The organism is Geomonas sp. (genome assembly GCF_056994735.1).
In genome coordinates this window covers 1-53656 of record NZ_JBXKJL010000107.1, presented here as the reverse complement: position 1 = coordinate 53656, position 53656 = coordinate 1, and the positions used below count along the sequence as shown (strand labels likewise).

General features: G+C 61.6%; 42 protein-coding genes, 1 tRNA gene and 1 other RNA gene. 10 read left to right on the top strand and 34 right to left on the bottom strand.

Features of this window, described 5'->3' with window-relative positions:
• The 3 genes from AC11W3_RS05275 to AC11W3_RS05265 form a co-directional block, all read left to right on the top strand.
• The coding region (locus tag AC11W3_RS05275) for a LexA family protein (RefSeq protein WP_484092598.1) at nt 1-318 on the top strand (318 nt) is incomplete at its 5' end.
• Nucleotides 294-1547, top strand: coding sequence for a DNA polymerase Y family protein (locus AC11W3_RS05270; RefSeq protein ID WP_484092597.1), 1254 nt, complete (start codon nt 294-296; stop codon nt 1545-1547). The genes AC11W3_RS05275 and AC11W3_RS05270, both read left to right, overlap by 25 nt.
• A gap of 591 nt (nt 1548-2138) precedes the next feature.
• Entirely contained in the window at nt 2139-5126 is a 2988-nt protein-coding gene (locus AC11W3_RS05265; protein ID WP_484092596.1) for a DNA polymerase III subunit alpha, read from the top strand.
• Between the two features lie 116 nt (nt 5127-5242).
• On the opposite strand, the gene AC11W3_RS05260 is transcribed toward AC11W3_RS05265, so the two are convergent.
• The 25 genes from AC11W3_RS05260 to AC11W3_RS05140 all read right to left on the bottom strand — a co-directional run bounded on the left by AC11W3_RS05260 (nt 5243) and on the right by AC11W3_RS05140 (nt 33175).
• Nucleotides 5243-6037 carry a tetratricopeptide repeat protein gene (locus AC11W3_RS05260; protein WP_484092595.1) on the bottom strand — a complete coding sequence of 265 codons (795 nt, stop codon included), beginning with the start codon at nt 6035-6037 and terminating at the stop codon, nt 5243-5245.
• Nucleotides 6038-6255: 218 nt separating this feature from the next.
• Nucleotides 6256-8736, bottom strand: coding sequence for a GAF domain-containing hybrid sensor histidine kinase/response regulator (locus AC11W3_RS05255; protein ID WP_484092594.1), 2481 nt, complete (start codon nt 8734-8736; stop codon nt 6256-6258).
• A 428-nt stretch (nt 8737-9164) separates the two neighbouring features.
• Nucleotides 9165-10316, bottom strand: coding sequence for a cell division protein FtsZ (gene ftsZ / locus AC11W3_RS05250; protein ID WP_484092593.1), 1152 nt, complete (start codon nt 10314-10316; stop codon nt 9165-9167).
• Nucleotides 10317-10423: 107 nt separating this feature from the next.
• On the bottom strand, nt 10424-11659 hold the full coding sequence (gene ftsA, locus AC11W3_RS05245) for a cell division protein FtsA (protein WP_484089544.1): 1236 nt from the start codon (nt 11657-11659) through the stop codon (nt 10424-10426).
• Between the two features lie 15 nt (nt 11660-11674).
• The gene (locus AC11W3_RS05240) at nt 11675-12502 is read right to left on the bottom strand and encodes a cell division protein FtsQ/DivIB (RefSeq protein WP_484089543.1); all 828 of its coding nucleotides are present in this window, start codon (nt 12500-12502) and stop codon (nt 11675-11677) included.
• Nucleotides 12503-12650: 148 nt separating this feature from the next.
• Complete coding sequence (locus AC11W3_RS05235) at nt 12651-13568, bottom strand: D-alanine--D-alanine ligase (protein ID WP_484089542.1); 918 nt, start codon at nt 13566-13568, stop codon at nt 12651-12653.
• A gap of 130 nt (nt 13569-13698) precedes the next feature.
• A complete protein-coding gene (murB, locus tag AC11W3_RS05230; protein ID WP_484089541.1) occupies nt 13699-14601 on the bottom strand; it encodes a UDP-N-acetylmuramate dehydrogenase in 903 nt (300 codons plus the stop codon).
• Between the two features lies 1 nt (nt 14602).
• On the bottom strand, nt 14603-15985 hold the full coding sequence (murC, locus tag AC11W3_RS05225; protein ID WP_484089540.1) for a UDP-N-acetylmuramate--L-alanine ligase: 1383 nt from the start codon (nt 15983-15985) through the stop codon (nt 14603-14605).
• Nucleotides 15986-16181: 196 nt separating this feature from the next.
• Complete coding sequence (gene murG / locus AC11W3_RS05220; protein WP_484089539.1) at nt 16182-17267, bottom strand: undecaprenyldiphospho-muramoylpentapeptide beta-N-acetylglucosaminyltransferase; 1086 nt, start codon at nt 17265-17267, stop codon at nt 16182-16184.
• Nucleotides 17264-18331, bottom strand: coding sequence for a putative lipid II flippase FtsW (ftsW, locus tag AC11W3_RS05215; protein WP_484089547.1), 1068 nt, complete (start codon nt 18329-18331; stop codon nt 17264-17266). The genes murG and ftsW overlap by 4 nt, the downstream gene beginning before the upstream one ends.
• A gap of 32 nt (nt 18332-18363) precedes the next feature.
• A complete protein-coding gene (gene murD / locus AC11W3_RS05210; RefSeq protein ID WP_484089538.1) occupies nt 18364-19731 on the bottom strand; it encodes a UDP-N-acetylmuramoyl-L-alanine--D-glutamate ligase in 1368 nt (455 codons plus the stop codon).
• Between the two features lie 191 nt (nt 19732-19922).
• Nucleotides 19923-20999 carry a phospho-N-acetylmuramoyl-pentapeptide-transferase gene (mraY, locus tag AC11W3_RS05205; protein ID WP_484089537.1) on the bottom strand — a complete coding sequence of 359 codons (1077 nt, stop codon included), beginning with the start codon at nt 20997-20999 and terminating at the stop codon, nt 19923-19925.
• On the bottom strand, nt 20999-22402 hold the full coding sequence (locus AC11W3_RS05200; protein WP_484089536.1) for a UDP-N-acetylmuramoyl-tripeptide--D-alanyl-D-alanine ligase: 1404 nt from the start codon (nt 22400-22402) through the stop codon (nt 20999-21001). The genes mraY and AC11W3_RS05200 overlap by 1 nt, the downstream gene beginning before the upstream one ends.
• Nucleotides 22403-22584: 182 nt before the next feature.
• A complete protein-coding gene (locus tag AC11W3_RS05195; RefSeq protein ID WP_484089535.1) occupies nt 22585-24102 on the bottom strand; it encodes a UDP-N-acetylmuramoyl-L-alanyl-D-glutamate--2,6-diaminopimelate ligase in 1518 nt (505 codons plus the stop codon).
• A 16-nt stretch (nt 24103-24118) separates the two neighbouring features.
• A complete protein-coding gene (locus tag AC11W3_RS05190) occupies nt 24119-26089 on the bottom strand; it encodes a penicillin-binding protein (protein WP_484089534.1) in 1971 nt (656 codons plus the stop codon).
• Complete coding sequence (gene ftsL / locus AC11W3_RS05185) at nt 26086-26421, bottom strand: cell division protein FtsL (RefSeq protein WP_484089533.1); 336 nt, start codon at nt 26419-26421, stop codon at nt 26086-26088. Before ftsL ends, AC11W3_RS05190 begins: the two co-directional genes overlap by 4 nt.
• Before the next feature lie 12 nt (nt 26422-26433).
• Nucleotides 26434-27375 (bottom strand): 16S rRNA (cytosine(1402)-N(4))-methyltransferase RsmH, encoded by a 942-nt coding sequence (rsmH, locus tag AC11W3_RS05180; protein ID WP_484089532.1) that lies wholly within the window; start codon nt 27373-27375, stop codon nt 26434-26436.
• Complete coding sequence (gene mraZ / locus AC11W3_RS05175; RefSeq protein WP_484089531.1) at nt 27376-27858, bottom strand: division/cell wall cluster transcriptional repressor MraZ; 483 nt, start codon at nt 27856-27858, stop codon at nt 27376-27378.
• 368 nt (nt 27859-28226) lie between these two features.
• Complete coding sequence (locus tag AC11W3_RS05170; protein ID WP_484089530.1) at nt 28227-28547, bottom strand: hypothetical protein; 321 nt, start codon at nt 28545-28547, stop codon at nt 28227-28229.
• Nucleotides 28548-28582: 35 nt separating this feature from the next.
• On the bottom strand, nt 28583-29086 hold the full coding sequence (locus AC11W3_RS05165) for a hypothetical protein (RefSeq protein ID WP_484089529.1): 504 nt from the start codon (nt 29084-29086) through the stop codon (nt 28583-28585).
• Nucleotides 29087-29343: 257 nt separating this feature from the next.
• Nucleotides 29344-29749: RNase P RNA component class A (rnpB, locus tag AC11W3_RS05160), an RNA gene on the bottom strand.
• Between the two features lie 80 nt (nt 29750-29829).
• On the bottom strand, nt 29830-30546 hold the full coding sequence (locus tag AC11W3_RS05155) for a zinc ribbon domain-containing protein (RefSeq protein WP_484089528.1): 717 nt from the start codon (nt 30544-30546) through the stop codon (nt 29830-29832).
• Nucleotides 30547-30591: 45 nt separating this feature from the next.
• On the bottom strand, nt 30592-31710 hold the full coding sequence (locus AC11W3_RS05150) for a Nif3-like dinuclear metal center hexameric protein (RefSeq protein WP_484089527.1): 1119 nt from the start codon (nt 31708-31710) through the stop codon (nt 30592-30594).
• 121 nt (nt 31711-31831) lie between these two features.
• Nucleotides 31832-31908, bottom strand: a tRNA-Ile gene (locus tag AC11W3_RS05145).
• 136 nt (nt 31909-32044) lie between these two features.
• Nucleotides 32045-33175: a THUMP domain-containing class I SAM-dependent RNA methyltransferase gene (locus AC11W3_RS05140; protein WP_484089526.1), complete on the bottom strand. Its 1131-nt coding sequence runs from the start codon at nt 33173-33175 to the stop codon at nt 32045-32047.
• Nucleotides 33176-33521: 346 nt separating this feature from the next.
• On the opposite strand from AC11W3_RS05140, the gene sucC reads away from it, so the two are divergent.
• Together sucC and sucD are read left to right on the top strand one after the other, a co-directional pair.
• A complete protein-coding gene (gene sucC, locus AC11W3_RS05135; protein WP_484089525.1) occupies nt 33522-34682 on the top strand; it encodes an ADP-forming succinate--CoA ligase subunit beta in 1161 nt (386 codons plus the stop codon).
• Nucleotides 34683-34693: 11 nt separating this feature from the next.
• Nucleotides 34694-35581 carry a succinate--CoA ligase subunit alpha gene (sucD, locus tag AC11W3_RS05130; protein WP_484089524.1) on the top strand — a complete coding sequence of 296 codons (888 nt, stop codon included), beginning with the start codon at nt 34694-34696 and terminating at the stop codon, nt 35579-35581.
• Between the two features lie 114 nt (nt 35582-35695).
• Here the strand turns inward: sucD and AC11W3_RS05125 are convergent, their stop codons facing one another.
• Complete coding sequence (locus AC11W3_RS05125) at nt 35696-36232, bottom strand: DUF4337 domain-containing protein (protein WP_484089523.1); 537 nt, start codon at nt 36230-36232, stop codon at nt 35696-35698.
• 168 nt (nt 36233-36400) lie between these two features.
• Between AC11W3_RS05125 and AC11W3_RS05120 the strand changes: the two genes are divergently transcribed.
• Nucleotides 36401-37723 carry a sensor domain-containing diguanylate cyclase gene (locus tag AC11W3_RS05120; protein WP_484089522.1) on the top strand — a complete coding sequence of 441 codons (1323 nt, stop codon included), beginning with the start codon at nt 36401-36403 and terminating at the stop codon, nt 37721-37723.
• Between the two features lie 110 nt (nt 37724-37833).
• Here AC11W3_RS05120 and AC11W3_RS05115 read toward each other — a convergent pair whose 3' ends face one another.
• From AC11W3_RS05115 to AC11W3_RS05095, 5 genes are all read right to left on the bottom strand, one after another.
• Nucleotides 37834-38601, bottom strand: coding sequence for an outer membrane protein assembly factor BamD (locus AC11W3_RS05115; RefSeq protein WP_484089521.1), 768 nt, complete (start codon nt 38599-38601; stop codon nt 37834-37836).
• A gap of 178 nt (nt 38602-38779) precedes the next feature.
• Complete coding sequence (gene typA, locus AC11W3_RS05110; protein WP_484089520.1) at nt 38780-40585, bottom strand: translational GTPase TypA; 1806 nt, start codon at nt 40583-40585, stop codon at nt 38780-38782.
• Between the two features lie 102 nt (nt 40586-40687).
• Nucleotides 40688-41428, bottom strand: coding sequence for a hypothetical protein (locus AC11W3_RS05105; protein WP_484089519.1), 741 nt, complete (start codon nt 41426-41428; stop codon nt 40688-40690).
• Nucleotides 41429-41465: 37 nt separating this feature from the next.
• Nucleotides 41466-42932: a lytic transglycosylase domain-containing protein gene (locus AC11W3_RS05100; protein ID WP_484089518.1), complete on the bottom strand. Its 1467-nt coding sequence runs from the start codon at nt 42930-42932 to the stop codon at nt 41466-41468.
• 496 nt (nt 42933-43428) lie between these two features.
• The gene (locus tag AC11W3_RS05095; RefSeq protein WP_484089517.1) at nt 43429-44556 is read right to left on the bottom strand and encodes a DUF362 domain-containing protein; all 1128 of its coding nucleotides are present in this window, start codon (nt 44554-44556) and stop codon (nt 43429-43431) included.
• Nucleotides 44557-44810: 254 nt separating this feature from the next.
• Here AC11W3_RS05095 and xerC point away from each other — a divergent pair, with 254 nt between their 5' ends.
• From xerC to AC11W3_RS05075, 4 genes are all read left to right on the top strand, one after another.
• Nucleotides 44811-45713 carry a tyrosine recombinase XerC gene (xerC, locus tag AC11W3_RS05090; RefSeq protein WP_484089516.1) on the top strand — a complete coding sequence of 301 codons (903 nt, stop codon included), beginning with the start codon at nt 44811-44813 and terminating at the stop codon, nt 45711-45713.
• Nucleotides 45714-45733: 20 nt separating this feature from the next.
• Complete coding sequence (locus tag AC11W3_RS05085) at nt 45734-47173, top strand: sensor histidine kinase (RefSeq protein WP_484089515.1); 1440 nt, start codon at nt 45734-45736, stop codon at nt 47171-47173.
• Nucleotides 47170-47820, top strand: coding sequence for a response regulator (locus AC11W3_RS05080; protein ID WP_484092592.1), 651 nt, complete (start codon nt 47170-47172; stop codon nt 47818-47820). Before AC11W3_RS05085 ends, AC11W3_RS05080 begins: the two co-directional genes overlap by 4 nt.
• A gap of 302 nt (nt 47821-48122) precedes the next feature.
• The gene (locus AC11W3_RS05075) at nt 48123-48869 is read left to right on the top strand and encodes a hypothetical protein (RefSeq protein WP_484089513.1); all 747 of its coding nucleotides are present in this window, start codon (nt 48123-48125) and stop codon (nt 48867-48869) included.
• Nucleotides 48870-49011: 142 nt separating this feature from the next.
• On the opposite strand, the gene scpC is transcribed toward AC11W3_RS05075, so the two are convergent.
• The 3 genes from scpC to AC11W3_RS05060 all read right to left on the bottom strand — a co-directional run.
• Nucleotides 49012-50607 (bottom strand): succinyl-CoA:acetate CoA-transferase ScpC, encoded by a 1596-nt coding sequence (scpC, locus tag AC11W3_RS05070; protein ID WP_484092591.1) that lies wholly within the window; start codon nt 50605-50607, stop codon nt 49012-49014.
• Between the two features lie 558 nt (nt 50608-51165).
• Complete coding sequence (locus tag AC11W3_RS05065) at nt 51166-53271, bottom strand: methyl-accepting chemotaxis protein (protein ID WP_484089511.1); 2106 nt, start codon at nt 53269-53271, stop codon at nt 51166-51168.
• Nucleotides 53272-53435: 164 nt separating this feature from the next.
• Nucleotides 53436-53656 (bottom strand): hypothetical protein (locus tag AC11W3_RS05060; RefSeq protein ID WP_484092590.1); only part of this gene is annotated, 221 nt, incomplete at its 5' end.

Below are 53656 nucleotides of genomic sequence, written 5' to 3'. Positions count from 1 at the left end.
TCTTCGATGGCGGGGCCGGGGAACGTGGTCTACGAGGTGCGCGGGGACTCGATGGTGGAGATGGGGATCATGGACGGGGACTTCGTGGCGGTGCATCCTCAGGCGGTCGCGGAGACCGGCCAGACGGTGATCGCGGAGGTCAACGGCTCCATCACTATCAAGAAGTACTTCCGCAAGGGGAAGGTTATCGAGCTGCGGCCGGCCAATGCGGCAATGCAGTCAATCATGGTCACTGAAGACGATGAGTTTCACATCAGGGGAGTCCTTGTCGGCTCCATGAGGTTTTATCGAAAATGGACCGGGAAATCCTCCACATAACGGTCCCCGCTTTCCCCATCGCCCTCGCCCGTGTCGTCCACTCCAATCTGCGTTCCAGACCTGTGGCCGTGGCTCCGCTTAATTCGGAGCGGGCGCTGTTGCAATGCGTCTCGGCGGAGGCGGCTTCGGAAGGGGTCTATGCCGGGACGTCTATCTACCAGGCTCGCAAGTCCTGCCCTTCCCTGATTGTGATCGCTCCGGACCCGCATCTGAGCGCCAAAGGAAGCCACGCGCTCATGGAGCTATCGGCGGAGTTCACACCGATCGTGGAGCCCGGGGCGGGGAGGGTTTTCCTCGATGTCACGGCATCGAGAAGGCTCTTCGGGCCTGCCCGGGACGTTGCCGCCAGGCTCGAAAAGGCAATCGCTTCCAGGCTCAGTCTCGAGGCCATGGCCGGCGCGGGGATCAACAAGCTGGTGTCGCGGGTGGCGGCGGATGTCATGCAGGAGCCTGGTGTCTATGATGTCTTCCACGGCTCGGAGAGGCACTTCCTCGCTCCGTTTCCGGTTTCGGTTCTGCCCGGAGTCGGGGAGGCGCGGCAGACCCTGCTCTTCCGGGACCTGAATCTGCAGCGGGTGGACCAGGTGGCGGCCCTGTCGGTGCCGCAACTGAGGCTGGCGGTGGGGCCGTTCGCGCCGCTGCTGCACGACCGCGCCTGCGGGATCGATCGCTCTCCCGTCCAGCCTCCCCGGCTGACTACGGAAATAGTGGAAGAGGGGTTGCTGGACCAGGAGGAAAATGACGATGCGGTGCTCCTGTCTGAGCTCTTGCGGCTGGTGGAGGGATGCGGAGTGAGGCTTCGCCGGCTGAGGAAAGGGGCGAGGAAGATTTCTCTGTCGGTGATGTATGCCGACGGGGCTACTGAAGAAGGTAAGAAGGTCCTGCCGTCGCCCGTTTCGCTCGATCTACTGCTGCTTCGGGAGGTCGAGGCTCTCTTCTACTCGACGTGTAAAAGGCGGCAACGTGTGCGGGGTCTGCGGCTTACATGCGACCAGGTGGCACCGGATGCGGGGCAACTGGAACTGTTCGCGCCTCCCGAGGCTGCGATAGTCAGCAGCAAGCAGTTGGAACTCCAGGAGACGCTTGATGCTTTGAGGGAGAAGCATGGCCAGAATGTGGTCCGGTGGGGAAAGGGTCTTCCGCCGCGGAAGGAGCGGCTGACACTGAGCGAGGCGCCGGCTAGCTGGGATACGGAACAGAACAGGTACATGACGGCGACTAAGAATTAGAGGCTATCAACAGGGATGGACAGGATTTACAGGATGGAAGCAACGGGTGATAAGCAGAAGCTGAGGTTCGCCATGCTCCTACTATTGAACAAGGACTGAAGACCAGGCAAATCCCCCCTGTCCCCCCTTTGTCAAGGGGGGGAATGATGGGACGGACCGCATCTAAACTTTCAGCTACAGGCAAATCCCCCCTGGCCCCCCTTTGTCAAGGGGGGGACGATGGGACTGGCTGCACCTGGACATTCAGCTACAGGCAAATCCCCCCTGGCCCCCCTTTGTCAAAGGGGGGGACGATTGGACGGGCTGCATCTGGACTTTCAGCTACAGGCAAATCCCCTCTGTCCCCCCTTGTCAAAGGGGGGGACAGAGGGACTGGCTGCATCTAATTTCTGCCACGGCTTTCTGCCTCAGACACCGGCTTTGGTAGCTCAGACACTGATTTGGTAGCTCAGACACTGGTTTGGTAGCTCAGACACCGGCTTAGTAAATCAGCATGGCTTTAGTTTCCGAAGATTTTGCCTTTATCCCTTTCATCCTGTCCATCCCTGTAAAATATGTTTTCGGCTTTTGATCTAAAAGGTTCTCCCATAGATGTTTGTCCATCTTCACGTACATTCAGCGCTGTCGCCGAACTGGGGGATACATTCTCCTGAGACGCTTTGCGCAAGGGCTGTTCAATTCGGCTGCGACACTGTGGCGATTACGGACCGCAACGGCCTTTACGGCGTACCGCGCTTTCTTGATGCGGCACGTGAGGCCGGGATCAATCCGATCATCGGGACGGAGGCTGTTACCGATCGGAACCGGGCGGTGCTCCTGGCCAGGACGGAGGAGGGGTACGGCAACATCTCGCGGCTGCTCTCGGACCTCCACTGCCGGAAAGGTTTCGATCTCATTGAAGCGCTCGCCGAGTTTCGCCATGGTGTGGTGGTCCTCAGCGATGACGCGAAGCTCTTGTCGGCTCTGAAAAGGGATTCGGAGGAGGCTCTTTTCGTGGAGCTTTCACCCGGGCACTCGCTGCACCGGGCGCTCGCCTGTTCGCGCGAACTGCGACTTCCTCCGGTGGCAACGTCGCGCGCCCTGCTCCTGGACAAGAGCGACTTCCACCTCCACCGGGTGCTGCGGGCCATCCACCTGAACACGAAGCTTTCGCGCCTGGCCGCGGAGGATACCGCGTGCGACGCCGACTTCCTCTATCCGCCCGACAGGATCGCTGAGTTCTTCCCCCACTGCCCGGAGGCGCTGGAGAACACGGCGAAGGTGGCCTCCCTTTGCCGCACGGAGTGGGATTTCTCCAGCACCATATTCCCCGCCTTTCGCGATTTCGGAAACGATACCGCCTTCGAGGAGCTGCGGCGGCGCTCGCATGACGGTGCCTTGTGGCGCTATGGCGCGATTAATGAGGCGGTGGAGACGCGCCTCGACAAGGAGCTCTCCATCATCCGTGACAAGGGCTTCTCCCACTACTTCCTCGTGGTGGAGGAAATCTCGCATCAGTCGGAACGCACCTGTGGCAGGGGGAGCGCCGCGGCCTCTCTCGTGGCCTACTGTCTCGGCATCACCCACGTCGATCCCATCAGATACAACCTCTTCTTCGAACGCTTCCTGAACGAAGGGAGGACGGATCCCCCCGACATCGACATGGACTTTCCCTGGGACGAGCGCGACGCCATCCTGGACTTCGCCTTCGCCCGTTACGGGGCCCGACGCGCCGCCATGGTCTCGAACCATGTAGGGTTCAAGGGGCGCTCCGCCCTGCGCGAGGTCGCCAAGGTCTACGGCCTGCCGGACTTCGAGATCAAGGAGATGACCGACCGCATCTCCGGTTTCTGGAAGGCTGAACAGACCGCGGCGGCAATGGCCGGCCATCCTCTTTTCCAGGGGGAGGAGCTCTCACGGGACTGGCAGGAGATCCTCTCGACGGCAAGGCGCCTCAACGGCCAGTTGCGCCATCTCTCCCTGCACTGCGGCGGGCTGGTCATCGTGCCGGACGAGATCCGCAGGTTCGTCCCGGTGGAAATCTCGCGCAAGGGCCTCCCCTTCATCCAGTGGGAGAAGGACCAGACCGAGGACGCGGGTCTGGTCAAGATCGACATCCTCGGCAACCGCTCTCTGGCGGTGGTGCGGGACGCCATGGCGGCGGTGAAGGAGAACTGCGGGGTCGACATAGATTACGCATCCTGGCAGCCGCTCGAAGACGAGAAGACCGGGGAGATGCTCCGGCGGGGACGGACCATTGGCTGCTTCTATCTCGAGTCGCCCTCGGTGCGCCTCCTGCTGCGCAAGATCTGGAGCGACACGGCCCCTCCCGAGACCTTCAACTACGACATCTTCGAGGTGCTGGTGCAGGCCTCCTCCATCATCAGGCCGGCCGCCAACAGCTTCATCCAGGAGTACCTGGCCCGGATGCAGGGAAAGCCGTGGGCTCACCTCCATCCGCTCCTGGAGAGCGTGCTGGACGAGACCTTGGGCATAGCCATCTACCAGGAGCAGATCACCCAGATCGCCATGGAGGTCGCCGGCTTTTCCGCCAGCGACGGAGATCAGCTCCGGAAGGTGATCACCAAAAAGCACCGTGAGAAGCGGGTGGCCGACTTCCGCACCAAGTTCTTCTCGGGCGGGATCGCCAACGGCGTCAGCGAAGAGGTCCTGCAGGCGATCTGGGAGCAGATCCTCTCCTTTTCCGGCTACTCCTTCTGCAAGCCCCACTCGGCCAGCTATGCGCTGTTGAGCGCCAAGGCGGCCTACATGAAGGCCCATCACCCCGCTGAGTTCATGGCGGCGGTGATCTCCAACCAGGGTGGCTACTACTCGGCCTTCGCTTACATATCGGAAAGCCGCCGGCTCGGGCTATCGATACTCCCCCCCGACATCAACGAGAGCGAACACCGCTACACCGGCTGCGGGAACGCTCTCCGCGTGGGGCTGATGCAGATCGACGGGCTGACGGCCGACAGCGTCGACAGGCTCATCAGGGAGCGACGGGAGAGGGGGAGATTCGACTCTTTCCAGAATTTCCTGCGCAGGGTGAACGTCGCGCGCTCGGATGTGGAGCGCCTGATCAAGGGGGGGTGCTTCGACAGTCTGGAGGGTCTCGAGAAGCGCCCGACCCTCCTCTGGGAACTCCTTCATTTCCAGCAGCAATCGTGCGGGCTTCTCTTCGAGCAGAAGACGGTGCTGCCTCAGGCGCCGCCTTACGACGCGAAGACGGTGCTGCGACAGGAGGCCGAAATGCTCGGTTTCCTGGTCTCCCGCCACCCACTCACCCTCTACAAGGCGGAGTGGCTTCGCCACCGGCCGATAAAGGGCTCGGAGCTCAGGAAGTATTCGGGGAAATGGGTGACCATGGTAGGGTGGTGGATCACCACAAAGACCGTCGACGACAAGCACGGCCGCCCCATGGAATTCGTCTCTTTCGAGGATGTCACCGCCATCTTCGACGCCACCTTCTTCCCCGACGTCTACGCCAGGTTCTGCCGGAAGCTGTCGCAGAGACGGCCCTACCTGTTGAAGGGGATCGTGGAAGAGGAGTTCGGGGTGGCGACGCTGAGGGTCAAATGGGTGGGGTTTCTGGATTAAAGGGGGGAGTCGAACAGGTGCGGGCTCAAGGAAAAAAATGGGCGCCCACACGGGGCGCCCGAATCAATCACATAGCAATCACATAGCAATCGCGGCAGGATGCCGCTCCTACGATTTTATGCCCGCCAACCGCGCTCGAGAAGCAGGCGCTGTGCCGGGGCGTACTTCATGGCTGCGGCGGCCTTGATCAGTGCCTCGGCCACGAATTCCGTCTCCGGCTGCGACCCGAGCCGCGCCCCCTGCCAGTACAAAAATGCCGGGTCCTGCTCGGAAGTCGATTCCATGGCCACATCGAGGAAGGCCTCGGCGGTCTCGGGGCAGTGCGGGACACCGCGCCCGGTGGCATAGAGCGACGCCAGCCTGATCTGCGATTTGAAGTGCCCGTGCTCGGCAGCCCTGCGGTACCAGTAGGCGGCCTCGAATCCGTTGTGGTGGTCGGGGTCGCGATCGTAGATGTAGGCAAGATAGTACATCGCCGCAGGGTCGTTCTCGAAGACCACCTGGTAGAGCAGTTCCAGCGCTTTTTCTATGTCCTTCCGGCAGTGCTTCCCGAAGATATGGATTTCAGCAAGGGCGACGGTGCTGGCGGCATGCCCCTCAGCCGAGGCGCTCTCGAGCAGGCTGATGGCATAGTCGGCATCGTAGGTGACGCCGGAGCCTTCCAGATGGAGCAGTGCCAGTTCATGCCGGGCCCGGGCACTCCCACCCTTGGCCGCGGTGGCCAGGAACTTCCCCGCCTTCGACAGATCCCGCACCACGCCTTCGCCCTTCAGGTACATCAGCCCCATGGACTCCGATCTTGCCACCTCTGCCGGTGATACTGCTTCTGAGGGAGAGAGCGTGCTCTTTATCCGGAGCTCACTGGCTCTTTCCCTGAAGTTGATCAATTTCTTCGCTTTGCCCTCTGTCATAGTCATAACCTCATCGATGCTCGACACGGAACCCGGCACTCACAGGTTCTTCGTCGTCGATAGATTACAACTACTGTGCCAGTAGCGGGGACTCTGGCGAAGGCGGGGCAAGCTGATAATTATACTGGCGGAATCGGGAAGAGGGCGGAGGCCGCAGCGCCGTTTCTGCCGACAAAAACAGCGAAAAGGCGGGAGGTTACAAGCGAAAGTACGGTTTCCTAGGCCACCAGCAACTCCCTGACCTTCTTAAGCAGCACCGCCGGCGAAGCCGGTTTGGGGAGGAAGTTTTCCTTGGCGAAGGTCACACCCTTTTTGGCCACATCGTCGGGAGTATAGCCGCTGGTAAAGAGCACTTTCGTCTGCGGTTTGATCCTGGCGATTTCGGAGAAGGCATCCTTGCCGTTCATCTTCGGCATCACCACATCGATGATCAGGAGGTCGACCTCATTGCTGTTCTCCCTGAATTTCTCGACGGCATCCTCTCCATCGACTGCCTCGATGACCCGGTAGCCACTCCGCTTCAAAACCTCGGTGGTCAGCCGCCTCACCTCGAAGGCATCTTCCGCGACCAGGACGGTTTCCGTCCCTTTATGAAAATGATCGACCACCTCATCTTGTGGGGTGCACACCGGGCGCCCTTGCAGCAACGGCAGATACACGCTGAAGGTTGTTCCCTTGCCGGGCGCGCTCTCGGCTTCCAGGTACCCTTCGTGCTGTTGCACTATTCCGTAGACTATGGCCATCCCCAGGCCGGTGCCCTTCCCTACCTCCTTGGTGGTGAAGAAGGGTTCGAAGATGCGAGCCTTGGTCGCCTCATCCATCCCGGTCCCGGTGTCGCTGATGGAGAGGACCGCGTACTGCCCGATCTCGCCATAGCCTCGCTCGGCTACGAAATCGTCCGTCATCTCCATCTGCCTGGTCCGGATGGTCAGGACGCCGGGGCCGCTCATCGCGTCGCGGGCGTTGGTGACCAGGTTCATCAGTATCTGTTCGATCTGACCGGTATCCGCCATGACCTGCAGCCGTTCGCGGCTGAAGGAGATGTGGAGCTCGATCTCCTCCGTGATCAGCCGGCCCAGCAACTTCCTGATGTTTTCCACGATGTCGTTCAGGTCGACCGGCCCGGGGTTGTTAAGCTGCTTGCGGCTGAAGGCGAGGAGCCCCTGGGTCAGGTGGGTCGCCCGGTCGGCGGCGAATTGTACCTGCTCCAGGAATTTCAAGGCCCGGTCGTCCTCTGCCAGGGTCATCTGGGCTAGGTTGGTGAAGCCGATGATCGCGGTGAGGAGGTTGTTGAAGTCGTGTGCTATGCCGCCGGCCAGTTGCCCTACCGCCTCCATCTTCTGCGACTGCCGCAACTGCTCGGCCATGCGCCTTTCCCGGTCGATGTACATGGCGTTGCGGATGCTGATGCCTATCACCGGGGCGATCCCCATCAACAGGCTCATGTCGCTTTGCACCAGCTTCTTCTTCGAATTCACGTTGTCCACCGCCAGGACGCCGAGCGATTCCCCCTCGCAGACGATAGGGCAGCAGATGAAGGATTGAGCCTGCATCTGCTCCGAAAAAAGAACGCTTTTGTGGGAATGCACCTGCGAGACTTCCGCGAAGTCGTTCACCAGGATCGGCCGCTGCTCACGGAAGGAGACAACGAAGACCCCCTTGGAGTCGGGATCGGAAATGTTGAAGGAGGTCTTCTTCAGCAGGGACAACTGTGATTCCGTGTACCCGAAGCCGGTGCGGAACCTGAGAGTCGAATTGTGCTGATCCGCCAGGAGAATCAGGCAGCGGTCGTATCGAAGCCGGTTCTCCACGGCCTTGATGACATTGTCGAGCACGCTGTCGATGTCGCTTTGCGTGCTGATGGCCTGTCCCACCTCGTTGACCATGCGCGCGTTGTTGTAGTTGGTCTCCACCTGGTCAACGAGGTGCTGCGAGGAGTCCCTGGTCCGCACCAGGACCTCGTGCAACTCCCTCTTTTCCAGGCGCTCCGCGATATAGGAGATCACTGCCACGGTGAGGGACAGCAGCAAGGCAACCGGAATCCAGTGGGTCCAGCTGAAAAAAGGGAAGAGCGCCGCCAGCGCCGCCAGGGAGAGGGGAGCCATCTTGTTCCGGAAGCTCTTCAACCGGGCGTAGACGCTCCTTTTCCAGGTGATGATGTAGCGGCAACTGTGGTCGCCCTTGAAAAGGCATTCCGGGTGCTCGACCTGGGGCACGTCGTAGTTGAACAACATCAGGATGGCCTCGAAGAAGCCTATGCGGTTATCGCACTGGAACGGCTTTTCCACGGTCCCTTCATACGGAGTCACCGTTATCTCGACCTTGTTTTCGGCAAGCTGCCTGCTGGTGTATACCGAAGACCTGGTGAACCTCGCGCAGGACTTCCTTATCGTGTGGAAGGCGTTGGCCGGGCCGATCATGCCCAGGATGTATTTCCCTCCGAAGCCGATCGCCTCGGCCGAGGCGGCGTAGCGCCCGGCCTCCCTGGCGATATCGCTCCCCACCGCCTCCGCGACTTTCTCGTGAAAACGATCGACCTGTCTCTGGCTAAACCAGTGCCCCTCGTCGGCGACTTCGTAAGCCTTCATCTCGGCATGGTTCAGCAACTGGTCGATATCAACGTCACGGTACCTCTTCCTGATGAGCCCGAGGAAGCTGTTGATGATCCTGCTGTTATAGAGCTGGGGTTCTACTGGCATTGACTAAAGGCTCCGACCGGTGAAACAGAAGGTGACAGCGCAGGCGATTAACAGAAGCTAATACAGTTGATTCAAAACAGACACTCAGTCTAGCTCTATCGGCAGGTGCCGGCTTTGCTTTAATCATTCCTGAAGTATCAATCGGCCAGCTTCCAAACTGTCATTCCCGAGGCGATTCTGATCGGGAATCCAGCGCCTAAACGACGTGAAATCTGGATCCCCGATAAGGGCATTCGGGGATGACAATCTCATAGCGGAAGATTAGGTTGCAGGTTTTCAGGTGAAGGGTTCTCTCAGGTTTTCTCCGTGTCTCCGTGGCTAATGGTTTTGCTTTATGATTCTTTGCTTTGGGGATAAGGCCGTTGGGACGAAAAAAGGCCCGGCTCCTGTGAAGGGGCCGGGCCTGGTTTTCGGGGGATGATGCGATCCTAGTCGACGGACTTCCGGAGGAAGGTCGGAATATCGTACTGGTCCTCGTCGTCCATGAGGAAGTTGCGCTGCCTCATGTGAGTGTCGCGCTGCTGCTTTTCCCTGATGAAGGTCGGGATCTCGCGATTGACCTCGGCCGGCTTGACCATGGTGGAGACGTTCTTCAGCTCGTGGCGCCCCTTGTCGAGGTCGAAGCGGTCGCCGAAGCCGGTGGCGATGGCGGTGATCTTGATGGTCTCGCCGAGGGTCTCGTCGATCACCAGACCGATGATGATGTTGGCGTCCTCGTGCACCTTCTCGTGGATGATCTTGCTGGCGGCGTCGAACTCGTCCATGGTCATGGCTGCGGAGCCGGAGATGTTGACCAGCACGCCCTTGGCGCCGGAGATGTCGATGTCTTCCAGCAGCGGGCTGGAGATGGCCCGGACGGCCGCGTCGATGGCGCGGTTTTCGCCGGAGCCGAGGCCGATACCCATCATGGCCATGCCGCGCTCGCTCATGATGGCCTTGACGTCGGCGAAGTCGACGTTGATCAGACCGGACTGGGTGATCAGGTCGGAGATCCCCTGAACCGCCTGACGCAGCACGTCGTCGGAAGGCTTGAAGGCGTCCAGGATGGACATGGACTTGCCGGCCAGGCCGAGCAGCCTGTCGTTGGGGATCACGATCAGGGAGTCGACGTGCTTCTTGAGCTCCTTGATCCCATCCTCGCCCTTGGCCAGGCGCTGCCTCCCCTCACGGCTGAAGGGCTTGGTCACCACGCCGACGGTCAGGGCTCCCTGCTCCCTGGCCACCTCGGCGATGATCGGAGCGGCGCCGGTGCCGGTGCCGCCGCCCATGCCGGCGGCGATGAAGATCATGTCGGCGCCCTTGAGCGCCTCGGTCAGCTTGTCCTTGTCCTCGAGGGCGGCCTCGCGGCCGACGTTCGGGTTGGCGCCCGCACCAAGACCCTTGGTGAGCTCGGTCCCGATCTGGATCTTGACCGGAGACTTGGAAATCCTCAGCGCCTGGGCGTCCGTGTTCGCCACGATGAAATCGACCCCGGTGATACCGCTCGTCATCATGGTGTTCACGGCATTACCGCCTGAGCCGCCAACGCCAATAACTTTTATCTTCGCACTCTGGTCGATACTTTCATCGAACTGAAACATGAACCCTCCTTAATCGCGCCCCCCGGCGAAAAGTCAAAAAATTAACCGCCTTTATACTACTTTTCATCCTTCATTGGAAGCTGAAAATGCCGCGAAAAGGCTTTTTTTTAGAAGAACTCTCCGAACCATTCCTTCATCCTTCTGCTCACCCGGCGGAAGACCGTATCGTCGCTCTGCTGGGTCGGAAACTCGTGGATCCCGACGTTCTTGCTGCCGTAGACGACGAGGCCCACCCCCGTTGCGTAGACGGGAGAGTTGACCACGTCGATGAGGCCGCCGATCCGCTGCGGGAGGCCGCGGCGGACGGGGAGGTTGAAGATCTGCTCGGCCAGCTCCGGCATCCCCTCGAGGATGGTGCTCCCGCCGGTGATGACCACGCCCGAGGCGATCATGTCCTCGAGCCCGCTCTTGACGATCTCGCGGTTGACCAGGGTGAAGATCTCCTCCACGCGCGGCTCCAGGATCTCGCAGAGGAGCTGGCGGGAGAGGACCCGGGGTTTTCTGCCGCCGACGCTCGGGACCTCGATGGTCTCGTCCTTGCCGACCATGGAGGAGAGGCAGCAGCCGTACTTCTGCTTGATGCGCTCGGCCTCGGCCATCGGCGTCCTGAGGCCCACGGCGATGTCGTTGGTGAGGTGGTTTCCGCCCAGGGAGAGGACCGAGGTGTGCTTGATGGCGCCGTCCACGAAGATGGCGATGTCGGTGGTGCCGCCGCCGATATCGACCAGGGCCACGCCGAGTTCCTTTTCGTCAGCCGAGAGGACCGCCTCGGAGGAGGAGAGTTGCTCGAGGACGATGTCGGCGACTTCGAGGCCGGCACGGTTGCAGGACTTGACGATGTTCTGGGCGCTCGCCACGGCGCCGGTCACGATGTGGACCTTGGCCTCCAGCCGCACGCCGCTCATCCCCAGCGGTTCGCGGATGCCGTCCTGGTCGTCGATGATGAATTCCTGGGGGAGAATGTGGATCACTTCCCGGTCCATCGGGATGGCGATGGCCTTGGCGGCCTCGATGACCCTTTTCACGTCCTCGGGGGAGACCTCGCGGTTCTTGATGGCGATCACGCCCTGCGAGTTGAAGCCTTTGATGTGCCCGCCGGCGATCCCGGCGTAGACCGATTTGATCTCGCAGCCGGCCATCAGTTCCGCCTCCTCGATGGCCTTCTTGATGGCCGAGACGGTGCTCTCGATGTTGATCACCACCCCTTTCCTCAGGCCCTTCGAAGGACTGGTACCGATACCGACGATATCGAGGCCGTCCTCGGTGAGATTGCCCACGATGGCGCAGATCTTGGTGGTGCCGATATCGAGCCCTACGATCAAATTATCCCTTTTGCCGGACATGCTCCCCCCCTTTGACTACACTTTTTTAACTATGATTTTGTCACCGTAATCCAGATCAATATAATCGAGTGCCTGCATCTGCGGCTTCAGGTCGCCGTAGATGCCGGAAAGACGCGCGAGCTTCTCATTGAACCCGCCGTTGCCGAGTTTCACCGGCACCCCACCGAGCATGGTGAAGAGGGTGAACCCGTACCCCTTGTCGTAGTGAATCTCCGAGACGTCCTCGAGGCTGAAGTTCTTTCCCGCCTTCAGGGTGTCGATCAGAGCCAGCGCGTTCTTGAAGGCGTCGCGGCTCCCGGCCGGATCCTTCACCAGGTCCTCCTCGGTTACCCCCGTGATCATCGGGTAATCGAGCCGGTCACCGTCCACCAGCGACTTGAAGAGCTGTCCCTTGGTGTCGACGTAGTACAGGCACCCTACGTTGACGACCGCCTTGGGAGTGCGTTCGGAAAGAGCGATGGAGAGGGTGTGAGGGAAGTAGCGCCGGACCTGGACCTGTTCGATCCAGGGATTTTTGGAAAGCTGCTCCACTACCCCCTTCAGCTTGAGGCCGAGCATCGAGTCGCCGGGCTTGACGCCGGACATGGCGATGACCTCGCTCCTGGTCAGCTTTTTGAGCGGCGAAACCTCTATCGTCTCCAGGCGCAGCAACGTGGTCCGGGAGACCACCCGGTAGGCCTGCAGACCTCCGGCCCCGACGGCAGCGCAGATGGCAGCGGCAGCGATCCCCCTGGAGCCCCAGGTGAGGATGGGGCGCCAGTTGATCGGCTTGCGCTTTTTGGGCGCCTTCTTCACCCTGTTATGGGCTACCTGGCGCTGTTTTTTTGTATGCAGATCGCGCATCCGGACACCGTTAGAGGTCGATGATCAATTACAAGTCAAACACTGGATAACAGCGGCATGGCCGCGAAAAAACATCAGTCCTGCAGGGAGCTACCAAGACGGCAATTACCTGCTGCACGGAACCGGGAGGGAGGTTCTCCCCCCTTGGTCAGATCTTCAGGCTGGCCGCCAGCAGCACCCGCTCCACCAGTTCGTTGAAGCCTATACCGGCGCCCCCCGCGATTTCGGGGAGCAGGCTCAGGCTGGTCATTCCCGGCAGGGTGTTGACCTCCAGGATATAGGATTCGCCGGCGGAGGTGACCAGGAAGTCGACCCTGCTGTAGCAGTCGCAACCGAGCGCCGCATGCGCCTTCTCCCCGGCCTTCAGCACCTCGGCGTAGATCGCCGACGGAAGCCGCGCCGGGAGGATGTGCTCGGCCATCCCCGCCGTGTACTTGGCCTCGAAATCGTAGAACTCGTTCTTGGGGACGATCTCGATGGCGCCCAGGGCCTTCCCGTCCAGGATCCCGACCTGCACCTCGCGCCCCTCGATGAAGCGCTCCACCAGGATCTCCGCGTCGTACTTGAAGGCTTCGTCGAGGGCCGCGGCCATCTGGGTCTGCTCCTTCACGATGCTTACGCCGACCGAAGAGCCTTCCTGCGAAGGCTTGACCACCACCGGAAGGGGGTGCGCAAGGCTAATGGGTCCACCGCGGCGCAGCACCTGGTAGGGAGCCACCATCAGGCCGGCGGAGGCGAAGACTATCTTGGAGAAAACCTTGTTGATGGCAAGGGCGCTGGCGAGGACGCCGGAGCCGGTATAGGGGATGCCCATCATCTCCAGGAGGCCCTGCACCGATCCGTCTTCGCCGAAGCGACCGTGGAGCGCGATGAAGGCAACCTGCACGCCTTCCGCGGACAGCCTCTGCGCCAGGTCGCGCCCGACATCGATGCCGACCGCGTCGTACCCCTGCGAGGTCAGGGCAGCAAGCACAGCCGCGCCGCTGTTGAGGGAAACCTCCCGCTCCGCGGAAAGCCCGCCCATCAAGACCCCGATCCTCTTCCCCTTCAGCTCCTCAACCGTCATGTCAAAAGTCCTTTCCCGATTTCCCTTGAACTCCCCCTGCCTTGTTAAGGTCCAACCTCCCCCCTTGTCAAAGGGGGGTCGGGGGGGATTTGCCTTTCTCCGCCACCAAAGTAGCCGCCGTCGCCGTTCTTTAGCCTTCCCCGACGATCCTGACTTCCTCCTCCAGTTCCACCCCGGAGGAGGCCTCGACTCTCACCTTGACCAAGGCCGCCAGTGCCAGAAAATCGGTCGCCGTGGCGCCTCCCTTGTTGACCAGGAAGTTGGTGTGCACCTCGGAGACCTGGGCGCCGCCCACGCATACCCCGCGCAGCCCCGCCTCGTCGATCAACTGCCATGCCTGGCGCCCCGGAGGATTCTTGAAGAACGAGCCGGCGCTCGGGAACCCCACCCTCTGCGACTTCCCCCGGGCGGTAAGGTAACCGGCCATCCGGTCCTCGATCAGGCGCCGCTCGGTCGGCTCCATGCGCAACGTCGCCGAGACCACTATTTCCCCCGGCTGCAGTTTGAGGTAGCGGTAGCCGTACTCCAGCTCGCACCCTTTCCGCACCACCAGCTCTCCGTCCCGAAGGGTCGTCAGGGTTTCCACCCGCTGCAAGGTCTCCGATCCGTGGGCCCCGGCGTTCATGGCTACCGCTCCGCCGAAAGTTCCGGGTATGCCGCAGAGGAACTCGACTCCGCCCAGGCAGTTCTCCGCCGCGATCCTGCAGAGCATCGGGTTCAGCACCCCGGCCCCAACCTCGAGCCTCGCCGCCGCTAACGGCTTCAGGCTGTCGAGTCCCCGCAGCGAAATCACGCAACCCCTGATGCCGCCGTCACGGACCAGCAGGTTGTAGCCGCCGCCTACGACCAGGCAGGGGATGCTTCCGACCTTCAGGTTTGCCAGGGCATCCTGCAGGTCGGCAAGGTCGGCGGGCTCGATGAAGAGGTCGGCTGGACCTCCCACCCTGAGCCCGGTATGCTGCGCCATCGGCTCATCCCACTTCACCTGCCCGCGCAGCCCGGCTGCGACCTTCTCCAGGCCCTGGCGCTGCAAGCTACTGATCCCCCGCCGCGGAGAGCCGCTCCAGCATGGTCTCCCCGACCTGCCAGACGTTCCCGGCCCCGAGGGTCAGCAGGATATCGCCCGGCTGCAGCACGTGCTGCAGGTGCTGGCAAAGGTTCTCTCGGTCGGCAATCCAGCTGACCTCCCTGTGGCCGTGCCTGCGGATCCGTCCCGCCAGTGCCTCCGCGGTGACCCCCTCGATCGGCTCCTCGCCGGCCGGGTAGATGTCGGTCAGGATGAGAACGTCCGCGTCGTGGAAGGCTTTGACGAAGTCCTCGAAGAGTTCCTTAGTCCGGGTGTAGCGATGGGGTTGGAAGACCACCACGAGTCTTCTGTCCCATCCAGCCTTGGCCGCGGCCAGGGTGGCCCGTATCTCGGTCGGGTGATGACCGTAGTCGTCGACCACCATGATGCCGTTGGCGCCACCCTTCATCTGGAAGCGGCGCCCCACCCCGCCGAAGCTGGCGAAGCCTTCGCGGATGGTTTCGAACGGGATATCCAGCTCCATGGCCACAGCGACCGCGGCCAGCGCGTTGAGGACGTTGTGGGCGCCGGGCATGGTGAAGGTGATTTCCCCCAGCCGGACCCCCTTATGGTGCGCCACGAAACTTGTGGTGAAGCCGGAGAGCTTGATATCGGTGGCCCGGTAGTCGGCCTGGGCCGAGAGGCCGTAGCTGGTAAAGCGCTTCTTCACCCGCGGCAGGATGTCCGACACGTTGCCGTTGTCCAGGCAGAGAACGGCCAGTCCATAGAAAGGAATCTTGTTGATGAACTCGACGAAGGTGTCCTTGATCTCCTCGATGCCGCTGTAGAAATCGAGGTGGTCAGCGTCGATGTTGGTCACCACCGCGATGGTCGGCGAGAGGAGGAGGAACGAGCCGTCCGACTCGTCCGCCTCGGCCACCAGGAACTGCCCCTGCCCTAGCTTCGCGTTGGTACCCAGAGAGTTGAGCCTGCCGCCGATGACGATGGTCGGGTCGATGCCCCCCTTGGAGAGGAGGGTCGCGACCATCGAAGTCGTGGTGGTCTTACCGTGGGTGCCGGCAACCGCGATGCCGTACTTCATGCGCATCAGCTCGGCCAGCATCTCCGCCCTGGGGATTACCGGGATCAGGTGCTCGTGCGCCTCTATGACCTCGGGGTTGTCTTCATGAACCGCGCTGGAGATGACCACGACGCTGGCATGCTTGACGTTTTCCCTGGCGTGGCCGAAGAAGATCTCCCCGCCGAGGGCCGCCAGCCGCTCCGTGATTTCCGATCCGCGCAGGTCGGAACCCGAAACCTTGTATCCCAGGTTCAGGAGCACCTCGGCGATCCCGCTCATCCCTATGCCGCCGATCCCGACGAAATGTATTTTCTCTATCTTTCCGTACATAAGCTCCCTTCGGCCCTGCAATCTCGCCCCCTTGCGAAGAGGGTTCTCTTTTTTCCCTGTCGAGGAGCCACGTCGTCCTCATCTTCTGCGGGCCCAACGTGGTTCTCTATGTTCCCTGTCGGAGGAGCCCAACGTCCTCATGTCAAAGCACCCTGACGTCCCCCCCTTGTCAAAGGGGGGACAGGGGGGATTTGCCTTAGCTCTTCGTAACCTTCTCCACCATGGCAGCCACAATGGCCTGCGCCGCGTCCAGCTGCGCGAGACTCCTGGCATGCCTCTCGATCTCCTCGATCTTCTCCGGCTCCTCGATCAGCGAAAGGATCTCCGCCGCCAGCCGCTCTCCGGTCAGGTCGTCCTCCGTGATCATCAGGCCGGCCCCCCTGTTCAGGAGCGATTCGGCGTTCTTCCTCTGGTGGTCGTCCGCCGCGTACGGGTAAGGGATGAAGATGCAAGCCTTGCCGCAGGCGGTGATCTCGGCGATGGTGGTGGCACCGGCACGGCAGATGACCAGGTCGGCGGTACCGTAGGCCGCGGACATGTTGTCGATGAAGGGCGTCACCTGCGCCCGGAAACCCCGAGCCTGATACCCCTGCCTTACCTGCTCGACGTCCTTCTCGCCCGTCTGGTGCGTGATGTGTAACCTGTGCTTGACGCTCTCCAGGTGGGGCAGCGCCTCGATCAGCGCGGTGTTGATCCGGTGCGCCCCCGCGCTCCCACCGAAGACCAGCAGGCTGAAGCCGCCACCTGCGCTGGGGGTCCGCTCGTGGAAGCTCCAGAGGATCTCCTTGCGGATCGGGTTGCCGGTCATCAGGGTGATCTTCCTGTTGAAGAACCCCTCCGCTTCCGGCATGGAGATGAAGACTCCGTCCACGATGCGCCCGAGGACCTTGTTGGTGATCCCGGGGACCGCGTTTTGCTCATGAATGAAGCGGGTGATCCCCATCCCGCGCGCAGCCAGCACCAGCGGCGCCGAGGCATAACCGCCGACCCCCAGAACCAGGTCGGGCTTGAACTCTTTCAGGATCTTCCGCGATTGTGAATAGCCGTAAATGAGACGGCCGGCGCTCATCAACTTTCTGGCGGTCCCCATTCCCTTCATGCCGCTGGCCGAAATCGTTGCCAGCTTGTAGCCGAGCTTGGGGAGGAGGCGCGCCTCGATGCCGTTTCTGGTGCCGACGAAAAGGACCTCGTTCTCCGGCGCCCTGGCCAGGAACTCCTCGGCCACCGCAATACCGGGAAAGAGGTGACCACCGGTCCCGCCCCCTGCGATGATCAGCCTCATTGCGCCCCCTTCATCTTGGTCGATACGTTCAAAAGTACTCCAATCGCGCAGAGCGTGATGATGAGGGAGCTGCCGCCATAGCTCAGGAAGGGGAGAGCCAATCCCTTGGTCGGCAGCATGCCGGTGACGACCGCCATGTTGATGAATGCCTCGAGTCCGATCAGGACGGCGATCCCGAAAGCCAGGAAGCGACCGAAGTTGTCCTCGGCGGCGATGGCCACCCGGATGCTCCTCTGCACCAGCAACAGGAACATCGAGGCGATGACCACTACACCGATGAACCCCAATTCCTCGCCGCAGACCGAGAGGATGAAGTCGGTGTGCGCCTCCGGCAGGTAGAAGAGCTTCTGCTTGCCCTCTCCCAGCCCCTGGCCGAAGATGCCGCCTGTGCCAAGGGCCAGCCAGGACTGGATGATCTGGAAGCCGGCGTCGGTCGGGTCCTGCCACGGGTCGAGGAAGGCCGTGATGCGCCTCATGCGGTACGCCTCGGTGAAGACCAGGTAGCAGACACCCGGCAGGGCCACCAGCCCCATCCCCAGGATGTACTGGACCCTGGTCCCGGCGGCGAAGAGCATGACGATGGCGACCGTCCCCATGGTCATGGCGGCTCCCATGTCATGCTGCTTCAGAAGGACCGCGATGAAGACCCCCAGGATCAGCAGGTACGGAAAAAAACCCGCCGCGAACTGCTTGAGTTTCTCCTGCCTCTTGTCCAGCGAGTAGGCCATGTAGATGATCAGCGCAACCTTGGCCAGCTCCGAGGGCTGGAAGTTGAAGCCCGGCAGCCTGATCCAGCGCGACGCCCCCTTGGCGGTCCCGCCGATCCCCGGCACGAAGACCAGCAGCAGGAGGAAGAAGCAGGTGAAGAAGAGGGGGACCGCCACCCTTTTCCAGAGGTGGTAGTCGACCTGCATGGCCACGGCCATGCAGGTGAAACCGACCAGCGCGTAGAGGGACTGCCTTTTCAGAAAGTAGAACCCGTCATGGAACTTCTTGGCCGCCATGACTGAAGAGGCGGAGTAGACCATGACGACGCCGAAGCAGGTGAGGATCACCGCCATCATTAAGACGATGATGTCGAACCCTTCGACACGCTTCACGCCCCCTCCTTGGGTGCCAGTGACCTGACCGCGGCCTTGAAACGCTCCGCCCGCTCCGCATAATCCTTGAACATGTCAAAGCTCGAGCAGGCGGGGGAGAAGAGCACCACCCCACCCGGCTCGGTCAGCCGATGGGCCAGCGCCACCGCTTCCTCGAGGGTCTCGGTCTCGTGAGTGTCGGTGAGGGATCCCAGGGCCTCCTTCATCCGGGCCTTGGCTTCTCCGATCAGAACCAGGTGGCTGACCCTGTCCGACACCAGCTGCGCCAGGGGCTCGTACGAGCCACCCTTGTCCTTCCCTCCGGCGATCAACGTGATGCCGGAGTCGAAGCTTTCCAGCGACTTGACCACACTCCCCACGTTGGTGCCCTTGCTGTCCTCGTACCAGGCGACGCCGCCGATCTCGGCCACGAACTCCATGCGGTGCGGCAGGCCTTTGAAGGCCTTGACCGCGGCATAGGCGCAGTCGCCGTCGCAGCGCATCAGCAGGGTTGCGGCCAGGCTGGCCATGATGTTGTCGAGGTTGTGCACCCCCTTGAGGAGGAAACCCTCGGTCCCGAAGGAGAGCACCTTGCCGTTGTGGGAGAAGGTGATGAATCCGTCACGGCAGCTGATGCCCTCTTCCAGCTCGCGCAGGCGGCTCATCGGGAAGACCTTGGCCTTGATCTTCTCCTTTTCGGCGCAGGCTGCGACCAGCGGGTCGTCTATGTTGAGGACTGCGTAGTCGTCGGCGGTCTGGTTCTCGAAGATGCGCAGCTTGGCGTCGATGTACTCCTGGAAGCTGTGGTAGCGGTCGAGGTGGTCCTCGGTCAGGTTAAGGAGCACCGCCACGTGCGGCCGGAAGCTTTCCACCCCTTCGAGCTGGAAGGAGGAGAGCTCGACCACCACCCGGTCGACCTCCTCGCCGCTGATGGCCAGCTCGATCAGGGGGTTGCCGATGTTGCCGCCGACGAAGGTGTTGTACCCGCAGGCGCCGAAGATCTCGCCGGTCAGGGTGGTAGTGGTGGTCTTGCCGTTGGTGCCGGTGATGGCGACCATGGGGGCCTTGATGAACCAGGAGGCAAGCTCGACCTCGCTCACCACGCGCCGCTTCTGCGAGCGGGCCATTTCCAGCGGCTTGATGTCCATGGGGACGCCGGGGCTCACCACGATCAGGTCCGCCATCAGGAAGGAGAAGGGGACGTGACGCCCGAGTTCGAAATCGATCTCCAGGTCGGAGAGCTCTGCCAGGGTATCGGCCAGGGCCTCCTCATCGCGCATGTCGGTGACGGTGACCTGGGCGCCGGCGTTGACCAGGAAGCGTGCCACGGCGACCCCGGTGCGGGCCAGACCTACCACCAATATTTTCTTACCTGCTAATTCCATTGTTACCTTTCCTGATTCCGATTCCCTTTCGCGTCCTCCCCCTCCAGCGGGGAGGGTGGAGTGCGAAGGAGAGGGGGCTGTATCCAACTCAGGCAGTCTGGGTTGAAAAAAACGGCACCCATACTACCTGAAAAAAAACCTGCCCGGGGTGAGAAATCGCTAAGAGTGCGAACTTTTTTCCGTCTTCCCCGTCAGCGCATCTTCAGCGTGGAGATGGCCACCAGCGCCAGGATGATGGTGATGATCCAGAACCTGACGATGATCTTCGGCTCCGCCACGCCCTTCAGCTCGAAGTGGTGATGGATCGGCGCCATCCTGAAAATCCGCTTGCCGCGATACTTGTAGGAGCCGACCTGGAATATGACCGAGAGCGCCTCCACCACGAAGACCCCGCCCACGATCACCAGGAGTATCTCCTGCTTGGTAAGGACCGCCAAGGTCCCGAGCCCGCCGCCCAGGGAGAGTGAGCCGACATCGCCCATGAAGACCTCTGCCGGATAGGAGTTGTACCAGAGAAAGCCGAGGCCGGCGCCGACCAGTGCCCCGCAAAGGACGGCGAGCTCGCCGGCTCCGGGAACGTACGGGATCTGCAGGTAGGCGGAGAGTTTCGCATTGCCCGCGATATAGCAGAAGAGCATGTAGGTCGCGGCGTTGATCGCGACCGGACCGATGGCCAGGCCGTCCAGGCCGTCGGTGAGGTTGACGGCGTTGCTGGCGCCTACGATGACCAGGGTCACGAACGGGATGAAGAGGAGTCCCATCTCCGGATGCACCCGCTTGAAGAACGGGAGGAAGAGCTCGGTCGAGAAGCCGGGGAGGTTGTAGAGGAAGATCCCGACGCCACCGGCGAGCAGCACCTGCCAGAACATCTTCTGGCGCGGCGAGAGCCCCTTCGGGTTCTTCTCCACCACCTTCTTGTAATCGTCGGCAAAGCCCAGCAGGCCGTAGCCGACGATAATGAAGAGCGTCAGCCAGATGAAGACGTTCTTCAGGTCGGCCCAGAGCAGCGTCGGGAGCACGATGCAGACCAGGATCAGCACCCCGCCCATGGTCGGCGTTCCCTGCTTCTTCAGGTGGGACTCCGGGCCGTCGGTGCGGATCACCTGGCGGGCCTGGAGCTTCTCCAGCCTCCGGATCACCCACGGCCCGACGATGAAGGAAAGGACCAGCGCCGTGATCATCGCATAGATGGTCCTGAAGGTCAGGTATTTGAATACGTTGAAGAGCTTGTAGCTCGAGGCGAGAGGAAAGAGGAAATGGTACAGCATCAGTTATGTCCCCCCTTCACCAGGGTCGGAAGCGCTGCCCGCACCGCCTGGGCCACCCGCTCCATTCTCATGCCGCGCGACCCCTTGAAGAGGACGCAGTCGCCGGGCTTGAGCCAGCTCAGCAGTTCGCGCGAGATCTCCTCGTGATCGCTGGCCACCAGCAGATCTTCCGCGGAAAGCCCGCCCTCGGCCGCCCCTTTGGCGACCTCATTAGCCATATCTCCCAGGACGTAGAGGCGTTCTATGCATCCCGCCGCCAGCCGGCCCAGTTCACGGTGGGCCTCCTCGGTCCCCGCCCCCAGTTCCAGCATGTCGCCCAGGACCGCGACCCCCCGCCCGTCCCGGCAGAGTTCCTTCAGGGTGCTGAGCGCCGCCGCCATCGATGCCGGGTTGGCGTTATAGCTATCGTCAATCAGGATCACACCCCCCACCTCTTCCAGCTGGAAGCGCTTGTCATAAGGCCTGAATTCCTCGAGCCCCTGGCGGATCACCTCGCCGGGAACACCCATCGCGTGCGCGGCCGCGGCCGCCGCCAGGGCGTTGTAGATGTTGTGCCGGCCAAAGGCATGAAGGTGTATCGGCTGCTCCTCGTGGGGCAAGCGCAGCACGAAGCTCTCTCCCGTCTTCCCCAGGCTCTTGATCGAGGCGCTGCTCACCTCGGCACCGCGGAGCCCGAAGGTGAGGCGAGTGACGTTGAGGCGGGTGGGGCATCTGGCGATCAGAGGGTCGTCGACGTTGTACACCGCGTAGCTCCCCTGCTTGAGGCGCAGGAAGAGCTCCCCCTTGGCCTTGGCCACCCCTTCCACGCTCCCCAGGGTCTCGAGATGGGCCGGGAAGGCGTTGGTGATGATGCCGACGTCGGGGTCGGCAATCTCTGCCAACCGGTCGATTTCGCCGAAGGCGCTCATGCCGAGTTCCACCACGGCCCACCTCTCGCGTCCGGTCAACCTCAGCAAGGTCAGCGGAAGGCCGATCAGGTTGTTGAGGTTCCCCTCCGTCTTCAGGCCCGGTCCGGTCTGGGTCAGGATGCCGGCCAGCATCTCCTTGGTGGTGGTCTTGCCGTTACTGCCGGTCACCGCCACCACCTTGATCTGGAAACGGTGACGGTGCCACCGGGCAAGATCGCCCAGCGCCTTCAGTGTGTCCGGGACCACTACCGCCGATGTCCCGGCCGGAAGTTCATGGGCCCCGGCCCAGTTGCTATCGACCACGAAGAGAGCTACACCCTTCTGCGCGGCGGCGGCAACGAAATCATGGCCATCGAAGCGGTCCCCCCTGAGGGCTACGAAAAGCTGGCCTGGGGCGACCTGCCGTGAGTCGGTGGAAACGCCGGCGGCATGAGCCCCCGGGTCTCCCGACATCGTGCCGCCGGTCGCCTCGGCTATCTCCTTCAGGGTGAACATCGCGATTTGTCCTCTATTGACTCTTGGCGCCTGCGGCGCCGAACCCTTACTCAAACTCTCACCTGCCGTGTGGTCTATTTCTCAACTACTGGACGAATATTTTCTCTCCCCTTTGTAAAAGGGGGCGGGGGGATTTCTTGCGCCCGTTCCAGATACCGCTTTCCAAAGGGGGCGTCTTGTCCTTAGCCCCTCAACTTGAGCGCTTCGGCCGCCTCTTCCCGGTCGTCGAAGTGGTGCTTCTCGGTCCCCACGATCTGGTAATCCTCGTGCCCCTTTCCTGCCAGAAGCACGATATCGCCGGGCCCGGCGGCCTTGATCGCCACCCGGACCGCGTCGTGCCTCGATTCGATGGCGGCGTATCCCTTCTCGCTGAAGCCTTCTGCCAGTTCCTCCGCGCTGTACTCCCGCAGATTGAGCGGAAGGACCCCGGCCCGGACGTCCTCCAGTATGGCGAAGGGGTCCTCGGTGCGGGGGTTGTCGGAGGTGATGATGGCGAGGTCGCTGTAACGTGCGGCGATCTCCCCCATAACCGGTCGCTTGCCCTTGTCGCGGTCGCCGCCGCAGCCGAAGATGGTGATGATCCGGTTGGTCTTCAGCTCCGAGACCGTGGCCAGCACGTTCTCGAGAGCGTCTCCGGTGTGGGCGTAATCGACCAGCACCGTGATCCCCTTGTCGTTCGCCACCCGCTCCAGCCGCCCCGGGACCTTCTTGTGCCCCTCGATCCCTTCCCTGATGGCCGAATCCGGCAGGCCCAGGGCCAGCCCGGTACCGACCGCTGCCAGGATGTTGTAGAGATTGAAGCGCCCCAGGAGATCCGACGAGAGCGAGAGCTCGCCCCGCGGAGTATTGAGACGGCAGCAGATCCCGTGCACCGAGAACTCGACCTCGGCCACCTTCAGGTCCGCCTCCCCCTCCACCGCGTAGGTCAGGACCGGTGCGGCCGCGCCCTCCGCGATCCTCTTGCCGTAGGCGTCGTCGACATTGACCACCGCGTGCCGGGTCGGCTTGACCGCGTCGGGAGCGAGGAGCTCGGTGAAGAGCCTCATCTTGCTGCCGAAGTACGACTCCATGTCGTGGTGGTAGTCGAGATGATCGCGGGTCAGGTTGGTGAAGACCGAGACATCGAAGATGCAGCCGTCAGCCCGGTGCTGCTCGAGGCTGTGCGAGGATACCTCCATCACCACGCCGCGCGCCCCCAGGTCGACCAGTTCCCGCAGCGTCCGCTGCAGGTCCACGGACTCGGGGGTGGTGTTCGGGGCGGGAATCTCGGTCTCGCCGAAGCGGTAGCTGATGGTTCCCAGCACCGCGCTGGGGATGCCTGCCCGCTCGAGGATCCCCTCGATCAGGTAGGTGGTGGTGGTCTTCCCGTTGGTTCCGGTGATCCCTATGGTGGGGATGCCCGCGGTCGGGTCGCCGTAGAAGCGGGCGGCCAAAAGCGACATGGCGAGCCTGGCATCGGGGACCTCGACCAGGGTGACCCCCGCAACGGCGCAAGGGCGGTCCGCAACGACGGCGACCGCCCCACCCTTTACCGCGGCGTCCACAAAGACGGCGCCGTCGACCTTTACTCCCCGCAGCGCGAAAAAGAGCCCACCGGGCTTCACCTGCCGCGAATCGTAATAGAGTCCCTCTATCTCGAGATCGCTGTCGCCGGTGACCCGGGCCCCTTCAAGGCACCCCAGAAGTTCCGCGAGTTTCATGATTCCCCCATCGCACTCATGCCGCAGGCACGAACCTGACCCAGACCTCTTCCTGGGTATTGATCGGGCTCCCCGGCGCCGGGTGCTGCTCTACCGCCCTCCCGCTTCCCTGCAATTTGACATTGAGGCCGCGCTTCTCCATGATCCGCAGCACCTGCCGCATGCTCATCCCCCGGAAATTCGGCATCGCCCCGGCATCGCTTCCCTCGACGATGCCCCCCTCGGCGGCCTGCGGCTCCGGCTTCGGTGCGGCCTTCGCCTCCACCGGCTCCGGTCTCTTCTTCGTGCTCTTCCCGGGCGGCACCTTCAGGTAACAAAGGGCCTGCTGGGCGATGGCGCTGAAGGCCGGGGCCGCCACCACCCCGCCGTAGGGGCTGGTCGTCGGTTCGTCAACCACGACCAGGATGGTGAGCCTGGGCTTCTCCAGCGGCACGAAGCCTACGAAGGACGCGGTGCGCTTGCGGGCGGAGTAGCCGCGGGTGGCGGCATCGACCTTCTGGGCGGTGCCGGTCTTCCCCGCCACGCGGTAGCCGTCGACCGCCGCGCTCGTTCCGGTTCCACCCTCGTCTACAACACCTTCCAGCATCTGCGCCACGGTTTTGGCCGTCTGCTCGGAGATCACCCGTTTCCTGACCTGCGGCCCGAACTGCTTCAGCACGTCTCCGTCATCATCGGTGATCCGCTCCACCAGGTACGGCTTCATCAGGTTCCCGCCGTTGGCCACCGCCGAGACCGCGGTGGTGATCTGCAGCGCCGTCGCGGTCACCCCCTGCCCGAAGGAGATGGTGGCCAGGTCGATGGGGTACCACTTCGATTGCGGCCGGAGCATCCCTCCCGCCTCTCCCGGCAGATCGACATCGCTCTTCTCGCCGAAGCCGAAACCGGTCAGCGCCGCGTACAGCCTCTCGGAACCGAGCCGGGTCCCTATCTTGGCGGCCCCGATGTTGCTCGAGTACTTCAGTATCTGCGGTACGCTCAGGGACGCGTACGGGTGCGTATCGTGTATGGTCCTGCCGGAGTAGCTGTAGCTGCCGTTCTCGCAGTTGAAGAAGTCTCCGGCCCGGATCACATGGCTGTCGAGTGCCGAGGCCACCAGGAATATCTTGAAAGTGGACCCCGGCTCGAAGCTGTCGGAGATGGCGCGGTTTCTCAGGTCTCCTGGCCCGTACTTGAAGTAGCTGTTCGGGTTGAAGGTCGGGTAGTTGGCCATGGCCAGCACCCGCCCGGTATCCGGCTCCATCACGATGGCGATGCCCGCCTTGGCCCCGTTCTTCTCGACCGCCTTGGCCAGTTCCTTCTCGGTGATGTACTGGATGTTCTTGTCCAGGGTGAGCACGACGTTGCTCCCCTTGGATCCGGCCTTCCCCTCGCTCCCCTTCTTCAGGTCGATGTCGCGCCCGAGGGCGTCTCGCTCCGTGACCAGGAACCCGGTGTTTCCGAGGATCACCGGGTCGTACTTCTTTTCCACCCCCTCGAGCCCGCCGGGATCGACACCGGTAAAGCCTACCACATGAGCGGCTACCTCGGAGTTGGGATAGAATCGTTTGCTCTCCTTGACGAAGCCGATACCATCCAGCTCCAGGTCCCGGACCTTCCTGGCCTGCTCGGGAGGCATCCTGCGGGCCAGCCAGACGAAGTTGCGGCTGGCCTTGAGCTTGGCCGCCAGCTCCGGTTCGCTGTAACCGAGCAGCGGGGCCAGCTTCGCCGCAGCCTCGGGAATGCTCTCCAGGTTGCGGGTCTCGGCGTAGCAGGAGTCCATCTCGATGGATACGGCCAGCGGCGCGTTGTTGCGGTCGTAGATCGCCCCCCTCCCCGGGGTGAGCGGCACGATCCTTTGATGCTGCTTTTCAGCCAGCTTGACCAGCCGGTCCTTCTGGAACACCTGCAGGTACAGGGCCCGCCCGGCGGTCAGCACGAATACGATGACGAACAGCAGGGCCACAAAGCGCATCCGCACCCTGGCCCATTTCTCCCGGCTTTCAATCACTTGATAACAACCACCTGCTGGTCCGTCGGAAGCGCCATTCCGAGTTCACCCTTGGCGACCGCCTCGATCCTGGCGGGTGTCTTGAGTGAGGCGACCTCAACCCTCAGCCGCTTGTTCTCCTGCTGCTCTTCCTTCACCTGCCGGGCGGCCTCCGATATCCTCAGGTTCAGGTCGACGACCTCAACCCGCGACCAGACGTGAAAAACCGAGACCAGCGTCAGGAGCACCATGACTCCCGTCAGATACGGAAAGCTGACCAAGTTTTCGCGAGCAACTGCGCCGACTCCAGCCGGTGCGGCAACCTTGCCGTAAGCAACCTTGCTCTGTGCCATGATGAAACCCCTCTAGATTATCTTTTCCACTACCCGAAGCTTCGCGCTGCGGGCCCGCGGGTTGCCCGCCACTTCTTCTTCCTTCGCGCGCAGCGGCTTCCCGGTAACCACCTTGCACTGCGGGACCTTTCCGCAGACGCAGATGGGCAAATTTTTGGGACAGCTGCAGCCGGTGGCGGCCGCGCGGAAGCTCTCCTTGACGATCCGGTCCTCCAGGGAGTGGAAGGAGATCACCGCACCACGCCCCCCCTTGCGCAGCAGCTTGAGCAGGTCGGCGAGCCCGTCCTCCAGGCTCTTCAGCTCCTCGTTCACCGCGATCCGCAGGGCCTGGAAGGTCCTGGTTGCCGGGTGCAGGCGCTCCTCCCATTTCGCCTTGGGGATGGCGCCCTTCACGATATCGACCAGTTCCAGCGTGGTCTCGATGGCGCGCTCTTCCCTGGCCTTGACGATGAAGGAGGCGACCCTCTTGGCCCAGCGCTCCTCTCCGTACTCCGAGATGATCCTGAAGAGCTCGGCCTCGGGCAGCTCATTGACCAGGTCGGCCGCGCTCGGGCCGCTGCTCCTGTCCATGCGCATGTCCAGGGGCGCGTCGTTCATGAAGCTGAAGCCCCGCTCCTCCCGGTCCAGCTGGTGAGAGGAGACGCCCAGGTCGAGGATGAAGCCGTCGATCTCTTTGACGCCGATCTCCGAGAGGGTCTCGGCGATGCGGGCGAAGTTCCTCTGGAAGAGCCTGGCGCGATCGCCAAAGGAGGCGAGCCTCTGACCTGCGGCCGCTATCGCTTCGGCATCCCGATCGAAGCCGATCAGCACCCCGTCGGGTGCGCTGGCGGTAAGGATGAGCCCGGCATGCCCCGCGCCCCCCAGGGTGCCGTCGACGTAGATCCCGCCCGGGCGGGGCGAGAGCGCCTCCAGCACCTCGCCGGGCATGACCGATATGTGGTGGAAGTCCTCCATCTAGAGCCCCAGCCCGGCAAGGGCGGCCGAGTCGACGGGGAAGTTCTGCTCGTCCTGCTCGCAGACCTTGGCCCAGACGGCCTGGCTGTATATGTCGACCTTGTTCTGCATGCCCACGAAATGGATTTCGCGCTCCAGCTGGGCGGTCTTCCTCAGGTCGCTCGGCACCAGCACGCGGCCGAGCTTGTCGGCGGTGCATTCCACGGCCGGAACCAGTATGGTGCGCTTGACGGCGGCCAGCTCGGCGATGCTGAGCCCCAGGCCGCTGCCGTCCTTGAGTCTTTCTTCGAGGGCGAGGAAATCGTTGTAGGGGTAGATGGCCAGGCCGTAGCAGACCTGGCCGCCGGCGAGGCGGACGGGACTCGACTTGGTGAGGAAAAAGCGCTCGTCGCCATAGGAGTCGAGCAGAACCTCGCGAAATTTCGCGGGAATACTGGTGCGCCCCTTGGCGTCGATCGTCGTATCGAACTTTCCTCTGAACATCTTTTCTCCGGCACCGATTGCCACTTTATACCACTTTATACCACTTTCCGCTGGAACTATACGGGAGGGCAAGAGTGATGTCAAGGCAAAATTATCCGCAGAAAGGGAATTTTTTGGAGATTTTCCAAGGGTTTAACGAGCGTTACCAGGGGAGCGGCAGGCAGTGGTAAATAGGACAGTTATTTCGGGATGTTAAAAACGTCAAATCGGGAAAAGCCTTGCAGCGGGGAAAGTGGAGGTTGGGACGGGAAGGAAGATTCTGCATGGGCAACTTTGCGGTTTGCTACCCCTCTCTCACCCCTCAGGGGCAGGGGTGAGGGAGGGCGCAAAAAGGTTTGTGGCACCCCGTAGCTAGGCTCCCGGTGTCACTACTTCTTTCGGTCGAAGAGGGAGACGACATTCCCCCCCTTCTTGGAACCGCCCTTGCTGACCGGCGCCAGCGGCTTGGTCGGGGGCTCGGGTGAAACGACCTTCTCCAGCATGATCGGCGTCTCCCCCATGGTGAAGGGGGCGCCGTTGACCTGGCTTTCGTCCAGGATCCAGGTGTAGATCTGCAGCGGAACGGTGAGCACCAGCAGCTTCACTTTCCACCATCCGGGCTTCACGTCGGGAGTGATGTCCTCGATCCTGGCGTAGAAGGCGGGCTTATTATCGATATGTGCAAGCACGAGGTCGTGAATGGTGGCCATCTACTTCGTCCTCCGAGTGGTATTGATCATATATGTCAAGGCGTGCCCTTCAAAAGGGCGCCGTCAATCGCCCTGTCGCGGAAGATCGAGCGCAGCTCCGCGTAGTTGAGCCTCAGTTCCCGCTCCAGCCGGTAGAAGCGCGAGACCTCGTCCGGCGAGAGGCGGTCCTCGATCACCTCGCAGTTGAAGGTGATGCAGTTGAACGGCCGGTGCCCCGGCGGCATCAGGCACCCCGCCTCGCCCAGGTAGGGACAGAGGCCGTTATCGAAAAGAGGCGTGAAGAGCGGCTTTCCGGCCACCAGGTAGGCCAGCAGATCGACCGGGGTGAAGTGGTACTTACCCTTGACGCAGCAGGCCCCGCCACAGGAGGCGCAATGCGTGGAAGCATCCACCCTCGCCGCCAGCTCCTGCATGGCTTCCTTGCGCGCCATCAGCGACGAGCAGAGAGCCCGCACCTTTTCGCGCGCGGATTCGTCAACAAGCTCATAAGCCCGCGTAACGCGCCGGACCTCGTCATGCCACTGCTTTTCAAGGCTCATCGAAGCCCATAACCTCATCCCGCCGCGGCACAAAAAAAGCCATACAGGCATCAACAGCGGCCTGCATGGCAAGACATCCTGCCAGCGCAGCGGCGACTCTTTTCAATCTCTGAAGATGTACGGAGGGGGAACCCGGCAGCACCGTCCCTGCATTGTTTGAACTCCCCCTCGCTGAAGGGGGCCGCGGATTCGTACTTCTCCCGTCTTCCCTCCCCGATTACCGGAAGGGAGGACAGGAGGAGACGGGGTAAAAAATTGGCCGAAGCAGCCCGTAAGCCGGGTTCTGTTCCCGCAGCCGGTTACCCGGATGCGGGCGATGGTCATTCATCTAGGAGCGCCGTTGCCGGCGGCCTCAAGCAACCAACCCGGAAGCACGGACGGGCCGTCCTTAACGCTTCCCTATTTGGTCTTGCTCCTGGTGGGGTTTACCTGGCATCCGGCGTCACCGCCGGACCCGGTGAGCTCTTACCTCACCCTTTCACCCTTACCTGCCTTCGCTAAAGCTTCGGCAGGCGAGCCTGTTTCGACTATAGCTTTGGCGGGCGGACTTCTCTCTGTGGCACTTTCCCTGGGGTCACCCCCGCTGGACGTTATCCAGCACCATGCCCTGTGGAGCCCGGACTTTCCTCCCCCCGTGAGGGCGGCGGCCATCTGGTCTGCTTCGACCAAAACCTTCATATCCCCTCCCGCCCGCGCGCCGTAGCGCTTCAGGGCGCAGGCCCGTCGAGGGGGGGGATCGATCTCTAGCCTTCGATCTCCTGGCGCATGATCAGGATGCGCTGGCAGTGCGGGCAGGTGATCACGTCGTCGGCGCGGAAGAGGGTGTTGTAGAGCTGCGGCGGCAGGTGCATGTTGCACCCCATGCAGTTCCCTTCCCTGGCCTCGACGACGGCCACGCCCCTTCTCTGGTCGCGCAGCTTGCTGTAGCGCTTCATCACCGAGGCGGAGAGGACCTTCACGGTCTCCTCACGGGTGGCAACGTCCGCCGCGATACCGGATTCCAGCGCATCGACCTTACCCTGCAGCTCGGCCTGCTGGGTTGCCACGTTCTCCTCGAGCTCGTGGAGATCGGACTCTTTCTTGGCGATATCGGCGTTGATCTCCTCGATCGAGTTGATCTTCTGCAGGATCTGATCCTCCAGCTCGGCGATCATCTTCTTCGCGGTGGAGATTTCCTTGGAAACCGCCTGATATTCCTTCTGGGTCTTGATCTCCTTGAGATGAGACTCGGAACGGGCGATATTCTCGCTCTCGGTGGCGAGGTTCGCATCAAGGGCGGCCTTTTCCTCGCCGAGGGCCTCGACTTCTTCGCGGCGTGTGGCAATCTTCTCCCGCGCCTCGACCAGCTTGGCTTCCAGGGCCTGCGATGCATCCAGCAGCTGCCCTTTCTCGTTGTCCAGACCGTCAATCCTCAGGTCGATCTCCTGCAACTCGTATAACGACTTCAGCTTGTTACGCAAAATCTGCCTCCCCAAACGACTCTTAGTATGAAAATAAGAGCGGCCTTACATGAAGCTGAAAGGATCCCGCTCTCCCTGGTACTCGATAACTTCTGTTTCCAGCCTCTTTGCTTCCAGTGCACCTTTCAGGGCGGCGGAAAGCCCCCTGACCATCGGGACTTCGGTAGCGAAGTGCCCTGCATCGACAATGGCCAGGCCGAGCGACTCGGCCTCCCGCGCTTCATGATACTTCACGTCTCCAGTCACCAGCAGATCCGCCCCCTTACGTACCGCTTCATGAAGGAGCGAGGCTCCGCTGCCGCCGCAAATAGCTATTTTCTTCACCCGCCGTCCCGGCTCACCGACCAGTCGCACCCCGGCCGCGCCGAGGGCTCCTTTCACGACCTGAGCGTACTCTCCCGCAGTGGTCGGCTCCGGGAGCACACCCAGCCTTCCAAGCCCGCGGGACTCGCCACGGTTGAGGACGGGGTAGATGTCGAAGGCCGGCTCCTCGTAAGGGTGGGCGTTTTTCAACGCCGCCACGGCCGGAGTCAGCCGCTCCTTCGGGAGGAGGAACTCCAGACGGCTCTCTTTCTCCTGGTGCAGCACCCCGACCGTCCCGACGAAGGGCCGGGCTCCCTCCAGCGCCCTGAACCTTCCCACTCCGTCTCCCTGGAAGGAGCAATCCCGGTAGTTCCCCATGGGGGCCATCCAGGGCGAAAGCGCGTCGAGCAGCTTCTCCTCGTATCCGTGCGGGACAAAAGTCGCCATCTTCAGGAACTCATCAGACCCGGTGACCCTGAGGGGTACGGTTTCCTGAAGGCCGAGAAGCTCCGCCAGCAGGTCGTTCACTCCACCTTGGGCAATATCGTAGTTGGTGTGCAGCGAGATGATGGAGAGGTCGTTCTTGATGGCGATTATGGCCAGGCGGCCGGTTTCGTCGGTGGTGGAGATCTTTTTCAGCGGGGTGAAGATGAAGGGGTGGTGTGTGACCAGCAGCTGGCACTGTCTCTGGATCGCGGCCTCGACGGCGGGTGCGCCCGGGTCGAGGGCCACCATGATCCGCGAGACCTGGCGAACGGGGTCGCCGAGCTGCAGCCCCACATTGTCCCAGGATTCGGCAAAGCCCGAAGGAGCAATTTTGTTAGTAATTCCGAGTATATCTGAAACTCTTGGAGTTATCATCGCGCACAAAAGAAAAAGAGTGCAACCGCTTGGTGTGCACTCTTTCTCTCCACTTTACGTGTATTCTTTCGTCTGACCAGGTGCTTTAAGGGCATCCCCACATCATCCTAATTGTTGAGGGTGGTGGGCCCACCAGGACTCGAACCTGGGACCGACCGGTTATGAGCCGGTAGCTCTAACCAACTGAGCTATAGGCCCGAAAAGCGAAATTTAACTATAGGTTAAAAGGCACATGCTGTCAAGGGACAATTTTAATGACAAGCCGGGAGCCGGTCATCACATGATTATCCCGCACTCCGGGCAATTCCGCACCCTCGCCCCGTGTCATGGGCTCTCAATACATCTCGTACTTGAGGAGTCTGCACTCGATGGGGCCGTTGTACAGCACGATCCTCCTCGCCGCCTTCAGCCCCACCGACTTGGCCAGCTGCAGGTTGCCGGTGAAGAGATAGGCGGTGTACCCCTTGCAGCGCTGTTTGAGGACGTCGCCGACCTCCTTGTACAGCGGCTTCAGGGCCTCTTCCTCGCCAAGCCTCTTGCCGTACGGAGGATTGAGGACCATCACGCCCGGCCCGGGCGGCGGGATGAGCTCGCCCATGGCACCGCGCTCCAGCCTAATCAGCTCACCTACCCCGGCCCGCCGCGCGTTCTGGTGAGCCATGGCGATGGCGGAATGAGAGATGTCCGAACCGAGCACCGGGGCCGGAAGGGAGGAGAGCATCCCTCCGCGAGCCTCGGCCACCAGATGCTCCCACAGGCTGCGATCGAACCCGGGCCAGCGTTGGAACCCGAAACCGTCACGCAAGAGCCCGGGCGGGATCTTCAGGGCCTTCAGCGCCGCCTCGATGGCGATGGTCCCGGTGCCGCACATGGGATCGACGAAGGGGACGCTGCCATCCCAGCCGGAAAGCTCGACCAGTGCCGCGGCCAGGTTCTCCTTGAGCGGGGCCTCGTGCCTGTCCAGCCGGTACCCCCGGCGGTCGAGCGGCATCCCGGAGGTATCGAGGCTTACGGTGCAGCGGTTCCTGAAGAGCCTCACGTTGACCCGCACATCGGGGTCCTTGGTGTCGACGTTGGGCCGGCTTCCGAAGCGGTCGCGCAGCACGTCGACGATGGCATCCTTGCTTTTCAGCGCCACGAAGCCTGAGTGGGTGAGGGCCGAGTCCCTGAGGTTGCAATCGACGGCCAGGGTCAGGGCCGGGGTCAGGTACTCGTGCCAGGCACCCGTCCGCACTCCCTGGTAGAGCTCTTCCGGGGTCTCACAGGCGAATTCCGCCACGGGCATCAGGACGCGGCTGGCGGTGCGCAGCCAGAGGTTGGCGCGGTAGGCGGCTTCCATGCCGCCGCTGAAACGAACCCCTCCGCCTTCGGCGGTGACGTCGGAAGCGCCCAGCGCCGACAGTTCGGCGGCCAGGACCTCTTCCACCCCCTTGGCGGTGGTCGCGAAGAAATGCTGCTGTGTCATTAAAAACTCCGGGATAGACAGAATGTTGATTATTGGGAGAGCCATCCCCGCCGCGACCGCGTGCGTACCGTTCGCGCCCGGAAGGGCGCTCCTACGGTCATGGGCCGGCCGGGAAGAGGGCCGGGGGAAGTTGAAGATGTGCCGACTGCTTCACTCATGAGAACTATACACTTTCCCGCCCCCCCGGGGCAATGTAAATGATGAGGCCCCGGCTGCCGCCACTCCTCGCTCAATCAGATTGACCCTCCCGACAATTACGGTGAAAAAGTTCTCACCGCGGCTTGCCATCAGGACCATTCATGATAAAAATTCCTTTGGTTATCACTCCAAGTAAGAGGGATCAGGCATGAACATTCATGAGTATCAGGCCAAGGAAATTCTCTCCGTCTACTCCATTCCCGTACCGCGCGGCAGAGTGGCGCTCACCTCGGACCAGGTCGAGCGCGCGGCCAAGGAGTTGGGGGGGCACTGCGTGGTGAAGGCGCAGATCTATGCCGGCGGCAGGGGAAAGGGGGGAGGCGTCAAGGTGGTCCACCACCCCGAACAGGCCCAGGAACTCGGAAAGGAGCTCTTCGGGAAGAGGCTGGTGACGCCGCAGACCGGGCCGGAGGGGCTCAAGGTGCGCAGGATCCTGGTGGAGGAGGCCGTGGAGATCGCGCGGGAATTCTACCTCTCCATCACCCTCGATCGCGGCACCTCGCGCTACTGCCTGATCGCCAGCGCCGAAGGGGGGGTGGAGATCGAGGAGGTGGCGCGCCGCAGTCCCGAAAAGATCCACATGTTCAACATCGACCCGGCCACCGGGCTGCGTCCTTACCAGGCCAGAAAACTGGCCCTGAAGCTCGGGCTAACCGGGAGCATCTGCGAGGACTGCGTGGTCCTCATGCTGAACCTGTACCGGCTCTGCCTGGAGAAGGACTGCTTCCTGGTGGAGATCAACCCCCTGGTCGTCACCAGGGCCGGCTGGCTCCTCGCCATGGACGCGAAGATCAGCTTCGATGACAACGCTGTCTTCCGGCACCACGAGTATCCCGACATGATGGACTACTCGCAGCTCGACACGCTGGAGATCAACGCCGGGAAGTACGACCTCTCCTATATCAAGCTCCACGGCAACATCGGCTGCATGGTGAACGGCGCAGGTCTCGCCATGGCGACCCTGGACGTTCTGAAGGAGTACGGCGGCGAGCCGGCGAACTTCCTCGATGTCGGCGGCGGTGCGACACGGGAGAAGGTGGCGGAAGCCTTCAAGATCATCCTGGAGGACAGCGACGCCAAAGGGGTCTTCGTCAACATCTTCGGCGGGATCATGCGCTGCGATGTCATCGCGCAGGGGATCATCGAGGCGGCGGGTGAAATGAACTGCACCCTCCCGATCGTGGTGCGGATGGACGGCAGTCAGGTCGAGGAGGGCAAAAGGCTCCTGGCCGAGTCCGGCCTCAACGTCGAGTCCGCCGACAACCTCGGCGACGGCGCCTCAAGGATCGTCTCCATGGTCAAAGGGTAGCGGGGGAAAAGATGGCGATACTGATCAATAACGATTCGCGGGTGGTGGTGCAAGGGATCACCGGGAGGAGCGGGCTCTTCCATACGCAGATGTGCCGGGATTACGGCACCAAGATTGTGGCCGGAGTCACTCCCGGCAAAGGCGGGATCCACATCGAAGGGATTCCGGTCTTCAATACCGTGGAGGAGGCGGTGCGCTACACCAGCGCCAACGTCTCCATGATCTTCGTCCCGCCTCCGGGAGCCGCCGATGCCATCCTCGAGGCCTGCGACGCCGGGCTGCAACTCGCCGTCTGCATCACCGAAGGGATCCCGGTGAGAGACATGGTGCTGGCCCGCCACGTACAGGAGAGCAGTTCCACAAGGCTGGTAGGGCCGAACTGTCCGGGTGTGATCACCCCGGGGCAATGCAAGGTCGGCATCATGCCCGGCTACATCCACAAGGCCGGCCGCATCGGAGTGGTCTCGCGCAGCGGCACCCTCACCTACGAGGCGGTCAAGCAGATCAGCGACGCGGGGCTGGGCCAGTCGACCTGTGTCGGCATCGGCGGCGACCCCATTATCGGCATGAAGTTCATCGACGTGCTGCGGCTTTTCAACGAGGACCCCGATACCGACGGCGTCTTCATGATAGGCGAGATCGGCGGCGGCGCCGAGGAGGAAGCGGCCTACTGGATCAAGGAGCACATGAAGAAGCCGGTGGCTGCCTTCATCGCCGGGGTCACGGCCCCCCAGGGGAAACGGATGGGACATGCAGGCGCCATCATCACCGGGGGCAAGGGGCGGGCTGAGGACAAGATCAAGGCTCTTTCCGATGCGGGGGTCGCCGTATCGCCGAGCCCGACGAAGATGGGCTCTACCATGCTGGAGCTGATGAAGGGGGGGCCGCCCAGTATTTGAGAAGGGGAGCGGGACGGCTGAGAGCCGTGCGCGGCTGAGGTGAAGTCACCGCCCCCCCACCCCCCGTTAGGGGAGGGGGAGATGTCCACGGAGGGGAGATGGTATCGGGAAGGGTCACATAAAGAGCAGGAAGCCGTTGATGAACTCGACGATGCCGCAGGCGCCGACGATTACGCCCAGGACCCAGATGTACTTCTTCTTCAACAGGGCCGCCACCGAGGAGAACAGTATCGCTATCTGCAGGAAAATGACGGCCATGCCGAAGGCCTTCGAATGCAGCTGGGCCTCGTCCCTGATCGTCTCGAGCCTCTTCGCGTCGGCCTGGATCTTGGCCTTCTCGGCTTCGTACTTGGCGATCTTCGCGGAATAGCCATCTAGCTTGCGCCGGTATTCGTCGGCAAGCGCCGGCGGGATTGAATTACCGATAGTCTTTAACTGCATCTCCAGCTGGTCTTTCTGCATCTCATAGAGGTAGCCCTTGATGCTCTTTGACTGGAAGAAGGCCCATTGATCCGATGCCTGGGTCTGACTCAGGACGGAACGGGTCGAAAAGCCTCCTCCTTTGAATGTCGCCATCGTCGCGCAGACAGCAAGGATGATAGTTGTCAATGCAAGCCAGTTGAGCCATGGTTCTTTTTTTTCTTCAGCCATAGTTCCTCCCTACGTTTTATAGTCGGGCCATTATACACAAAACAACCAAACATCCTCCACCATTTTGGCGCCCATTGCAGAAGCTTTCGGCCATGATAAGGTATATAGCGTTTCTGACTGCGGGATAAACATGGAAGTCCCTGCTTTTCTATCCCCATGGAGAGTTGAATGGAAACCCTGCTCAGGGCATTAATAGTCGAAGATGCGACTGAGGACGCCCAGCTTATCATCAGGGAGCTGGAGAAGGGGGGCTATGACGTCCAGTTCCGGCGGGTGGACAGCGCGAAGGCGCTGCGGGACGCCCTGGACAACTCGACGTGGGACCTGGTGATCTGCGACTACGCCATGCCCGGCTTCGGCGGCCTCTCCGCGCTCGGGATCGTCAGGGGGAAGGGGCAGGACACGCCTTTCATCATGCTTTCAGGCAAGGTGGGCGAAGAGGCCGCAGCGGAAGCGATGCGTGCCGGGGCCGATGACTTCCTGCTGAAAGGGAACCTGTCGCGCCTGGTGCCGGCGGTGAAGAGGGAGCTGGCGGAGGCTGCCCTGCGCGCGGAGAACCGGCGCGCGGAGAAAGAGCTCCGGGACAAGCTGGACTTCATCCAGGTGCTGATCGACACCCTCCCCACCCCTATCTTCTACAACGATCCCAACGGCCTCTACCTCGGGTGCAACCGGGCCTTCGAGGAGCAGCTCGGGCTGAAGCGGGGCGAGATCATCAATAAGAGCATCTACGACATCCTGCCGCCGGACCTGGCCCAACTCTACTCCCGGGGAGAGGAGGAGCTGGACACCGGCTCTGGCCCTCATTCCTTCGAGGCCACCATCACCTGTGCGGGGGGCGAAAACCGCGACGTCATCTTCTACAGCGCCGTTTTCAACAACTCTGACAGCTCGGTAGGGGGCGTGGTCGGCGCCCTGCTCGACATCTCGGAAAGGAAGCGCTCGGAAAGCAGGCTGCGCTACCTGAGCACCCATGACATGCTGACCGGCATCTACAACCGGGCCTACTTCGACGAGGAGATGGACAGGCTGAAAAAAGGGAGGAAGTTCCCGGTCAGCATAGTGATGGCGGATGTGGACAGGCTGAAGGAAACGAACGACCAGCTAGGGCACGCTGCGGGAGATGAGCTCCTCAGGAAAACGGCAGAGGTCCTGAAGGGAGCCTTCCGCAGGGAGGATGTGGCCGCCCGCATCGGCGGTGACGAATTCGCCGCGCTCCTTCCCAACACCGACGAAGTGGCGCTCAAGGAAGCGATGGAGCGGCTCCAGCAGCACCTGATCCTGAGCAACCTGGAGCACGAAGGAAATCCGTTGAGCCTTTCCATCGGTGCCGCGACCGCCCACAGCGGAGAGGAGCTGATGGCGGCCTGGCGCATCGCCGACCAGCGGATGTACAGGCAAAAAAAAGGGCGCAGCGCCGGCAAATATGCCAATGCGCCGAGCCCCCAGCCCTCCTGGAAGATCACGGGACTTCCTGTACCTATCACGTGACACCACGTAGTTTAGCTATGAGCGGCCTTACGGACCGGTTCGCGCCTGGAAAGGCGCTCCTACAGACCATGCTGCCTTGATAGACCTGGACTTCCCCAGCCGATCCAATCTCAGCTGTGCCTCGACGAGTAGCCGGCGAAGCCTCGCATCAGGTGCTGCGCCTTCTCGTTCAGCGGGCTTGCCGGATACTCCTTGGCCAGCCTCGCCAGCATCGCCCTGCCCTGCGCTACCTCCCCCGCCTCGAGATAAGCCTTCCCAAGCAGGAACAAAGTCTCGTCGAGCTTCGGTGAGTTCCTGAAGCGAACCAGCGCCTCGTTCAGCCGCTTGATCGACGACTGGTACTTCCCGGTCCTGAGGTAGAAGTTCCCCACGTAGTTCTCATACTCCAGCTGCTTCAGGCGGCAGTCGGCCAGCTTCTCCCGCACCTCCGGAGCATACTGCGAATCCTGGTACTGATTCAGGAAGGACTCGAGGGTAACGACGGCGTTCTTGACCGGAGTCTGGTCTACGTCTATCCCGGTGATCTGGTGGTAATGGCTGAGTCCGGCGCGGTAGAGCGCGTAAGGGGCCTTCGGATTGGTGGGATGGAGCTTGCGGAAGTCTTCGTAGGCCGCGGCGGCCTCGATGTAGGACTTGTTGGCGTAATGGGCGTCGGCAATCTTCAGCTCGGCCTGCGTGGTCAGATCATTGGAGCTGTACGCCTCCTTGACCTTCTTGAAGTCGGCGATGGCTTCATCGTAGTTGCGTGAGGCGTAGGCGGCCTCGGCTTCCTTGAAGTAGGTCTCGGCGCTCTTCACCGGCGGCGGCGCGGAAGCGCAGGAGGCCAGCAGGGAAAAGGCGCAGCACACGGTGACGTATCGCAGGGCTCGCAAAGACATGACAGGACTCCTATTAGCGGAAACTTGACGCGGAGCTCATTGTATTGGAAAGTCCCTCTTTAGCAAAGGGGGATAATTCAGGCCTCTCCCCGGGGGAGAGAGTCAGGGTGAGGGGAGGCCGCCATCGCTGGTAGCCAACCCCTCACCCCAGACCTCTCACGGGGCGATGGGGAACGTCTTAGCCTCTGTTCAGACGCTTGCGCTTGTTGGGGTCGAGCTCCTTCTTCCTGAGCCTGATGGAGCTTGGGGTCACCTCGACGAGTTCGTCCTCGTCGATGAACTCAAGCGCCTGCTCGAGCGTCAGCAGACGCGGCGGTGTGAGCTTGATCGCATCGTCGGTGCCGGAGGCGCGCACGTTGGTGAGTTTCTTCCCTTTGCAGGGGTTCACCTCGAGGTCGTTGTCCTTGGCATGCTGACCGATGATCATGCCGCCGTAGACTTCGACGCCGGCGCCCAGGAAGAGGATGCCGCGCGGCTGGAGGGCGTCCAGCGAGTAAGCCGTGGTCTCGCCCTGCTCCATGGCGATCAGCACGCCGTTCTTCCTCCCCGGGATCTCGCCCTTGTAAGGCGCGTACTCGTGGAAGGTGTGCGTGATGACCGCGGTTCCCCTGCTCTCGGTGAGGAACTCGCCGCGCAGGCCGATCAGGCCGCGGGCGGGGACGATGAACTCGAGGCGGACGGTCTCGCCCATCGGCGTCATGGCAACCATCTCCCCCTTCCGCGGTCCCATCCGCTCGATGATGACCCCCTGATACTCGGAGAGGACGTCGACCACCAGGTATTCCATAGGCTCGTACTTCTTGCCGTCAACCTCCCGCATGATGACCTCGGGCTTGGAGACCGCCATCTCGAAACCTTCACGGCGCATGTTCTCGATCAGGATGGAGAGGTGCAGCTCGCCGCGTCCCGAGACCTGGAAGGTGTCCGCGGTGCCGGTATCCTCGACGCGCAGAGAGACGTTGGTCCTCAGCTCCCGGTCGAGGCGCTCGCGGATGTTTCTCGAGGTGACCAGCTTCCCCTCGCGCCCCGCGAACGGCGAGTTGTTGACGATGAAGTTCATGGAGAGGGTCGGCTCGTCGATGGCCACGTAGGGGAGCGCGATCGGAGTTTCAGCCGAAGCGAGCGTCTCGCCGATACCGACTTCGGTGAAACCGGCGATGGTGACGATGTCGCCGGTGAAGGCCTCGGCGATATCGACCTGCTTCAGGCCTTCGTACCCCAAAAGCTTGGTGACCCGGCCCTTGGAGATGCTGCCGTCACGCTTGATCAAGGCCACCGTCTCGCCGGCGGTTACCTTGCCGTTGAAGATCTTGCCGGTGGCGATGCGTCCGATGTAGTCGTTGTAGTCGATGTTGGTGACCAGGAGCTGGAAGGGCGCGTTGACGTCCCCTTCCGGCGGATGGACGTTGTCCTTGATCAGCTCGAAGAGCGGCTCCATGTTCTCGGAAGGCTGCTCCATCTCCCGCATCGCATAGCCCATCTTCGCGCTGGTGTAGCAGATGGCGAAATCGAGCTGCGCGTCGGAGGCCTGCAGTTCGCAGAAGAGGTCGAATACCATGTCGACCACCTCGGCGGGACGCGCCCCAGGGCGGTCCACCTTGTTGATGACGACGATCGGGCGAAGGCCCAGGTCGAGGGACTTCTTGAGGACGAAACGGGTCTGCGGCATGGGGCCGTCGAGGGCGTCCACCAGCAGCAGGACGGAGTCGACCATCTTCAGCACGCGCTCAACCTCGCCGCCGAAGTCGGCGTGGCCCGGGGTATCGACGATGTTGATCTTGTAGCCGCCGTGGTGGATGCTCAGGTTCTTGGCGAGGATGGTGATGCCGCGCTCTTTTTCCAGGTCGTTGGAGTCCATGACCCGTTCGGTAATGGCTTCGTTTTCCCGGAAGACGCCGGATTGTTTAAGCATAGCGTCGACGAGGGTGGTCTTGCCGTGGTCGACGTGGGCGATAATGGCTATGTTTCTGATCTTCTCCTGCATGTACTGGAGCTCCTTAGCTTTACACTTCCTAAAATGAAAAGACGAGCAGAGCGCCCGTCTTTAAAACAGCTCAATATGACATTTGTGGCCGGATTTTACAAGCTATTTTCTGATAACGCGCGGCCTTTTCCCCATCATCGCCATCTGCTTGGCCATGGCCTGCTTCTGAATGACCCCGATCGGCTCGAGGTGGAACTGCAGCCACATCTCGCCGTAGTTCTTCATCTTCAGCTTCTTCCCTTCCCGGCAAAGCTCCAGGTTCTGCCTGATGTTCTCGTCGCCGGGGAGCTTGGAGAGCCCCTTGGAGAGGGTCTCGCAGGCCTTCACGTTTTCGCCGATCTCGTTCAGGCAGTAGGCATAAAGACTCCAGAGGAGCGACTCCTTGGGCGAGGCGATGACCGCCTTGTCGAAGGTCTCCTTCATCTTGTCGATCTTGTTCCTCTTCATGTAGGTGACGGCGAGCATCCCCATGGTCACCCAGTTCTTGAAGAAGCCCTTCTCGAGGTACGGGAAGGCGGTCTTGAAATCCCGCCTGACGTAATAGACCATGCCGATGGCGGCGTTGATCTGGCTCTCCACGTAGATCTGCCACTTGGCGTACTTGAGCGCCTCCTTGAGGTCGCGGATCCCTTTGTCGAAGCGCTGGGCCTGGATGTCCTTCATGGCAGGCTCCATCATGTCCTGCAGCTTCTTGGTGACGATGCGCGCGATGATCAGGAAGCACCCGGCGAAGATCACCAGGGCGGCCAACAGGCCGGCCCACCAGTAGTGAAAGCCGGCGGGGATGGTGACCAGGAAAAAGGCGAGGAGCGCTGCGGCTCCGGAAATTATGAAATTGTACATCGTGGATATCCTCTCAAAGGGTCTAGTTGGAGTTTACTTACCCGGCCTGTCTCGCCTGGTACTTGGCGACGATGATCCGCTTGCCCGGCCTCAGCGCCACCCTCATCTTGAGGTTGTTCCAGGCAGAAAGAATCCGGGTGGTTACGTTGAAACGCTTGGCCAGCGAGAAGAGGGTGTCTCCCTTCTTCACGGTGTAGTACTTGACGACGTGCTGCGCCTGCGGCTCCGCCTTGGGCTCGACTTTCGCCCCCTTCGCCTGCTGCGGCTCCGCTTCCGCCGCAGCCACCTGAACCGGGATGGTCAGCACGCGCCCGCGCAGGGTCCGGGTCTTCTTCCCGAGATCGTTGACTTCGGCTATGGCGTGGGTTGTGGTGTTGAAGCGCCTGGCGATGGAGGCCAGGGTATCCTTCCGCTTGGCCCGGTACTGGACGTGCCGTACCCGCTCCGTGTAGCGCCCGCTTTCCGGGATCTTGGCGAACTCGGTCAGGAAGAGGCCGCTGGTGCCCTTGGGGATCTTCAGCTCGTACCCCGGATAGTCCGGCGGCGTCGAGAGACGGCGCAGTTCCGGGTTCAGTTCCCGGATGGTCTGGGTGCTGACCCCGCAGGACTTGGCCGCCACCTCGAGGTCGGTGCGGGAAGGGATCTTCACCACGTCGAATTCGATGGGGGGGAGGTAGGCGACGTCGGCGAAGCCGTACTTGCTCGGCTCCTTGGCGATGATCGCGGCAGCCAGCAGCTTGGGGACGTAGTCCTTGGTTTCGCGGGCGAGGTACTGGCCCTTGCTGAGCTCCCAGAAATCCCGGCTGTTGTACATGTTGATGGCGCGCAGGATCTTGTTCTCGCCGGCGTTGTAGCCGGCCGCGGCCAGGTACCAGTCCTTGTTGAACAGGCCGTAGAGCTCCTTGAGATATAGAGCGGCCGCCACCGTCGATTTCAGCGGGTCCCGCCTCTCGTCGATCCAGGAATCGATGCGCAGGGCGTAGCGCTTGCCGGTGGCGGACATGAACTGCCACGGCCCCACCGCGCTGGCCACGGAAAAGGCTCTCGGCAAGAAGCCGCTCTCGATCATGGCCAGGTAGACCAGGTCCTCGGGGAGCCCCTCCTTCTTGAGCACCGTCTTCATCATCGGGATGTAGCGCTCGCTCCTGGAGAGCCACTTGGCAAAGGAGTTATGGCCGGGGTTCTGAAAATAGCGGATGAAGTACTCGACTTTGCTGTTGAGGGTGAGCGGTATGTCCGACTCGGGGAGCTCTTCTTCCGGGAGCTGAAGATCCAACGTGTCGCCGGGGTCGTCGTCGGAGTCGTCATCGGAGAGCTCCGAGTGCGGCAACTCCAGCGCCTTGGTAAGCCCCGCCTCGGCGGTGGCGGAGGCCAGGAGCACCCTCCCCGTCCCTTGCTCGGCCTGTGCGTATTCGTGGTCGGCGCCGGAACCGCCCGGCAACTGGAAACCAAGTGCCGTGCAGGGGGCAAGGAGCGCGAGTATCAGGAGTATCGCCTTAGTCATTAATCCCCTTTTATGCTTTCTCCGCACAGGGGTGCGGGAGGTGCAGAATAGCGGAATTTGGCGCACTTGTCAATTTAAAGGGGTTTTGTCTGGTCCAGGCGGGGGAGTTGCGGGGTCTGCAGCCGGCGCTGCAGGTGCTGCCTCGGGACCGGCCGACTCTTCGCCCCGCGAGCCGCACCGAGGTCACGGGACGCCCGATCCGGAATGTAAAAGGCCCTTCTGCCAAGGATGACAGAGGGCCTTTTGATGAATCGAGCCCGCCGCAGTCGAGGGCGGAGGGACTCAGGGGAACGCCCGCCGTCTTTCCCCGGCGGGCTAACTAGGGCAACCCTCTTTGCAGTGGGTTACGGGGCGGATCATAAAGAAATTAGTCCACATTTCCTCGTTCTCCTTTTCCCTGGTGGATTTTATTTCCCTCGCTGTGTGGTTCCCGGAGGATGTCTCCAATATAATACCGCCCCTCTTCATTGTCAATGTGCGGCGATAATAAGAACGGTCAGGGCACTTTTTTTATTAGAGAAAGGAGCCAGCCGTCCTTGAGCTTCAGGGCACCGTGCGGGCAGAGTTCCCGGCAGCAGAAGCAGCGGATGCAGCGCTGGTAGTCGAAGCGAAGCCGGCCGCCCTGCACCCTGATTGCCTTGGGAGGACAAGCATTTACGCAGATGCCGCAGAGTTCGCACTGCTGCTGGATCGCCTCCGGCCGTGAGGTCAGCTGGTTGGTCAGCCTCGTTTTCAGCAAGCGCGGCAGCCCGAACTGGACGTCGGAGAGGTGGGGAAGTTTCAGGGGCCGGCACCGGGCTTCATTAGGAGAGAGCCCCCGACAGGCGATATCCTCCCTCCTCGAACCGGGGAGCCCGAGCTTCCTGGCGGCGTTCTCCACGTAGAGGAGCTTTTTGGGGATCGAGGCTATCTCGGCGGCGATGACATCGACGGCAACGGCATTTCCCCCCGCCAGCAGCAGCCCGACCTGGCAGGGGTCGCCGCTGCCGGGACCGTTTCCCTCCATGGCCACCACGGCATCGACGATGTTCAGATCGGGCCGGCGGAGCTGGTAGACCTCGAGCAGCATCCTGGCGAAGAGTTCCTTGTCCGCCCCCGCCTTCAGGTGCCAGGCCGCCTTCTGCGTCCCGACCACCGCCCCGAAGAGGTTCTTGACGCAGCAGGTCATGGTCATCATCTCGTGGGTCTTCAGCTTGGGCAGGTTGATCAGCCGGTCGGCCTCCAGGTAGGGCCGGGCCAGCTCGAACTCCCGGAAGATGCCGGACCCGGCCACGGCTGTGGTCTGGCTGAAAGGGACGAATTCGGCTCCCGTTTCCTCGATCACCTTCAGCATCCCCGAGCGCTCGGCCACCCGCCGGGCGCTTCCGATTCCCGGCGAATCCCCGACCAGGGCGACTCCCCCGGACTCCTGGACCAGCTCAATCACTGCCCGCAGCAGCTCCGGATGGGTGGTGACCGCAGCCTCAGGGGGCTTGGCAGAGAGCATGTTCGGCTTGACCAGCACCCGTTCCCCGGGCTTGACGAAGCTCTTCATCCCTCCCAGAGGCTCCAGCAACCGGACCACCCCATCCTTCATCAGGACCCGATCGTACTGCGGGACCCGCCCGATGCTTACTAATTCCATGATGGCACCATTCCAGAACCAGCCCCCCCGTCCCTTCCGTCGAAGGCGACGGTGCCCTGGCACGTCCTTAGCCCGTGCAGGCACCTGCCAGTCACGGTGGGGACGCCTGCTTTCGACACACAGAGACAAAGCGATCCCCTCACCTTCAAAGGGAGGGAGGGGGTGAGGATAGTCTGCCCTAAAGTTCAGTAAAGTCTTTCCAGGTAAAGGATCTAGTTGTAAAAGACCCCGCTGTTGGGTTATAGATTGATACCATGAAAGAGGCCGTGGATCAATTCATCCAGTATCTGGAGACGGAAAGAAATGTTTCCGGCCATACCGTCCTGGCCTACCGGAGCGACCTCGACCAATTCGCCACCTTCCTGGCAGGGAAAAAGGAGGGGGGAACCCCGCAAGACGTCGACCACCTGCTGATAAGGTCCTACCTGGCGCAGCTGCACAAGGGCCACAGCAAAAGCTCCATCGGCAGGAAACTCTCTGCCATCCGCGCTTTCTTCCGTTTCCTGCTGCGCGAGGGGCGACTGGAGAAGAACCCGGCAGAAGTGGTGGCCACCCCCAAGAAGGAAAAGCGCCTCCCCTTTCACATGAACATCGATCAGGTCTCGGCCCTCATGGATGCCCCTCCCGGAACGAGCGGCCTGCCGCTCAGAGACCGGGCCGTACTCGAATCGCTCTATTCCTGCGGCATCAGGGTCAGCGAGCTGACCGGGATGAACGTAGGCGACCTCGACATCGAGGGAGGTCTGGCACGGGTCCTGGGCAAGGGGGGAAAGGAGCGGATCGTGCCGGTAGGCTCCTTCGCCAGGGAGACGCTCGACGCCTACTTAGCGGAGCGTGGTAATCCTCCCGCGGGCGAGCCTCTCATTCTCAACGCCCGGGGGGGAAGGCTCACCCGGCGCAGCGTCGGCAGGATCATGGAGGCTCACATGCTGCTGATCGCCACCATGCGCAAGGCCTCTCCGCACACCCTGCGCCACTCCTTCGCCACGCACCTTCTGGAAGGAGGCGCCGACCTGCGCGCCATCCAGGAACTCCTGGGGCACGCCTCCCTTTCCACCACCCAGAAGTACACCCATGTCAGCATCGACCGCCTGATGGAGGTCTATGATCAGGCTCACCCGAAGGCGCGGGAAGCGCGACGAACCTTGAGGAAATAGACAGGACGGCAGCGGAGTCAATGTACTACCTATTCAGCAACATCAATCCGCTCCATCTGCTCTACCTTTTCTACGGGGCCTCCTTCCTTTTCCTGGGCGCCTCCATTTCCGCCAAGGAGATGAGGGGGAGCGATCTCCGTCTCGCCGACAGCCTCTGGCTCCTGGCCACCTTCGGCTTTGTCCACGGCGCGCGGGAATGGCTTGAGCTAGGCCCGCTGATCGAGGTGAACAGGCTCAGCTACCCGCAGCTTTTTTTCGCGAAGTCACTGGCCACCCTCCTCGACCTCGCCTCGTTCCTCTTCCTGCTCAGATTCGGCCTGTCGCTGCTGGAGGGACTAGGAGACGGCCGGCGTGTCAGGTGGGCCAAGGCGATGACCATTCCCCTTATCCTCGGCTGGGTAGGGGTGATCATCAAGATTCTTTGGCAGGACCCTTTGTCCATGCAGTCCCTCTTTGTGGCAGACCAGGCGACCAGGTTCGCTTTCGGCTTCTTCGGGGCGACGGTCACGGCGTACGGGCTGATAGCCAATGCCCGTGAGGTCCGACTGCTGAGCCCGGCAGCTGCCAGGAAGGTCTCCCTTACCGGGATCAGCTTCGGCTTTTACGCCCTCTTCACCGTCTACAACCAGGGCTACAGCTGGGTCCCGGCCCTCCCGGTCCCCATCGAGTTGCTGCGCGCCACTGCCGCCTTCTCCATCACCTTCTTCATCGTCACCGCCTTGTCGATCTTCGACATCGAAATGAGGAAGAAGATGGAACAGCAGGCCAGGCGCCTGGTGATGGCGGAAAAGCTGACTTCGCTGGGGCAGCTTGCGGCCGGTATCGCTCATGAGATAAACAACCCGCTGACCAATGCCTCGTTAGGGATCGAGAGGCTGAAGAGCCGGTTCGAGGGTGACGGCGGGGACCCGGAAATCGTCAGCAGGCTGACCGCGGTGGAGAAGAATATCGACCGCGCCTCGACCATCGCCCAGGAACTCCTCCAGTTCTCGCGCCAACGCGAAACCGACTTTGCCCCCCTGCGGATCAATCACGTGATCGATGGGGCGCTGACGCTCATGCATTACAAGTTGAGGGATGTCGAGGTCAAGGAACAACTCTCGCCCAGCCTCCCCGCCATAATGGGGGATGCGGGGAAGCTCCAGCAGGTACTGATCAACATCCTGTCCAACGGCGTCGAGGCCATGCCCAAAGGGGGCACCATCACCATCTCGACCGCCTCAATCCACGACATGGTGCAGGTGAAGGTCTCCGACACCGGCACCGGCATGGACGCTGATGATCTCTCGCGGGCCTTTGACCCGTTCTTCACCACCAAGGAAGTAGGCAGCGGCACCGGCCTCGGCCTGCCCATCTGCTATGGCATCATCAGGCAGCACAAGGGGAGCATCGAAATGACCAGCACCACCGGAATAGGAACGACCGTGGACATCAGGTTGCCGCGGGGAGGAGGAAAGTGAAGAAGATACTCGTTGTCGATGACGACCAGCAGTTACGGTCGTATGTGGTCGAGGTACTGGAGGCGGAAGGGTACGACACGGAGGAAGCCGGCTCCGGCAAGGAGGCCATGCACAAGATCAGGCACTCTCATTACGATGTGGTGCTGCTCGATTTCATGATGCCGGGGATGAATGGCCTGGAGGTCCTGGCGGAGCTGAAAAAAATTCTGCCCAGGCCGAAGGTCATCATGATCACCGCCTTCGCCACTGTGGAAAACGCCGTTGACGCCATCAAGACGGGGGCCACCGAATACCTGGTCAAGCCCTTCAAGGTGAAGGAACTGGTCGGCACGGTGCGGAGGGTGCTGGAGGAGGCCAGGTTCGAGGAAGGATTCAAGAAGCTGGAAGTCGATCAGGCGTTAAGCTCCGTCGCCAGCCCCATCCGCAGAACGATACTGATGCTGCTGCAGGCCAGCACCGCCGTACGCCTCATGGACATCACCCGGTCGCTGGGCATCGAGGATCATACCAAGGTGGTATTCCACCTGAAGATCCTGCGCGAAGCGGGCATGGTCCAGCAGAACGATGATAAATCGTACCTCCTCACCCGTGAAGGGGACAGGATGGCCGAATACCTGAAAACCATGGAGCAGACCCTCTTTTTGTAGCCGTCAGTGGCTATGCTGCAGGACGCAAGAGTCAAGGTCCCCCGTCCCGCGGGGGCTCTTGGGACCGTGCTGCCGACCAGGGAGCGAGGAAGCAGCCGCACCACAATACCCGGCCCCGCTCTTACCTCAAGGACCTTCTTCTAATTAGAGACGCAGACAGAACCGTCTAATAATGTAGACATTTATAGAAATTGCGTGTAAAACTAATGAGCTCAAGGGCAGATCTCCGGTGACTTGCCCTCGGGAGAAGATCGGAAGTAAGCGCAGGCCCCATCGGATGGCATGAGAAACGAGAGAGGACGATGAAGAAGCTGGGAGTCGCAGTAGGGATCGTGTCCGTAATGATCTCCACAACCGCATCGGCACTGACTTTCACCGGGACCAACGTTCCCAAGGCAGGGGTTGTGGCTTCCATGCACAACATGAACCTGTACACGGAGAACGTCAAGGACCCGGAGGGCCGCGTCTGCGCCTTCTGCCACACTCCGCACCACGCGCTCCCCGACACCACCTCCGGGAAACTGGCCGATTACCTCCCGCTGTGGTCCCACAAGCTCACCACCCAGGAGTCCTTCGTTCCCTACTGGACCCCGACCGTCAACGTCACCATCACCAACCCGCTCGCCGGCCCGACCATGCTCTGCATGAGCTGCCATGACGGCGTCATCGCGGTCGACGAGCACTACAGTAACGGAGCCGCCACCAACAAGCTCACCAGCGACGCCTTCGGCGGCTCCGCCGTCGGTCTCGCCAACTACGACGGCCTTCCCGGTTCCACCAACCTCTCCAACGACCACCCCGTCGGTTTCCTGTACTCCGAAGCACTCACCAACCATCCCGGGGAACTCAAGGACGAGACCAACACCTTCCTGGGGGGATCCAAGCGCATCGGGGAACGGCTCACCAGGGGGGTCTTCACCTGCGCCTCCTGCCACGATGTCCACAACAAGGACAACGTGGCCAGCACCATCCCCGGAGCAACCCGCAACTATTTCCTGCTGGCCGACAAGAACGGCTCGATGCTCTGCCTGTCCTGCCACATCAAGTAGAGAACGATCCCCCACATTGACGCACCAAAGCCTGGTTCCGATCCGCCCTTCGGGGGGGGGTGCGACTAAGCAAGCCTGCTTATAAAAAGAGGCCCCGCCGTTTCCGGCGGGGCCTCTTTTATTGCTGGTCTGGAACCCGCTGCTATTCGCAGAGGTCGATCTTCACGTCCCAGTTCTTGAGCTTCATGGTGCCGTTGCGCTCGAGGTTGAGGTGCATCTTGAAGGCACGGTCCCAAAGCTGCGGCTCGTGGCCCACTTTCCTTTTGAGGCAGTCGGCCTCGGCGATGTTGAGGTACTCGGTGAGCTGCGCCTTGTACTCCGGATGAGCGCACTTCTCGATGATTCTCCTGGCGCGGTCCTTCGGAGCCAGGCCGCGGAGGTCAGCCAGACCCTGCTCGGTGACCACGCAGTCGAGGTCGTGCTCGGTGTGGTCGATGTGCGAGCAGTGCGGCACCACGCAGGAGATACCGGTCGGGTCGGTCTTCGACGGACGGGAAGACGGGGTGTGCATGATCTTCAGGAAGCCGTTCCGCAGGAAGTCGCCGGAGCCGCCGATGCCGTTGATCATGCGGGTACCGCCCACCAGGGTGGAGTTGGCGTGTGCGTAGATGTCGATCTCAACCGGCGTATTCATCGCGATGCAACCCAGACGGCGGATCGGCTCGGGAGCGTTCGAGATGGAGAGCGGACGCAGGGTGATCTTGTCGAAGTACTTGTCCATGTTCTCGAAGAAGCGCGGGAAACCCGGGGTCGCCGAGAGGGAGAGCGAGCAGGAAGAAGCGTGGTCCAGCTTGCCGGAGTCGAACAGGTCAAGCATGGTGTCCTGCAGAACCTCGGTGTAGACCGTCAGGTTGCTGAAGGGACCCTTGGCCAGGCCGCCGATAACCGCGTTGGCGATGGAGCCGACGCCCGACTGCAGGGGAAGGAGGTTCTTCGGAAGACGCCCTGCCTTCACTTCCTGGGTGAAGAACTCGATGACGTGGCCGGCAATGGCCTCGGAGGTGTCATCCTGCTCGGCGAAGGCACGGCCCTGGTCGCGCAGCTTGGACTCGACCACTGCGATGATCTTGCTGGGATCGCAGGGGATGTAGGGGGTGCCGATCCTGGAGCTCGCATGGGTGATGTTCAGCACCTGGCGGTTCGGCGGATGGAGGCAGGAGATGTTGTCGTGGATCCCTTCGAAGGAAGGCTGTCCGGTGTTCACCTCGACGATGATCCTGTCGCAGATCATCAGGATCTCCGGGATGACGCCGCAGGAAGAGGTCGGGACCAGGCCGCCGTCTTCGGTGATGGCGGAAACTTCGATGATGGCGAGATCAATCTTGCCGGTCTCGGAGTCCTTGGTGTAGTAGCCGTAGCCGAGGTCCTGCGCGAAGAGGGAGAGGTGCTTGTCGCCCATGCGGATCTCGCCGGTGTTGATGCCAGCGGCGATGTCCTTGCCGGTCTGGTAAGGCCAGCGACGGTCGATCATCTTGTTCTGAGCCCAACGGTTCTCGGTCTCGGCCCCGACGGAGGCGCCGATGAAGAGGTTGAACTTCAGCTTGCCCTGCAGGTTGTTCTTCTCGACATGTTCAGCAAGGGCGATGGGCACCACTTTCGGGTAACCGGCGGGGGTGAACCCGGACCAGCCAAGGTTCATGCCGTTTTTGAAGAACTGAATGGTCTCTTCCGGCTTCATCACCTTGCTCAGCAGGGACTTGCAACGCACGCGGTCTTGGAGTGTTCCGTAATCCGACATCTTCTTCCTCCTGTTTGGTTTTGGTGTCTACAGACAAAAGCCTGCTAAGCCACTAATGCAGCTGACATTTGTGCATCCCGAAGGTGTTGCCGCCGCCTCCGGTGGTGCGAGTTAAAGCTGATTTGTTTTAGGGAAAGTAGAACCGGATTCTACTTAACAGGTTCCCCATAGTCAAGGCTAAAAAATAGACCTCTCCGGAGGGGCGGCTGTACGAGCTGCGATAAGAACCTGTTTTACGCAATGGCGCGGATTTGCCGCCTCCCACAGAGGCCGATCGCGCCAATGGCGTATACAGAACGCACTCTAATCTTATCGGGCTTTCTCGTCAAGCCAAAAAACGAGGAAGACTGCAAAGTTCCGCTGTTTCGGGCTGTTTGGTGCGGAAAGGGGCGAATTGGGGCGGGAGGGATTCTTTTGCGTGAGGGGAGAGGACCGTGTTTGAGGAGGCGGAGCCAGCTCATGTTAAAGTTCGGGCTTCAATCGAACGAACGTTCGATTGAAGCCCTTGTTTCATACCAGCATTTGTAAAACGAGAGACCGCGATCTCCTTTGACGTTTTCACCGCACCACGCCGGCCCCGTTATCGGCTTTGTATCCGATCCGTACCGCACCCCAGTGCCTGTTGTTGAAGTAGATCGGGGTGGAGAGGTCGTTCATGATTTCTCCGGTGTCCCTCATGTAGGTCTGCAGCAGGAAAGGCTCGGTGTTCCGGGCTCCCTTGAGGCCGGTTTTGTCGTTGAAAACCCTCTTGGTCCGGTTGTTGTCCCTGTCCTTTTCCGGGTCGCCGGTCAAGGGCTTGCTGTACCTTAGGTTGTGACTTGCTACGTAGCCGTTGTCGTCGACGCAGATCACGAAGAAGAGGGTACCCTGGCGGGAGAGGATCTCCTCCTGCAGGGGCAGGATGAACTGGTCGAAGAACTTGTCGTAGGCTGTGTTGTATTTTTGCGGTGAGGTGTTGGCGATGGGGCGATAATTGCGGTCGAAGAGGTCGGCTACGGCAATTCTCTTCTCCGCGACACCCTTTTCCAGCGTCGCCACTACCTTGTCCCTCAGCTCGGCAGCCAAGGCCTTGATGACGTCATGCCTGTTGCCGACGCTGAACTTGCCGACGGTGGCGAAGATCTTCTCGGCCACCCCGGTGAGGATGTTGAAGGACCGGTCGCTTTCCACCATGTCCTGATGCACGACCGTGGCCGATTCGGAGACGTTGTGGATCTTGTCGGATATCTCACCGGTGGTGGCGCTCTGCTCCTCGGTGGCCGAGGCGATCTGGTTGATCAGTACTGCCGTGTCGCCAGCCAGCGCCAGGATCCTTTCCAGGCACTCCTTGGCCGCCGCGGCCTTCGCCACCCCCTCTTCGACCCGCTCCTGCTCCTCCACGATCGAGGAGGCCGCTTCACGGCTCTCGCTCTGGATGTTGATGATGATCTTGGCGATCTCCTTGGTCGAGGTGGCCGTCTTCTCCGAGAGCATCTTGACCTCGTCGGCCACCACGGCGAAGCCGCGTCCGTGCTCCCCTGCGCGCGCTGCCTCGATGGCCGCATTGAGGGCGAGGAGCTTGGTCTGGTCGGCGATGTCCTCGATCAGGTTGATGATGTCCCCGATCTTGCCCGAGGAAGACTCCAGCTTGTCGACCGTGCTCAGGGTCTTGGCCACGTTGTCCCTGACCGTCACGATACTTTGGCAGACACCGTCTACCACCGCCATCCCCTCGTTGGCTGCCTGGTCGACCTCCGCGGAAAAGCCCGCTGCCTGGTGGGTATTGCCCGCCACGATGTTGAGGGTGGCAGCCATCTGCTCGGAAGCTACCGCAACCGTCTGCGAGCGGTCCTTCTGTTCCGCTGCCGAGACCACCGTCCTGCGGGTGAGGTTGGAGACCTCGCAAAGCGAGATGGAGATGCTTTCCGCCAACTGGTAAAGCACCGTTATCGTCTCGCGCAGCTTCGTGATCAGGTGATTGATGTGCGCGGCGAGCTCGCCGATCTCGTCGTCGGAGCGGACCTCTATCTCCTTGGTCAGGTCCCCCTCACCCGCCGCTATATCCTTCAGCTTGCTGGAGAAGTCACAGACATCCCTCACCACGGTCTTGTTGAAGAAGAAATACATGCAGATCAGCATGCCGAAGAAAAAACAGAGCCCCACCGCCAGCAGGATGCCGATCATCCTAACCGCACTCTGGTACCCCTCCTCCATGGAAGAGGTGATGAGCAGGGCGCCGCGGTACTTCTCTGCGGCATCATGGCACTGTTTGCAGCGCTCCTCGTTCACCAGCGGCACCACTTCGCGAAGAGTATGGCTGCCGTTCTCTACCTGGCGCGTCTCCAGGCGCTTCCCTGCCGAGAGCGCCTTGAGAACCTCGGGGTTGGTTTCGCCGCTGGAGGCCCCGTTTTCCTTCCCCTCGTTGTTGTAGATCTTCAGGGTGAAACCGAACTGGTCCTTGGCCACCTTGGCGAGGTTGAGGACGCCCTTGGAATCGTCCTTCATCATGAATTCGCAGATTTCATTGATGATGACCTTGGACATGGTGCGGCTGTTCCTCTGCTGCAGGTCCATGCTTGCCTGGTACTGGATCCAGAGGGCCAGCACCCCCACGATGCTGAGTCCCACGAAAAGGGTGGCTCCGATTATGCCAAGGATCTTCTTCATCAGCTTGCTTTTGAACATCAGGCTTCCTCCATGTTCCAAACACTGTTAGTTCATTGCTATCGGCGATTGAGGATGCAACTTTAGCCTTTGCGAGAGATTATTCCGCCAACGACCTTAGCCACCTCCAATAGTCAGCCAGGTTAACATTCACTCATACAATACGATTTGTAGCTCGGCGGTGGCTAGAACTGCTTTCGCCGCGACCACTTTTCTAACAGTGACAGCAGGCGCTGTAACAGGTGGTTCAACAAAGGCTCCACGGCTTCTCTTATCCTTCTCTTCTTGAGGGCGACCTGTGTTAGCAAGAGAATATATTCCATCATGATCAGAACTTGACCCGTATCAAAGATTTTCAAAGAGGGAGTGGTATTCTTTTGAGCAGGCGGGCAACGAAGGAGGAGTA

What these genes read in the sequence shown, in the direction of transcription:
- AC11W3_RS05270 (WP_484092597.1), top strand. Translation starts at nt 294, where the DNA reads ATGGACCGGGAAATCCTCCACATAACGGTCCCCGCTTTCCCCATCGCC.
- AC11W3_RS05265 (WP_484092596.1), top strand. Translation starts at nt 2,139, where the DNA reads ATGTTTGTCCATCTTCACGTACATTCAGCGCTGTCGCCGAACTGGGGG.
- AC11W3_RS05260 (WP_484092595.1), bottom strand. Translation starts at nt 6,037, where the DNA reads ATGACAGAGGGCAAAGCGAAGAAATTGATCAACTTCAGGGAAAGAGCC.
- AC11W3_RS05255 (WP_484092594.1), bottom strand. Translation starts at nt 8,736, where the DNA reads ATGCCAGTAGAACCCCAGCTCTATAACAGCAGGATCATCAACAGCTTC.
- ftsZ (WP_484092593.1), bottom strand. Translation starts at nt 10,316, where the DNA reads ATGTTTCAGTTCGATGAAAGTATCGACCAGAGTGCGAAGATAAAAGTT.
- ftsA (WP_484089544.1), bottom strand. Translation starts at nt 11,659, where the DNA reads ATGTCCGGCAAAAGGGATAATTTGATCGTAGGGCTCGATATCGGCACC.
- AC11W3_RS05240 (WP_484089543.1), bottom strand. Translation starts at nt 12,502, where the DNA reads ATGCGCGATCTGCATACAAAAAAACAGCGCCAGGTAGCCCATAACAGG.
- AC11W3_RS05235 (WP_484089542.1), bottom strand. Translation starts at nt 13,568, where the DNA reads ATGACGGTTGAGGAGCTGAAGGGGAAGAGGATCGGGGTCTTGATGGGC.
- murC (WP_484089540.1), bottom strand. Translation starts at nt 15,985, where the DNA reads ATGTACGGAAAGATAGAGAAAATACATTTCGTCGGGATCGGCGGCATA.
- murG (WP_484089539.1), bottom strand. Translation starts at nt 17,267, where the DNA reads ATGAGGCTGATCATCGCAGGGGGCGGGACCGGTGGTCACCTCTTTCCC.
- ftsW (WP_484089547.1), bottom strand. Translation starts at nt 18,331, where the DNA reads ATGATGGCGGTGATCCTCACCTGCTTCGGCGTCGTCATGGTCTACTCC.
- murD (WP_484089538.1), bottom strand. Translation starts at nt 19,731, where the DNA reads ATGGAATTAGCAGGTAAGAAAATATTGGTGGTAGGTCTGGCCCGCACC.
- mraY (WP_484089537.1), bottom strand. Translation starts at nt 20,999, where the DNA reads ATGCTGTACCATTTCCTCTTTCCTCTCGCCTCGAGCTACAAGCTCTTC.
- AC11W3_RS05200 (WP_484089536.1), bottom strand. Translation starts at nt 22,402, where the DNA reads ATGTTCACCCTGAAGGAGATAGCCGAGGCGACCGGCGGCACGATGTCG.
- AC11W3_RS05195 (WP_484089535.1), bottom strand. Translation starts at nt 24,102, where the DNA reads ATGAAACTCGCGGAACTTCTGGGGTGCCTTGAAGGGGCCCGGGTCACC.
- ftsL (WP_484089533.1), bottom strand. Translation starts at nt 26,421, where the DNA reads ATGGCACAGAGCAAGGTTGCTTACGGCAAGGTTGCCGCACCGGCTGGA.
- rsmH (WP_484089532.1), bottom strand. Translation starts at nt 27,375, where the DNA reads ATGGAGGACTTCCACCACATATCGGTCATGCCCGGCGAGGTGCTGGAG.
- mraZ (WP_484089531.1), bottom strand. Translation starts at nt 27,858, where the DNA reads ATGTTCAGAGGAAAGTTCGATACGACGATCGACGCCAAGGGGCGCACC.
- AC11W3_RS05170 (WP_484089530.1), bottom strand. Translation starts at nt 28,547, where the DNA reads ATGGCCACCATTCACGACCTCGTGCTTGCACATATCGATAATAAGCCC.
- AC11W3_RS05165 (WP_484089529.1), bottom strand. Translation starts at nt 29,086, where the DNA reads ATGAGCCTTGAAAAGCAGTGGCATGACGAGGTCCGGCGCGTTACGCGG.
- AC11W3_RS05150 (WP_484089527.1), bottom strand. Translation starts at nt 31,710, where the DNA reads ATGATAACTCCAAGAGTTTCAGATATACTCGGAATTACTAACAAAATT.
- AC11W3_RS05140 (WP_484089526.1), bottom strand. Translation starts at nt 33,175, where the DNA reads ATGACACAGCAGCATTTCTTCGCGACCACCGCCAAGGGGGTGGAAGAG.
- sucC (WP_484089525.1), top strand. Translation starts at nt 33,522, where the DNA reads ATGAACATTCATGAGTATCAGGCCAAGGAAATTCTCTCCGTCTACTCC.
- sucD (WP_484089524.1), top strand. Translation starts at nt 34,694, where the DNA reads ATGGCGATACTGATCAATAACGATTCGCGGGTGGTGGTGCAAGGGATC.
- AC11W3_RS05125 (WP_484089523.1), bottom strand. Translation starts at nt 36,232, where the DNA reads ATGGCTGAAGAAAAAAAAGAACCATGGCTCAACTGGCTTGCATTGACA.
- AC11W3_RS05120 (WP_484089522.1), top strand. Translation starts at nt 36,401, where the DNA reads ATGGAAACCCTGCTCAGGGCATTAATAGTCGAAGATGCGACTGAGGAC.
- AC11W3_RS05115 (WP_484089521.1), bottom strand. Translation starts at nt 38,601, where the DNA reads ATGTCTTTGCGAGCCCTGCGATACGTCACCGTGTGCTGCGCCTTTTCC.
- typA (WP_484089520.1), bottom strand. Translation starts at nt 40,585, where the DNA reads ATGCAGGAGAAGATCAGAAACATAGCCATTATCGCCCACGTCGACCAC.
- AC11W3_RS05105 (WP_484089519.1), bottom strand. Translation starts at nt 41,428, where the DNA reads ATGTACAATTTCATAATTTCCGGAGCCGCAGCGCTCCTCGCCTTTTTC.
- AC11W3_RS05100 (WP_484089518.1), bottom strand. Translation starts at nt 42,932, where the DNA reads ATGACTAAGGCGATACTCCTGATACTCGCGCTCCTTGCCCCCTGCACG.
- AC11W3_RS05095 (WP_484089517.1), bottom strand. Translation starts at nt 44,556, where the DNA reads ATGGAATTAGTAAGCATCGGGCGGGTCCCGCAGTACGATCGGGTCCTG.
- xerC (WP_484089516.1), top strand. Translation starts at nt 44,811, where the DNA reads ATGAAAGAGGCCGTGGATCAATTCATCCAGTATCTGGAGACGGAAAGA.
- AC11W3_RS05085 (WP_484089515.1), top strand. Translation starts at nt 45,734, where the DNA reads ATGTACTACCTATTCAGCAACATCAATCCGCTCCATCTGCTCTACCTT.
- AC11W3_RS05075 (WP_484089513.1), top strand. Translation starts at nt 48,123, where the DNA reads ATGAAGAAGCTGGGAGTCGCAGTAGGGATCGTGTCCGTAATGATCTCC.
- scpC (WP_484092591.1), bottom strand. Translation starts at nt 50,607, where the DNA reads ATGTCGGATTACGGAACACTCCAAGACCGCGTGCGTTGCAAGTCCCTG.
- AC11W3_RS05065 (WP_484089511.1), bottom strand. Translation starts at nt 53,271, where the DNA reads ATGTTCAAAAGCAAGCTGATGAAGAAGATCCTTGGCATAATCGGAGCC.